The 57,671-nt window shown below is 57.3% G+C and carries 40 protein-coding genes and 1 pseudogene; 13 read left to right on the forward strand and 28 right to left on the reverse strand.

The genetic code is table 11. The annotated features are described in order from the left end of the window. Window positions 1-414 precede the first annotated feature (414 nt). Window positions 415-2,196, reverse strand: a complete 1,782-nt coding sequence (locus FE784_RS25085) for a vWA domain-containing protein (RefSeq protein ID WP_139605009.1) — start codon at window positions 2,194-2,196, stop codon at window positions 415-417. A gap of 377 nt (window positions 2,197-2,573) precedes the next feature. On the opposite strand from FE784_RS25085, the gene FE784_RS41115 reads away from it, so the two are divergent. The 3 genes from FE784_RS41115 to FE784_RS25095 all read left to right on the forward strand — a co-directional run bounded on the left by FE784_RS41115 (window position 2,574) and on the right by FE784_RS25095 (window position 5,629). Beyond that, window positions 2,574-2,729 (forward strand): hypothetical protein, encoded by a 156-nt coding sequence (locus tag FE784_RS41115; protein WP_176706500.1) that lies wholly within the window; start codon window positions 2,574-2,576, stop codon window positions 2,727-2,729. After that, window positions 2,719-3,660, forward strand: a complete 942-nt coding sequence (locus FE784_RS25090) for a hypothetical protein (protein ID WP_139605010.1) — start codon at window positions 2,719-2,721, stop codon at window positions 3,658-3,660. Before FE784_RS41115 ends, FE784_RS25090 begins: the two co-directional genes overlap by 11 nt. A gap of 319 nt (window positions 3,661-3,979) precedes the next feature. Continuing rightward, a complete protein-coding gene (locus tag FE784_RS25095; protein ID WP_139605011.1) occupies window positions 3,980-5,629 on the forward strand; it encodes a hypothetical protein in 1,650 nt (549 codons plus the stop codon). A gap of 455 nt (window positions 5,630-6,084) precedes the next feature. On the opposite strand, the gene FE784_RS25100 is transcribed toward FE784_RS25095, so the two are convergent. From FE784_RS25100 to FE784_RS25120, 5 genes are all read right to left on the reverse strand, one after another. After that, entirely contained in the window at window positions 6,085-12,108 is a 6,024-nt protein-coding gene (locus tag FE784_RS25100; protein WP_176706501.1) for a DUF3320 domain-containing protein, read from the reverse strand. A gap of 1,290 nt (window positions 12,109-13,398) precedes the next feature. Continuing rightward, window positions 13,399-15,138 carry a pectate lyase family protein gene (locus FE784_RS25105; RefSeq protein WP_139605013.1) on the reverse strand — a complete coding sequence of 580 codons (1,740 nt, stop codon included), beginning with the start codon at window positions 15,136-15,138 and terminating at the stop codon, window positions 13,399-13,401. Window positions 15,139-15,173: 35 nt separating this feature from the next. After that, entirely contained in the window at window positions 15,174-17,234 is a 2,061-nt protein-coding gene (locus tag FE784_RS25110; RefSeq protein ID WP_139605014.1) for a beta-galactosidase trimerization domain-containing protein, read from the reverse strand. A gap of 78 nt (window positions 17,235-17,312) precedes the next feature. Continuing rightward, a complete protein-coding gene (locus FE784_RS25115; protein ID WP_139605015.1) occupies window positions 17,313-18,656 on the reverse strand; it encodes an extracellular solute-binding protein in 1,344 nt (447 codons plus the stop codon). Window positions 18,657-18,674: 18 nt separating this feature from the next. Then, entirely contained in the window at window positions 18,675-20,411 is a 1,737-nt protein-coding gene (locus FE784_RS25120) for an extracellular solute-binding protein (RefSeq protein ID WP_139605016.1), read from the reverse strand. A gap of 234 nt (window positions 20,412-20,645) precedes the next feature. Here FE784_RS25120 and FE784_RS25125 point away from each other — a divergent pair, with 234 nt between their 5' ends. Continuing rightward, a complete protein-coding gene (locus FE784_RS25125; protein WP_139605017.1) occupies window positions 20,646-22,979 on the forward strand; it encodes an AraC family transcriptional regulator in 2,334 nt (777 codons plus the stop codon). A 45-nt stretch (window positions 22,980-23,024) separates the two neighbouring features. Here the strand turns inward: FE784_RS25125 and pglX are convergent, their stop codons facing one another. The 5 genes and pseudogenes from pglX to FE784_RS25150 all read right to left on the reverse strand — a co-directional run bounded on the left by pglX (window position 23,025) and on the right by FE784_RS25150 (window position 29,242). Further along, complete coding sequence (pglX, locus tag FE784_RS25130; protein WP_139605018.1) at window positions 23,025-26,594, reverse strand: BREX-1 system adenine-specific DNA-methyltransferase PglX; 3,570 nt, start codon at window positions 26,592-26,594, stop codon at window positions 23,025-23,027. Between the two features lie 122 nt (window positions 26,595-26,716). Beyond that, the gene (locus tag FE784_RS25135) at window positions 26,717-27,154 is read right to left on the reverse strand and encodes a YkvA family protein (protein WP_139605019.1); all 438 of its coding nucleotides are present in this window, start codon (window positions 27,152-27,154) and stop codon (window positions 26,717-26,719) included. Further along, window positions 27,151-27,405 (reverse strand): annotated as a pseudogene (locus FE784_RS25140) (ADP-ribosylglycohydrolase family protein); the annotation flags it as partial. The gene FE784_RS25135 and the pseudogene FE784_RS25140, both read right to left, overlap by 4 nt. Before the next feature lie 24 nt (window positions 27,406-27,429). Next, complete coding sequence (locus FE784_RS25145; RefSeq protein ID WP_176706502.1) at window positions 27,430-28,278, reverse strand: metallophosphoesterase family protein; 849 nt, start codon at window positions 28,276-28,278, stop codon at window positions 27,430-27,432. A 118-nt stretch (window positions 28,279-28,396) separates the two neighbouring features. Then, a complete protein-coding gene (locus tag FE784_RS25150; protein ID WP_139605022.1) occupies window positions 28,397-29,242 on the reverse strand; it encodes an AraC family transcriptional regulator in 846 nt (281 codons plus the stop codon). 133 nt (window positions 29,243-29,375) lie between these two features. Between FE784_RS25150 and FE784_RS25155 the strand changes: the two genes are divergently transcribed. Together FE784_RS25155 and FE784_RS25160 are read left to right on the forward strand one after the other, a co-directional pair. Beyond that, the gene (locus FE784_RS25155; protein ID WP_176706503.1) at window positions 29,376-30,683 is read left to right on the forward strand and encodes an ABC transporter substrate-binding protein; all 1,308 of its coding nucleotides are present in this window, start codon (window positions 29,376-29,378) and stop codon (window positions 30,681-30,683) included. Beyond that, window positions 30,684-31,115 carry a ComEC/Rec2 family competence protein gene (locus FE784_RS25160; RefSeq protein ID WP_246132165.1) on the forward strand — a complete coding sequence of 144 codons (432 nt, stop codon included), beginning with the start codon at window positions 30,684-30,686 and terminating at the stop codon, window positions 31,113-31,115. It abuts the gene before it with no gap. Window positions 31,116-31,201: 86 nt separating this feature from the next. Here the strand turns inward: FE784_RS25160 and FE784_RS41120 are convergent, their stop codons facing one another. Further along, entirely contained in the window at window positions 31,202-31,366 is a 165-nt protein-coding gene (locus FE784_RS41120) for a hypothetical protein (RefSeq protein WP_176706504.1), read from the reverse strand. Between the two features lie 45 nt (window positions 31,367-31,411). Between FE784_RS41120 and FE784_RS25165 the strand changes: the two genes are divergently transcribed. Both FE784_RS25165 and FE784_RS25170 read left to right on the forward strand, forming a co-directional pair. After that, a complete protein-coding gene (locus tag FE784_RS25165; RefSeq protein WP_139605024.1) occupies window positions 31,412-32,638 on the forward strand; it encodes a CapA family protein in 1,227 nt (408 codons plus the stop codon). An 898-nt stretch (window positions 32,639-33,536) separates the two neighbouring features. Further along, window positions 33,537-34,481: a phosphatase PAP2 family protein gene (locus tag FE784_RS25170; protein WP_139605025.1), complete on the forward strand. Its 945-nt coding sequence runs from the start codon at window positions 33,537-33,539 to the stop codon at window positions 34,479-34,481. Window positions 34,482-34,542: 61 nt separating this feature from the next. On the opposite strand, the gene FE784_RS25175 is transcribed toward FE784_RS25170, so the two are convergent. After that, a complete protein-coding gene (locus tag FE784_RS25175) occupies window positions 34,543-35,511 on the reverse strand; it encodes a Gfo/Idh/MocA family protein (protein ID WP_139605026.1) in 969 nt (322 codons plus the stop codon). Between the two features lie 381 nt (window positions 35,512-35,892). On the opposite strand from FE784_RS25175, the gene FE784_RS25180 reads away from it, so the two are divergent. The 3 genes from FE784_RS25180 to wsfD are packed head-to-tail and all read left to right on the forward strand — an operon-like array spanning window position 35,893 to window position 38,848. After that, on the forward strand, window positions 35,893-36,933 hold the full coding sequence (locus FE784_RS25180) for a glycosyltransferase family 2 protein (RefSeq protein ID WP_139605027.1): 1,041 nt from the start codon (window positions 35,893-35,895) through the stop codon (window positions 36,931-36,933). After that, window positions 36,930-37,400, forward strand: coding sequence for a GtrA family protein (locus tag FE784_RS25185; protein WP_139605028.1), 471 nt, complete (start codon window positions 36,930-36,932; stop codon window positions 37,398-37,400). Before FE784_RS25180 ends, FE784_RS25185 begins: the two co-directional genes overlap by 4 nt. Further along, on the forward strand, window positions 37,397-38,848 hold the full coding sequence (wsfD, locus tag FE784_RS25190) for a glycan biosynthesis hexose transferase WsfD (RefSeq protein ID WP_139605029.1): 1,452 nt from the start codon (window positions 37,397-37,399) through the stop codon (window positions 38,846-38,848). Before FE784_RS25185 ends, wsfD begins: the two co-directional genes overlap by 4 nt. A gap of 704 nt (window positions 38,849-39,552) precedes the next feature. Here the strand turns inward: wsfD and FE784_RS25195 are convergent. From FE784_RS25195 to FE784_RS25220, 6 genes are all read right to left on the reverse strand, one after another. After that, window positions 39,553-40,782 carry an MFS transporter gene (locus FE784_RS25195; protein ID WP_139605030.1) on the reverse strand — a complete coding sequence of 410 codons (1,230 nt, stop codon included), beginning with the start codon at window positions 40,780-40,782 and terminating at the stop codon, window positions 39,553-39,555. A 307-nt stretch (window positions 40,783-41,089) separates the two neighbouring features. Then, entirely contained in the window at window positions 41,090-41,272 is a 183-nt protein-coding gene (locus tag FE784_RS25200) for a YjfB family protein (protein WP_139605031.1), read from the reverse strand. Window positions 41,273-41,378: 106 nt separating this feature from the next. After that, on the reverse strand, window positions 41,379-41,870 hold the full coding sequence (locus tag FE784_RS25205; RefSeq protein ID WP_139605032.1) for a GNAT family N-acetyltransferase: 492 nt from the start codon (window positions 41,868-41,870) through the stop codon (window positions 41,379-41,381). A gap of 115 nt (window positions 41,871-41,985) precedes the next feature. Next, complete coding sequence (locus FE784_RS25210) at window positions 41,986-42,912, reverse strand: lipid II flippase Amj family protein (protein ID WP_342779133.1); 927 nt, start codon at window positions 42,910-42,912, stop codon at window positions 41,986-41,988. Window positions 42,913-42,969: 57 nt separating this feature from the next. Beyond that, window positions 42,970-43,785, reverse strand: a complete 816-nt coding sequence (locus FE784_RS25215; protein ID WP_246132167.1) for an AAC(3) family N-acetyltransferase — start codon at window positions 43,783-43,785, stop codon at window positions 42,970-42,972. Window positions 43,786-44,467: 682 nt separating this feature from the next. After that, window positions 44,468-45,526 carry a formylglycine-generating enzyme family protein gene (locus FE784_RS25220; protein WP_425465567.1) on the reverse strand — a complete coding sequence of 353 codons (1,059 nt, stop codon included), beginning with the start codon at window positions 45,524-45,526 and terminating at the stop codon, window positions 44,468-44,470. Window positions 45,527-45,842: 316 nt separating this feature from the next. On the opposite strand from FE784_RS25220, the gene spoVB reads away from it, so the two are divergent. Then, entirely contained in the window at window positions 45,843-47,411 is a 1,569-nt protein-coding gene (spoVB, locus tag FE784_RS25225; RefSeq protein ID WP_139605034.1) for a stage V sporulation protein B, read from the forward strand. 12 nt (window positions 47,412-47,423) lie between these two features. Here the strand turns inward: spoVB and FE784_RS25230 are convergent, their stop codons facing one another. The 3 genes from FE784_RS25230 to FE784_RS25240 all read right to left on the reverse strand — a co-directional run bounded on the left by FE784_RS25230 (window position 47,424) and on the right by FE784_RS25240 (window position 51,749). Beyond that, a complete protein-coding gene (locus tag FE784_RS25230) occupies window positions 47,424-48,638 on the reverse strand; it encodes an aspartate aminotransferase family protein (protein WP_139605035.1) in 1,215 nt (404 codons plus the stop codon). A gap of 727 nt (window positions 48,639-49,365) precedes the next feature. Further along, window positions 49,366-50,904: a cobyrinic acid a,c-diamide synthase CobB gene (locus FE784_RS25235; protein WP_246132169.1), complete on the reverse strand. Its 1,539-nt coding sequence runs from the start codon at window positions 50,902-50,904 to the stop codon at window positions 49,366-49,368. A gap of 116 nt (window positions 50,905-51,020) precedes the next feature. Then, the gene (locus FE784_RS25240) at window positions 51,021-51,749 is read right to left on the reverse strand and encodes a polysaccharide deacetylase family protein (RefSeq protein WP_176706505.1); all 729 of its coding nucleotides are present in this window, start codon (window positions 51,747-51,749) and stop codon (window positions 51,021-51,023) included. A 257-nt stretch (window positions 51,750-52,006) separates the two neighbouring features. Between FE784_RS25240 and FE784_RS25245 the strand changes: the two genes are divergently transcribed. Further along, the gene (locus FE784_RS25245) at window positions 52,007-52,318 is read left to right on the forward strand and encodes a hypothetical protein (RefSeq protein WP_139605037.1); all 312 of its coding nucleotides are present in this window, start codon (window positions 52,007-52,009) and stop codon (window positions 52,316-52,318) included. 64 nt (window positions 52,319-52,382) lie between these two features. On the opposite strand, the gene FE784_RS25250 is transcribed toward FE784_RS25245, so the two are convergent. The 6 genes from FE784_RS25250 to FE784_RS25280 all read right to left on the reverse strand — a co-directional run bounded on the left by FE784_RS25250 (window position 52,383) and on the right by FE784_RS25280 (window position 57,554). Continuing rightward, window positions 52,383-52,946 (reverse strand): hypothetical protein, encoded by a 564-nt coding sequence (locus FE784_RS25250; RefSeq protein ID WP_139605038.1) that lies wholly within the window; start codon window positions 52,944-52,946, stop codon window positions 52,383-52,385. Then, complete coding sequence (locus FE784_RS25255; protein ID WP_139605039.1) at window positions 52,943-53,410, reverse strand: PepSY domain-containing protein; 468 nt, start codon at window positions 53,408-53,410, stop codon at window positions 52,943-52,945. The genes FE784_RS25250 and FE784_RS25255 overlap by 4 nt, the downstream gene beginning before the upstream one ends. An 89-nt stretch (window positions 53,411-53,499) precedes the next feature. Next, window positions 53,500-53,886, reverse strand: coding sequence for a RidA family protein (locus tag FE784_RS25260; RefSeq protein ID WP_139605040.1), 387 nt, complete (start codon window positions 53,884-53,886; stop codon window positions 53,500-53,502). A 40-nt stretch (window positions 53,887-53,926) separates the two neighbouring features. Further along, the gene (locus FE784_RS25265; protein ID WP_139605041.1) at window positions 53,927-54,700 is read right to left on the reverse strand and encodes an SDR family NAD(P)-dependent oxidoreductase; all 774 of its coding nucleotides are present in this window, start codon (window positions 54,698-54,700) and stop codon (window positions 53,927-53,929) included. A gap of 41 nt (window positions 54,701-54,741) precedes the next feature. After that, window positions 54,742-55,743, reverse strand: a complete 1,002-nt coding sequence (locus tag FE784_RS25270) for a Gfo/Idh/MocA family protein (RefSeq protein WP_176706506.1) — start codon at window positions 55,741-55,743, stop codon at window positions 54,742-54,744. Between the two features lie 1,184 nt (window positions 55,744-56,927). Then, entirely contained in the window at window positions 56,928-57,554 is a 627-nt protein-coding gene (locus tag FE784_RS25280) for a DUF3298 and DUF4163 domain-containing protein (RefSeq protein WP_139605044.1), read from the reverse strand. Between the last annotated feature and the right edge of the window lie 117 nt (window positions 57,555-57,671).

Consider the following 57,671-nt stretch of genomic DNA (forward strand, 5'->3'; position numbering starts at 1 on the left):
CGCAATTAACGGCACGTAGTTCCGTTATTTCGACGGGATGGTGCGAAGCCCTGCGAATAGCGGAACTGGCTTCCGCTATTCAACCGCTGCCGATATTTGCGGCGCAATAATTCGCAATTAACGGCACGTAGTTCCGTTATTTCGACGGGATGGCGCCAAGCTTTGCGAATAGCGGAACTGGCTTCCGCTATTCAACCTTTGCGCCGGAACACTTCCGGGCTTCGGGCATATTCGCTGCCGATATTTATCGGCGCAATAATTCGCAATTAACGGCACATAGTTCCGTTATTTCGACGGGATGGCACGAAGCCCTGCGAATAGCGGAACTGGCTTCCGCTATTTTCCTTCCGACTCCGAAGTCCGCACCTTTCTGCTAATGAAGGCTCTGACTCCGAAGTCCGCACCCTTTCGCCGCTAATGGATATATTCGAGCCATATCGATTTGCTGGCGTTTTGCAGCGTAATTTTGACGCGATCGTTTTTCTTGAGCTCCTTCGCTTTGGAGGCGTCGAACGCTCTGCCCGATTTCTCGATCAGGCACGGCGAATGATTGGCGATCCATATCGAATCGCTGCCGGGCGTAAAGACGATTTGCTCGGTCTCGGCAAACTCCGGCGCGAGCTGGAGCAGCTGGTGCAGCTTGATTTTGCCCTTGAAGCCGTTCAGCTTCTTGTATTGCGGGCTCGTCCGCTCGCCCGTATCCTCATCGAGGATCTCGATAACCATTTGCCCGTAAAACCCTTTGTTCGCCTGCTTGACTTTGCTCATCACGAACAGGAGCGCCGCCAGCAGCAGGGCAAGCAGGAGAGCTCCCCCGGCCACCGGCTTCCACGGAAACGGCTTGTCCTCCTCGGCGGGGGCCGGCGCGGGGTTACCCTGCGTCTGCGTCTGCTGCGATGCCGGCTTCGCGCTGATCGTAACCGGATTCGTCTCCCGGAAAAAGCTCGCATCCTCCACCCGCACTTTTACCTCGTAATCGTACGGCCCGCCGACGGTGAAGGAGCCGGTGAAGTCTTTGCCGCTGTTCGTTAACGCGATTTCCTTCGTTTGCTTCGCGTCCAAATCGGTAAGCAGCAGCGTAGCCTTGAGATTTTTATATAAATCCGCATCGGCCACCGTCTGGCCGTTCGACTCGAGGCGGGCGCTCACTTGGACGGCGTCGCCCGGCTTGTACGTTTTGTTCAGCGGATTCATGACGAGCGCCAGATCGTAGTTGTAGACGAGATTGATGTTGATTTTGTCCTGATTGATCCCCTTGATCTGCAGCTTCCAGTCGCCCTGGGCCGGCTTGACCAGCTTGACGAGCGAATAGGCGGCCGATTTCGAATAGACGACTCCGTCGGACGGAACCTTCCTCTCCTGCCCGGCAGGGTCGATCAATTTGACTTCCACGGGGCGGCTCGACATAATGGACACATTCGCTTCCATGACATTGCCGTTCGGGATGGACACGGTCACGTCCTGATAGTCCCCGTTAGCCGTGAAGCCCGTCAGCGGCACGACCTTCAGCTTCAAATGGTTGGCGAAAATTTCGCTCAAAATTTGCGGGAGCGTGTCGGCGGTGCTCGTGACGAACAGCTTCCCGCCGGTTTCCCGGGAAATATTCTCCAGCACGTCCTTGTTGAGCTGACCGTCCGCATTCAAGCCGATCGTATAGATCGGAATGCTCTGATCCTTCGCCTTTTTCACGGCCGCCTGCAATTCCTGGTTCGACTGCTCCTGCGTGCGTCCCTGCTTAAGCGAGTTGTTGCCGTCCGAGAGCAGCACGATGAGCGGATAATGGCCGGCTTCCTTGCCCGACTCCAAAATTTTCACCGCTTCGCCGACGCCGACCGCTATGTCCGTATACGGTCCTCTGGCCAACTGGTCGATGAACGATTTCAGTTCGTCTTTATCGGCCGCGGAATTGATTTTGAGCAGAGCCTTCTCCCTGACGATTTGGTCGGTGTACGAAAGAAGGCCGATTTTGTCGCCGCTTATCGAGGCCATATCGACAAACATTTTCATCGCTTCGTTGGCCACTTTGTTTTTGTCGCTATCGTTCATCGAGGTGCTCGCGTCCATCGCCAGCACGGCATCCATCTGTTGCGTCGCGCCTGACGCGGCGTGAAGGACGGGGGTGCCGGCCACGAGAACAAACAAGACCATGCAGATGGACAAAAGCCGGAGTTTGATGCGTAATCGATGCTTAATCATGATTCCTACCTCCGCATTCGTCGGATTTACTCGGTTCCCCCAAAAGTGAAGCGATCCTTCGCAGCTTATTCCGTCGGAACAGCTTGCCGGGCTCGCGACAATCGCATCCCTAATACACGAATGTATTTCATCGAACGACTTCGATCGGGCGATTGCCAGTATTTCCGGGGGAGCCCCCGTTGGTGGTGCGCGCCAAGCGGCTTAACCGGAAACAAGTAGTCAAACCGCAAGTCTGATAGTAGAATAATGGTGAAAATGATAGTTTTTACATGGTTAATGATACCTTTTCGACGCGGCTATTGCCATACCTTTCAGGTATAAACGCAATCGCTGTATAATATTGCCGAAACTTGAAGAACAGGAGAATGCACAAGCCCATGATCACATACGGCCTGCTTATCGTAGCCGCGGTATATTTATCGGCAAAATGGATCAAGCATCATGCCTATAAAAAGAAGGCGATGACCCTGGAACAAATCGATGCCGCGCTGATCGAACGACTGAACCGGACGGAGGGATCGCATGCAGACTAAGCTGGCCGTACAGTTCCGCAAAAGCCGGACGACAGTCACCGCCTTCGAGCGCCTGAAGTTATGCAAACGATGCGGCGCCTACTCGGTCCTGTTCGACAACAGCTGCAAGTCGTGCGGCGCCCGGGACAAATTTATCCCCGTTACCGAATACGCCTCCGCGCTGAACCGGATCCTGCCATGGGCGGAAGCGTTCGGAGCGATCGCTCTCGTGCTGCTGGCCGTCGTGTTCGCTGACACGCTGGCGCAAATGGCCGCTGCGGCAGCCGGCGGAGCCGTTCTCCTGTTCCTGCTGTTCCTGCTCCGCAAAACGTACAAGCCTTACGCCGAAAGCAATCGGCTGCACAAGCTGCTGGTCGACCATACACCCGAAATCCTGAGGGGATTGAGGGCGGATCTGCAGGAGGCGCTCGAGGACATGGAGGCCGACAAACCGAAGGAAGCCTACGAGAAGCTGCGGGAAATCGGCCATTTCCTCCGCGGCGATTCGATCAAAGCCCGCAAGGTCGTCTGCCTGAACCGCTTCTTTATCCGCAAGGATATGGACCTGGAGCTGGAGCAGCTGATCCCCGCCTCGTTCAGCGAGCCGTTCGTGCTGTACTTGTGGGAAGCGGTCAAGGTCAACAAACGGCTCGTCCGGCGCGGCGTGCTGGATTACGTCTTGGCATACCGGTACCACATCGCCTCGATGCCTCACGGCAAAGACATATTGGCGCTGATCGCCGGTGCCGCCGTACGCATGAAATCGTATGTGAAAATGTACCCATATTTTATTGTCGATTACTTAGACGAATTGCCCAAAGAAAGGTTTCATCGCCTGTGCATGCTGATGGCGGCGACGCCGGCGGAGGAACGGACGATCCTGTACGACAAATGCAAGGAGCTGGCGCGGAGCCGCTACGGCTTCGATCCCGATTTCCAAAATATGTTCTAAAAGTCCAGAGCAAACGGCAGCCCTCCGCCAAGCCATTCGCCAGCTGTAAAACATGCAGTTAAATGCAGGAAAAAAGCGAAATTGGCCGATTTAACTGGAAATCATCCATTTGAATCAATGAAAAACCGGAAAAATGGCGAAACGCGCGGAAATAACTGTACTTTTTACAGCCGACCGCACTGGATAAATGTTTTCTTCTCTGTTTACCTGCATATTTGCATTTAGTCCGAGCTACTCAATTCGATTCGATTGCTCACCGTACACTGTCGGACAACTTGCACTGTACAGCTCCAATTATTTGCGAAAGGAACGGCTGTTCATGATGACTACCCCCTCATACAAGGACGTCTATCGTTTGAGGGCTGTGGCTCTAGCGCTCATGCTGGCCCTTGTCGTCGCGGCCTGCTGCAAGCTGTACAACGGCGGCATGAAAGTACGCGATTACGCCCGGGCGGAGCAGTTCTATGCGGACGGGGATTGGGTGCAGGCCGAGCATTACTTCAGCAAAGCCGGCGCTAACGGCTGGTTGCGCTACAACGAAGAGACCACCTCCCGGAGGATGGCCGAATTGAAGCACGTGACGGAGATCCGGACCGCCCTGCTGACGATCGGCGCCGATACGGAAGAAGCGGTCAAGCTGGAAAGCTATGAATCGTTGTTGGACGCATTCCACGATTACACGGAAAAGAAAAAGCAGTCGGACGCCAGCAAAGGCATGGAAGCCGCCATTTTCTCGGAGCTGTCCGCACAATATAAAATCGGGGACGGACTGACGGGTGCGCTGCGCCGCATAGAAGAAAAGGCAGCCAGGCAGCTGGAGTCGGACATGAAGAAAAAGGCGTTCGCCGACGAGGCCGCCGTCGTTCTGCTCCGGCTCCCTGCGGGATACTTCGGCGACGAACGGAAACGTAGCGAGGAGGTCCGCTCCCGGCTGGAGCCTTACGACGAAGCCCGGATCGAGGCGTTGAATGCCGGCGGCCAAAGCTTGGCCGCCTTGCTGGCCGAGGGCATCCGGCTGAGCAAGCTGTACGAGCAGTATGGCCTCAAGTCGGCGTGGCTGTTTCAGCAAGTCGACCGGAGCGTTCAGGAGCGGCTCGCGGCCTCGCTCGGGAAAAACGATTTGGAATCGTTTCTGCGCAACGCCAAGCTGTACGAGGAAACGAAGGGTTGGCCATCTTCCGGCTCGGCGGTCTCGACCTATATCCGGGAAAGCTACGGCAAGCAATTGGCGGCGGCCGACCGGTTGGTGTCCGAGCGGAAATTTGCCGAAGCGATCGCGCTGTATGAAAAGCTCGCGGCTTACCGCGACACCCGCGCAAAAATACGCGACGCCGAGCTGGCCTGGACGGCCGCGCAGCCGGACCAGCTCTTGCTGCGGGCGATGCCCGGCGCGACGTTCACGAACGTCATAGCCGGGTCGTCGCAGTTCGGAGCGGTTGCGTATGCGGCCGGGATTACGGGCGGCGCCGATGGGCGAGCCGAGAACGGCGGCAGCGCAACCGGCAGCAGCTATGAAGGCGCTGGCGACGGGAGCCCAGACGCTGGGAGCCGTGGCGAGAACGGCAACGGCGGGGGCGCTGGAAGTCAAGGCGGGAGCACCGGCGGCAAGAACGGTGCCAAGCTCGTGCTCGTCCGGCTTATGGCCGACAGGACGATCGATATGAAGGAAGCGGACTTGGGTACGGATGTCACGGTCAAGGAGCTTCGCACGGTACCGAACCTTGGCTCACAGGGGACGCCTGCCCTATTGGTCCAAGCCTCCTCCCCGATTCGGTCGTCGCGCTATATCGCATTCGATTCGCTGCAGTCCGGATTGCGCAAGCTGTTCGACTTTGAAGCGGACGGCTACCGGCTGGACCGGCCGGGCGTCCTGCTGGTCGAAAACGACAACGGAAAAGGCGCGGGGCACCAGTCGTACTATGAATACCGCAACGGTCAATACGGATTCGGCAAAGTTAAGGCCGATTAGCGCAGGTCCCCCTTTGCGGCTAACGCGAAGGGGGCGTTGGTTGCCATTCCGAGTACTTGTCGGGCCCTATTGGGCCCTTTTTTTGCCCGCTGTACGTGGGATGCCCTTGGATACGAGCGAATTTTAGCGAAAAAGCTTTATTTCGCCAAGCCGTTCAATAGGCTTCGGCACATAGGGAACCCAATTTCATTAACCGTATACTCAAGTTTGCTAATAGCAAAATCAAGCGAGGAGTACGAGAGGGAACAAGTAATGCAAGCGGGGATGTAACACGCCAAAATCGTAGTTTGTGTTCAATCGCCACCACGTAATGCGTTGCGTCTGCTGGAATAGTCGAAAGCCCGCGGCCATTCGGCAGCGGGCTTTTCGTTCGAGTTTATCGGGTTATCGGGGTCACCGGGGTCTCCTGCATCCCCAATTTTCTGCTTAGCCGTTTTCGCAGCAGCACATCGCAGCTACGCTTTGTAAACGATCCTGCCTTGGTCGTCCGCAAAGGCGAATCCGCGCGTTATGGCGCAAGCGATTCCGCTTCTCGCCGCTTTGTCGAGCGCCGCGCCGGAGCGGACGTAGCCGAGCAGCTTGACGACTTGCTTGATCAAGTCATCCTCGGGAAGGCTGATCTGCGCGGCCAGAACGGTACGCACCGCATTGGCGATTTCCTCCGGCGGCAAGTCTTCGGCGTTCCGGCGCTGAGCCTCGTCGGCAGCGATACGCCATGTCGCCCATTGCTCCGGATCGTTCCCTTCCGGCCAGTAAAACTCCGTGCCGTCCCACGTAGTTGCAGTAAGCCTCATTTTCGCCAGCAGCTCGGTAAAATGCCGGTCAAGCTTAGCCCCCATGCGCGAAATGCCCCAAGCGGTCAGCACGCGCTTCGCCAGCAAGCCGCGGCTGATCGGTCCTTCCTCGCTCACGACCTTCGCGATCTGCTCGCAAATGATCCGCGTATATTCCGGCGCGTAGAAAGCATCGGTTCCGGCCGCTATGCTATCGAGCAAGCACGGACGATAAGGCTCCGCATTGTCCGGAAGACCTCCTGTCTGCGGGACGTCCGCGTCGGGCCGACCGGCGCTGTCCGGTGCCGACCGTCCTCCCGAAGCTGTCGGAGCCGCTGCCGGTTCCGCCGGTTCGCCTCCGGCTGCCGGTTCCGCTGCCGATTCAGACGCAGCACGGATTGCCGCTGCGGTGTCGGCTGTCTCGACGCCGCTCACTCTCTCCGCAGCACCCCCGCTCCTGCCGGCGGCTCCACTCCCGCCGCTTGCACGACTGTCGCCGATACCGGCATCATCGGCATCCGGAGCGGAAGCTTGCACCGTTCGCTCCAGCGCCTGCCTGATCTTGCGGATCTCGGCCCCGCGATTGTCCCACCAGTCCGGCATCCATAGCCGGTGCAGCCTCCAGCCGAGCTGCTCCAGTACACTGTCCCGCAATATGTCCCGGTCGCGGGCCGTCTTGGCGTTCCGGTACATCAGCCCGTCGAGCAAAATGCCCAGCCTATACGTTCCGGGCTGCCCGGGATCTTTGACGGCCAGATCGATCCGGTATCCCGACGTTCCGACGTACAGATCGGCCTCGTAACCAAGCCGCTCCAGCTCGGCCGCCACATTTCGGTGGATATCGGCATTGTCGGAAATGCCGCGCGCCGCCTCGGCGGCAGGCAATGCCTGCTTTCCTTTCTCCGCATAGTCGAGGAACGCTTTCAGTCCGAGCACGCCCTGCGCGCTCGTCCGGCTGGCGCTCAACTGGTGGGCCTGCAGCGTGGAGAACACGTGCATCTCCCGCCTTGCCCTCGATACGGCCACATTGAGACGCCGCCAGCCCCCTTGCCGGTTAAGCGGTCCGAAGTTCAGGCTGACCTTGCCCGCAGCATCCGGGCCGTAGCCGATCGAGAACAAAATGACGTCCCGCTCGTCCCCTTGCACGTTTTCCAGGTTTTTGACGAATATCGGCTCAGGCAGCTCCGCGATCAGCAGCTCCAGGTCGGTCTCGCGCTTCAAAGCCTCGTCCAGCAAATCCTCGATCAGCGATTGCTGGATCGAGCTGAATGTCACTACGCCGATGCTGTGCCGGCGAAGTCGGTCGTCCCTCAGACGGCGCGCGATTTCCGCCACGACGGCCTCGCCCTCGGCCCGGTTTTGCTTCGTCCGCCCCCGGTCGTACACCCCCTCGACGGGATTCCACTTGACGCAGGAAACCGGCTCGTCCGGCGACGGGAACGTCATCAGCCTGTTGTCGTAATATTGCGCGTTGCTGAACGCGATCAGGCTCTCATGCCTGCTGCGGTAATGCCAGGACAAATGCATCTGCGGCATTCCGATGGCGAGGCAGTCGTCCAGGATGCTTTCCAAATCATCGCTTACGCCGTGCTCCTCCTCCGACTCGTCATTCATTCTGGAGAAAAAGCTGGTCGGCGGCAACTGCTTCGGATCGCCCACGATGACCGCCTGACGACCGCGCGCAAGCGCTCCGACCGCCTGAGCGGTTGGAACTTGGGACGCTTCGTCGAAAATGACAAGGTCGAATTTGGGACCGGTCGGGTCCAAATACTGCGCGACGGAAATCGGACTCATCAGCATGCACGGCGTCAATCTCGGCAGCAGGTGCGGAATTTGCTCGAACAGTCTGCGTATCGATATCGAACGCCCGCCGCTGCGTACGGCGCGCTGCAAGATGCCCGCCTCGGAGCTTTGGGCGGCTTCCTGCGTCATGTGCGGTACCCGTGCGGCCAGCCTGGCGGCGATTTCCCGCCGGGTCAGCTCTTCGAATACGCGGTCCGTCTCCGCAAACCGTCCGATCTTCTCCTCGAACAGGCTGCCGGAAAAAGAGCCCAACCGTTCGTCCTTCTCCATAATGAAATTGGCGCAAGCTTTGTAGAGCCCCCGTTCAAAGGCCGGAACGAGCTGACCGTTCGCAAGCTCGCCACGTTCGTAGGGCAGGATTAACGGAAGAAGGCCCGCGGCCGCCCCTTCGTCGCGCACTTTGCGCCAAGCGCACCAATTGCGCAGAGCATCCAGGCTTGCTTCCCATACGGCCGCTTTTTGCCTCATGAACCGGAAACGATCTTCTGACTCCGCCGCGATTACGAGACTCTCCCGATCGACCAGCAGCAGCCGGAACAGCTCCTCCTCGGCGGCCTTCATGCTCCGATACCGCTCCGCCGCCTCCCGGAGCAGGCTGCTCCGAGCCTCGAATTCCGCTCTTCCGTTACGCAGAAGCTCGGCGAATCGCCGCCTTACTGCCGGGGCTTCCGGACCGAATGAAGCAACGAGCAGAGCGTTCAGCTCCAACAGCCATTCGTTCGCCGCTTCGACGTCATCCCATCTGCCGTTATCTTCGTCCCACAAATCGCCGCCCAGCAGCGTACTCGCGAACGCCCCGGCCTCCCGCAGCTTTTTCTCTTCATCCTGCCAGCGGATCATTCCGCTCAAATGCGCTTTGACGTCCTGCTTGGCGATGCTCTTGCCGGGCAGGACGAACGACTTGAGCAGCTTGACGATTCTGTTTTGTCCAAGCCATTTCGGCAAAAACCACTCCAGCTCCGTCTTCGTCCATTCCGACAGGGTCAGCGCGGCGTCGAACCGGAGCGCTTCCGCGGAGAAAACCGAACAAACCCGTCGCCTCGCTTCGTCCCTTCTCCGGCCTTGCTCGACCGCCTTCTTCAGCCGTTTCGCGTCCTCCTCGGGCTGCGGGGATTCCAGCGTCGCGGGCTTCAAGTCGGGCATGCGCAGCAGGAAATCGCACAACCGCACGAGCCGGTCGCACGCCTCGCCGGTGTAAGCCTGCGCATCCAGCCGAAGATATTCCGCCGCCTTAGCCAGCGCTTCCCGGCTATCGGACAACGTCGGCGCGTAGCGCCCCAGCGCTTGCTCCACTTCCGCTTTTAGCGACTGCGAATAAGCGGTGACGCGGGCTTCGCTCCACGGGTGACCCGCGGGACTGCCGCATTCCTCGCCCGCGGCCCGGATTTGGGAAGCCAGATCCCGCCATACGGAAACGGTCTCCGGCATAAGCCGCTCGATCGCTTCCGGCTCGAAGCGCACGGCGTCCGACTGCATCCCCGCCCGCTCGTAACCGGCTATCGCCTCATACAAGGAGAACCCGAAAGGCTGCCTCGCATGCAGGGCGGCCACGTACCCGTTCAACTCGCCGCGCAATAGGGATAAACGGTCGGCCTGAGCTTTCCATTCCTCCGGAGGCATCGTTCTCGGCGCTTCCAATGCCGCATTCAATTGGTCCAGTACGGCCTTCTTCGTGCTTTTGTTGGAATGCAGCTCCAGGCAATACGGATCCAGACCGATCTTGGCGAGCCGGGTCTGCACGACGGTGAGGGCGGCCATCTTCTCCGCGACGAACAGGACTCGTTTCCCGTTCGCCAGCGCCGTCGCGATCATATTCGTGATCGTCTGCGATTTGCCGGTGCCGGGCGGACCGTGGAGCACGAAGCTGCACCCTTCCGCCGCCGCCCGGATCGCTGCCAGCTGGGAGGAATCGGCGCTGACCGGAACGGGTAGCGCGGCCGGATGCGCTTCGTCAAGCGTCGCGTCGGCGCCTTCCTCCGGCTCCCGCAGTCCTTTCAGCCGGCCGTCCATCAGGCTTGCTACGATATCGTTCTGCGCCAGCTCCCCGGAGCGGGTGCGGATATCGTTCCACATGACGAACTGGCCGAACGAGAACAAGCCGAGATAAGCGGTCTCTTCCACGTCCCACCGCGTCATCTGCATGAGAGCGTGACGGAATGCGCCGAATATTTGCTTCAAGTCGATTCCGTTCGCATCTTTCGGCAGCGGGTCCAAGCCGCCGATACCGATACCGTAATCCTGGCGCAGCATTTCCAGCAAAGTGATGTTTGCCTGCGGCTCTTCGTCCCGCACGCGAATGACGTAACCGGCCCGCGACGATTTCTTCAAAATGTCGACGGGAATAAGTACGATCGGAGCGCGTCTCGGCATTTCGCTGACGGGCGACTCGTACCATTTCAGCAAGCCGAGCGCCAAGTACAGCGTGTTGGCGCCATTCTCCTCCAGCGCGACGCGTGCGCTCCGATACAGATGAACAAGCCTTTTGTCGAGCTCGGGCGGACTCAGGTCGGCGCGCAGCCGTTTCTTCGTGAACTCCTCTTTCAGCAGGGCGGCGAGCGGATGACCAGCACCGATCGTCTGGTACAGCTCCGGGCTGCGCCCGTCGTCCTGCCAATCGCCGGGCTTCGCCATGAGCTGGAATTCCTCCCGCTCGGCAAGCGCATCCTCCAAATCCGCAAGCTGAACCGCCATCAATGGAACGCTCGACTTCGACAAACGGAAATTGATCAGCGCATTGCGGAGCGACAAATCGAGCAGCCGCCGTTCCCACAGCTTCTGTCTCGTGATCGGGATCGACTCCGCATCGGCCGGCCGCCCCACTACATCCAACAGCTCGGGGGCGGCCGTCTCCGGCAAAGGCCGCACGGGCGTCTGCGAGTCGATCTCCCAGCCTTGCGGCGTCGCAACGCGCACAGGCAGCGGACGTATCGCACCGGCGCGAGCCCGCCTGACATCGACGACGCAGTCGAACTTGGCCGGGTCGGCCAACCGGGCGGCGGCCATCGACACCGCCTCCTCGAAGCCGGCCGTGCTTCCTTCGACGAAAGCGGTCGATTCGATAACGCAAATCTCGTGAATACCGGGTGCGATCCGTTTCGTGAGCAGCGACATGTCGTCCTGTACGCTTTCGGGAAACGTTTCTTCCACGAGCCATAGCCCGACGAAGGCGTGCTTCTCCACGAAAACGAGCAACGGATGCAAACCGACCGCCTCCAAACAGGCGGCGTACAGGAGCGACAAATCGAGGCAGTTGCCCATGCGGTGGGCGAACACCGTCTCCGGCAGGCGGACGCGCTGGCCGATTTGCTCGAAGCTCGGAGGCGCCACGCTGTAGGCGACGCCCCTGTTCTGCAGCGCCGCATAAACCGCCGCCGCCTGGATTTTCGCCCGATTCGGATCTTTGCTCTGGTAGGCGGTAAAGGACGGGCTTCCGCTCCATTTGCCCAATATATCCGCCGCCTCGCGAACGATCTGCGACACTTGGGGATGATTGGGCGTAACGAAGGCCGCCGCCATTTCGGGCAGAACGGCTAGCCCGCTCCACTCGTCGAACGCGAGTACCGTAATGGGGGCGCTCGCCTCATAAACCGGCGACTGCCCTTGAAGCACGGACAGCTTGAGCATCCCCGTCATCCGTTCGGACAGACCGGCCAAATAAGCGGACGACAGCTGCAGACGGACCGCGCCCAAATCGATCGATTGGCCGGCCGGGAGCAGGTCGTACGCGTTGCTCCATTCATAGGCAAACTCCGGCTCGGCATTCAGCCTGACGGTTAGTCCGCGAATATCTTCGGACGTTCTATTGGTCAAGACGATTCGTTTTACGATAGGAACATGATTTTGCTGCATCGCATAATTGACGGTTTCGCTATAGATCCATTCGCAGCTCATTCGATCGTTCAACGGTACAACTCCTCCTGCTCGCGTAAATGCCGGGCCCGCCGACAGACAAGCCCGCATAAAGGTTTCATAGCTGTATCATAGCATTATATTCGCGCCGTTGCGCGGTTTTTCGACCCGATGGGCGAAAAGGCGCCGGTTTGCGACAGCGTGAAAGGGCGTAGGGAAGCAACGGGAGCAGGTTATCGGCAAGAGGAGCGGGAACGCGGTAGGAAAGGAGGTGGGCCGGGTACACAAGCGCGACGGGACCGCATGCAGCGCTAGCGGTACGCGGGCAAGAGCCTTGCACGAGGAAATTTTTGCAACCGGAATGCTATTGCCGGGTCCTCCCTTCGCTTCTGGAACAAAAAGTTCCGATATTATCGGAAAAGGCCGGCATATCGGGGCCTAGCGGAACGATTTTTTCCGCTAACCCGTTCCGTTCCTGCCGCTCCGAGTTAGATTTGTTTTCACCGAACGGCCGACCGCCGTCATGCAGCGCAACACCGCGCGCCGGGAGCTTTGCACGGTTCGATAACGGACCTGAATGTTCCGTTTGGCCCTGGAAATCCGATGAGTAGCCGGAAGCTCGTCCCCAACCGACTACCTGTAAAATATGAGGCTGTTGAAAAAGTCTGCAAAGAGAGGAAGCGCCGGGAGACAAGAGGCGGGGGAATGCGCTCCACATCCGTTAAAATCGTGTTGTTTATATGATTTTAGCGGTTACAACACGATTTTAAAGTCAACCGCTTCGCTTTCCGCACATTTCCCCCACCTCTTTTTGTATGACAATTCTCTCTTTTTGACTTTTTCAACAACCTGAAAATATGCAGTTATATTTAGGAAAAACAAGAAATTCGCTGAAATAACTGGAAAACATGCAGGCAAATTACCGCCAGATCGTAAAATGAGCGAAAACGAACGAGAATAACTGTATATTTTCCAGTTCTCTACCATAGCGAGGCAAGTGTTCACCGAAATAACTGCATGTTTTCCAGTTCGTTCGAGCTATTCGACGGCCTTTTAGATACCGGCAGGCTTCCGTAAAGGAACTTTTAGTCCCCCGATCCGTGTGAAGCACATCCGAGCTCTAGAGGTTGCTTTTCTCGGTAAAGAAAGGTTCATTTCGCTGTAGTACTTTAGCGAAGTGAACCTTCTTTATGGTTCGAAAAAGCTTGATTTCTCAAGCTTTTTCGGAATTGGCATAATGGGCGGCTTCGTGTCGATAGACCTCAGCGTCGTCGCCGGACATGCCCACGATATCGCACTATCGGAGGCACTACTCGCTGTAGAAGCATCGTCGACTTGTTGTCTTTAGATGCCCATCGGGATCGTAAACATCTCCGGCGCCGCCGAATACGACACGACCAGCTCGTCTCCCGACGCCAGCGTATACAGATTGTTGGCCGGCAGCCCGGACGAGCCCCCGCCGACGATGGTCTGATCCGTCCCCCGCTTGAACAGCACCTGCGTCACGGTTCCTCCCCGTACGGCCACTTGCTGGAGGAGTCCGCCGTTATTCGTATACGTAAACGGCGTGGCGCCGACGGCAATTCCCGCCCTGGGCTTTTTGACATATAGAAACTGGTTGGCATCATGGTCGAAAATATCGCGGATCGTCGAATCTTCCCCGTTGTCGTACACCCCGCCGGCCGACGTATTCCAATAATTGACGGTCAGCTTCTCGATCCGCGTATGACGGGCGCCCGCATCGGTCTGAATGCGCTCATGCAAGCCGCCGCTGACCTCGGCATTCAGCGAGCCTACGGCGAAATGCAGCTTTCTCGCCGAATAGCAATTGATCAGCTTCGTAAATTGCCCTTGGTCCATCACGTCGTCGGTCCCGTTTCCCTCGAAGCCGAGTCCGCTGAACGAATTGAATCGCGAGCCCGGGGCGACGACGACGCCGTGGATGCCGATCGCCTCCGAGGTGCCGCCGACGAACGTATTCTGGTCGCCGTCGGCAATCCGGATGCCGATGCCGGTCAACCCCTCGATGATCGGGTTGATAAACGTGTTGCAGGTCGAGCGGAGATTGCGCGACGGCGATTTGCCGATATGGATGCCGGTATACGGTCTATTCGTCATCGGCTGCTCGTTGACCGAGCACGTCACGCTTTCGAATACGCTGGCCACCGTCCAGAGCAGCTTGAGCGCGGTCCCGGTCGCCGAATTCGCTTCGCGCAAATTGACGTTGCGGATGACGAGATGCGACGCGTTCTCCGTGAACAATAAGTCGGTGATTCCGGCGTTTCCTTCGATCGTCAAGTCCTCGACGGATATTCCATAGATGACGGAAGGGCCGAACGGACTCCCGTCGATCGTAAACGCTCTGCCCGAGCCGGTATATTTCAGAACGGTATCGTGCTTGCCCGCCCCCCGGACCGACAAATACGAATACCCCCAGTTCGGGCTCGCGGATGTGGCGCACACGCCCTTCGGCAGTACGATCGATCGTCTGCCGCTGGATACGGCATACGCGATCGCCGCGGAGAGCGGCACGCCGTTGTCGGTCGTGCCGTCCATGATCGCCCCGAACCACGTCGGATTGACCGCGCCGCCGGACACCCTGACCCAGCAGCCGTTCCCCGTCGGATTCGTCTCGCCCCCGCCCGCCAGAAAGGCCGGCAAGCCGGCCACGGTTCCGCTCCACGGAACGGTAGCGCTGATGACAACCCCGCCGTTGTGACCCGACTTGGGCGCAGAAGCTTTCCAGACGAATTCGCCGCCGCCGTTCGCGTCCATCGGCAAGGAAAGGGCCGACGCCCCGCCGGGGTAAGTGGCAAATACGGACAGTACCCTGACGATTTGCCCGTCGTCCAGCAAGGTCGTATCCAGCGCGAGGAGAGCGGTGACGGAAGGAACGGCTATGATGCAGTCATCGTCGGTTTTTTTGTCCTTTGCATAAGCGGTTCGCCCTCCCGGAATTCCGGCGGCGGCCAGCGCGACCCCCGCCATCCCTATGGAGGCCAACAGCTTTCTGCGGCTCGTACGGACCGCCGGAGCCTGCGGTCCGATCCGCTCTTGCTCTTCTTGCTCGAATCGGTTATCCATTTTATTCCCTCCCGGATTCGTTGCTTGCTCGGATCTTATTCGATATCCTCGAGTACCGCCATCGCGTGCAGCCCGACCTCGGGAATCGTAAACACGATGCCGTCCTCCTCTTCCGAGAAAGGGAGCGGCTCCAGCTGCGGCGCCAAGTAGACGCGGGCGGGCTTCCTCCGGATGCGCACCGTAATATTGTAGAGCGGCCATATTTCTTCAATGAACGTTTTGGAGCCGCCTGCCTTCTCCTCGCGCACCTGCACCAGATGAACGATCCACCGGCTTCCTTGGCGCATCAGGTTGACCTCCACGCCGATCGGCGCATCGACCTCGATCAGCGGCTTCGGGCGTAGCAGCTTGTAGCCGTCCATATAGATCCGGCGAAGCCAAGGCGAGCCCGTCTTCCAGTACGACGCCTCGATGGGGGCGGATATATACAGACACGCGCCCTTGCCGTAAGGATGTAACGTAATGGCCGGATCGCCGGTCTTTACAGCCGGATGGGCGTGCTGATGGTATACGTGGCGGTGCGTCTTCGTTTCCATCGCAGGCTCCATATAAACGGACAGCAGCCGCGCGCTCGCGGAAGGACGAACCTTCAGCACCGGCGCATTCGTGCCCTTGAGGAGCACCGGCATATCCGGAACGTCGGGAAACAGGTCCCGATCCAAGCCGGACATGTACGCCACGCTGTATCTGGACGTATCGTCAAAGTCGGCGCCGAACACGTCGGCCAGCCCGAAATTCGCTTTTCGGATTCCGTCCTCTCCGTACAAGGACGTTCTATGCGTCGCAATCAGCAGGCCGCCGTCGCGTACGAACTTCCGTACCGCTTCCTCCGCCTCCGGCGATACGCAAGCCTGGTCCGGCATTGCAAGCACGGCATACTTGTCGAGGCGCTTAAGCAAATCTCGCTCCGACATCACGTCGAAATGAACGTTCCCTTCGATCAGCATCCGGTTGATTCCGTTCAAACCGTCATCGGCGTGGTTCGGAAGCGAAGTCGCTTCGAGCATGCGCCTGTTGCCGACGCCGTGCAGCACCGCCATATCGGCAACACTCTCCGCCCCGAGCAGCCATTCCTCGCGTTCCCGGACGAATGCATTCGCTTCCTTCATCGCATCCACGACCGGCGGGGGCAGCGCGCCTCCCAGCGCACCCGACGGGAGCGGCACGTGGCCGAAACTGATCGAACCGCCCCCGGATACCGCAATCGCCGCGGCGGCCGTAAGCGTAGCGGCGGGCGCAAGCGTCCACTCCCCCCAGCTGCCCATCTCGCTCGGCATCATCAGCTCGAACGGCTTGCCCTTCGTCCGCTTCCATTTGGCCAGCAGGCTTCCGTACAAATAAATCGGCGGATGAAATTCCGAGGTCAAGTAGTCCGCATGCTCATCCGGCTCCATATGGGCAAACGCCAAATCCCCGGCGTGATTCCAGCCGATCTGCAGGTTCGGATCGAGCTTTTTCAGCCGTCCGGTTATAAAGCGCAAAAAGTCGGCGCGCATGTCCCGTTGGAACTGCTGCCATCTGCGCAGCTCGACGGATCCCGGTTGCGGAGAGACCGGCGGAGTTTGCCCGTACTTCTCCACATACCATTTCCGGCAATAATCGCAATGGCATGAGGACGGCCAGACGTACGTAATATCGAAGAAAAATCCGTCCACCCCATACCGCTCCGCAATTTCCGTCAGTTGGGCGGCGACGTAATCCCGGTACGGGGAATTGAGACAGAGCAGGTCGTAAAAGCCGAACGCATTCGTCACCGGCGCGCCGTCTTTATCCCGCTGACGGTAGTCGGGGTTCGCGCCCGCGACGTAGCTGTTCAGTCCGACGTTGTAATAGGCGATCAAGCGAATGCCGTAACGCTGCGCCTCCCTTACCGCTTCCTCGAGCAAATCTTTGCCCAGCTTCGCGTTTTTCTTTCCGATGCGGGTATCGTAATACGATGTCCCGAAAGCGTCCTTGGTCATGAACGTCAGCGTCTGCATGCCGGCCTCCGCCATATCCCGCATATAACGCGGGACATCGAACGCGATTTCCGGTACCGCTTCCCCGATATGGAAATCGAGCAGCCCTCTTCGAAGTGTCTTATGATACAAGCTCATCCGCTAAAACTCTCCATTCCTTCTGTTTGGTCCGAATCCGAATCCGAGTCCGGCATCAATCGCCCCGCGCCTCGCATTCTAGTTCCGCTTCGCTTCCGCCACGGCCTTGTCCGCCTCTTCCGCCGCTTCGCGGAGCGCCGTATTCAGATCGACAGTACCTTTGACAATATCGGGAATCCGCTTTGTCAGCATTCCTTCCACGGATAGCTGGTATTTGGATTTGGACGCGATCGGCGCAGGCTTGTTGTAGAAAATCGCGTTCCAATTTTTATCCTTGAAGGCGGATTCCTGAGCATACGCTTTCTTCACCTGATCGTCCTCGATGACGGGCATGATGCCTTGCTTGGAGAAATTCATTTGCTGCTCCGGAGACGCCAAATATTTGATCACTTCCATCGCCGCATCCTTATTCGGAGAAATCGAAGTAATGCCGAAGACGAACGGTGCCATCTGCGAGCCGATGCCGGGCTTATCCTTGAAGGTCGGCAGCGCGACGAGATCCCACTGGATTTTCTCCATGTCTTTCGGAACGGCGAACGGAAATTGCGAATGGAAGGCGAACATCGCAAGCTCCTGGCTGTTCGTAAGCTCCAGCCGGTACGGGACGGCCTTCAAGGCCGTCACCCGCTCCTTGTAGCCCTGATCCGCGGCGGGCTCCAGAAAATAAGCCGAGAGCATTTTTTTCCATGCGTCTCCCGTAAACGTCGCCTTCTCCGCGGCCGGGTCCAAATATGGCTGCGAGAGCTGGTTGTTTCCGAGCAAATGGGGAGCCGATGCGGCGAAGCCGAGGTACATTTTGTCCCCTTCCTTCCGCGTCAGCTTCCTGGCCAGCTCTATCGTATCGTCCCAGAACATGCCGTCCTTCGGGTAGGGGACGCCGAACTTGTCGAAAAGACCTTTGTTGTAATACATCACCTGTACCGTATTGGTGACCGGCAGCGCATGCAGCTTGCCTCCGCCGGAGCTGCGGATTCCGTCGATCAGCGTCTGCTGGAACGTCCCGAGATTCACCCCATGCTTTTTGACCAGCTCGGTCATATCGTACTGAAGACCGGACGTTTCCGACAGCTGGGGGTAGTAGGCGATGGATTGGTACAAAATATCGATCTGCTGCTTTTGCGCCAGCAGCTCGGAGATCGATTTGCCCTGTCCGTGCGGTATATATTTGATCGTGTAGTCCGGAAATTTTTTGCGAAGCGCGTTGCCGTACTGACCGTTAAACATGTCTTCATTGTCGCCGCCATTGGAATGAATGACGATCTCGACCGGTTCTCCGGGCTTGGCCGTATGTTGTCCGTCTCCTTCTTTGCCTGCGGAGCCGCTTCCGGCACCGCCCGTCCCGGCTCCGCCGTCTGTGCCGCCGCACCCGGACAAAACGGCAAACGCCGTTAAACTGATCAAAGCCAGCTTCTTGTCAGCCATCGAATGTCCCCCTTGAGACTATTTGTGCAAGGATGATCCCCGCTTCCGATACCATTCGTTCACCTCATCCGTCATCTCCCGGCCGCCTGCCGATTTCCACTGCTCCGCGAACCGGTCGAATTCCTCGACAGGCAGCAGCCCGACGACGATTTTCGTAAACGTTTCCGACTGCAGCCTGCCCAGCGCTTCGCTTTTGCGCTGCGTGATCGGCAGCGGGAGCGACGTGAACCGCTCGCGTTGATACAGATCGTTTCTGCGGTAATAGTCCGCGACGGACAACGACCCGCCTTTGCTGAACATGTAGTTCCACATCCAGCCGTCAGCCCCGCCGTCGCGTAAATAAGTCTCGATTCTTTGCAGAACGCCCTTGTCCTCCGGATTCAGTCCGGAGCGGTCCTTCGTCTCCATCGCTTCGATAATCCGCAGGCTTTCGTCGACATTTTTATACTGCTTGGCCAAAGAGACCACGGCCATTTTCCATACCGGATTATTGTCTCTGGACTGGTTGAATTCGTAATACGACTCCTCCGAGTCGTTCTCGTAGTAGGTCTCGATCCAGAAGTCGAGCAGCCGCAGCAATGCTTCCGGCTGCTTCGCCTCTTTGCTGACCACCCAATAGCCGCTTACATCCAAGGGCACCTGCGGGCGCGCCTTCCTGTCGTCGACCGAGGGAAGCGGATACGCTTTCCATTCCATGGACGGGTCCCGCTTCTTTGCCTGCTGCAGAGGAAAGGAGCCCGCGAACGGAGAACCGTAGAACATCCCGATCTTGCCGAACGCGATGGACTCGTATACGCCCGCTTCATCCTTGATGCCGAAGTCCGGGTCGATTTGACCGGACGCATACATCTCTCGCAGAAGGGCCAGCGCTTCCTTCATCTCCGGCTGAACCGTTCCGTAGGCCAGCTCCTTGCCCGACTCGATCCAAATGTTGCGGTAGGCATGCAAGCCGTTGAAGAAGCCTGCGGCCAGGTTGAAATTCCGATCCAGAGCCAGACCGTATGTGTCGCGTATTCCGTTCCCGTCGGGGTCCGAGGCCGTAAATGCCGAGCTGATCGTCAGCACGTCCCCGATCGACCGGGGCTCCGGCAAATTCAGCTTCTTGAGCCAGTCCGTCCTGACGTGAAGCACCGACGCCGCTTCCGTAAGCGTGCTCGTCCAAGGAATGGCCATCAGCCTGCCGTCTATCGTCGCCAACGAGATCGGCTCGGGCCCTCTGTCGTCCAGAAGCTTCTTGGCGCGATCGGAAACGTTCGCGGCATATACGTCCGTCAAGTCGGCTATCAATCCGCTCTCGGCCAATTGCTGCAGTTGGGCGCCGTTAACCCGAAAAAAATCGGGAATATCGCCGGAGGCGATCATCAGGTCCAGCTTCCGGTTGTACTGGCCGCCATCGTCGGACCATAACGTCTCGACCCGGATACCGAGCTGCTTCTCGTAAGCGCGTGTCCACGGATTGTTATTGTAGGAATCTCCCGGCGCGAATTTCATGCCCGGCTCATTGACCCGGATCGTCGTCAGCGTAACCGGAGGATCATAACGGACATAGTCGCGCGAACCTCTGCCGCCGTTTCCCGGAGCTTCCGCCCCCCGGTGCGGCGCACCGGACAAACTGCCGCTGCTCTCCGCTTCTTGAGCAACGCGTTCCGAAGCGGCTTCACATGCGCCCAACAGAAAGACAGGCAGCAGCAACATGACGGCGCCCGACTTCCGGCACACCTTTGAGGCGTTCATCAGCCGATTGCTTTTTCGCATCGTTCTCCATCTCCTCTTTGGTATCCCATCCCCCCCGAAGTCCGTTTGCCGGCACCTGTAGAATAGCCGACCCGCGTACGCTACGGAAGCCGCAAGTTCCCATCTTTCCTGCCCGGTTTGGGAAAAAGCGAACAAATGTGAAACGGGGAATAATTGATGAAAATCAGTTATGGTTTAAATTATATATAATGTTTTATATAATAAAAATGAAAACATGCAAGGGGGAGATCGGTTATGACCGCAGGCTGGAAAGCAGGCCGGAACTCTTTTTTCACCAAGCTTCTGCTCGCCTTTCTGGTTGTAGGGGCGGTTCCGTTTCTATTCCATATATCCGCTTCGAACTTCTATATCGGAAGCATCCGTTCGGAAATCGTCAAGAACACCGATCTGCGGATGAACTATACCGTCGCCAAATACGAGGACCATTTGAGTAAGCTGGAGGAGGCCGTCGCCCCCTTTCTCAACGGCGCCAAAGCGGCAGCGATTACCGGAAAGGCCGACAAATACGACTTCTTCGCCGCCGTCAACGCATTTCGCGACGAATTCGCCAAACTGTCCTCCGCCTCCAACAACCTGTACGTGCACAATATGTTCATCGCTTTCGAGCAGGAAGCGGTCGTGATCGACAAAACGGGACTTATTCCCATGAACGACTTGTTCACGCGCCGATACGTTCATTCCGAATACGGAAAGGCGTTCTGGTCGGAACCGTTCGGCGCCGGGTACCGGACGCGCGTATTTCCCGCCGTACGTTTCGACAAGGAGCAGTTGGACGGCTCGTTCGAGAAAACCGGCCTTTACTTTCCCGTCGTTTTTAAACACAAAATCAATCATGATTTCTATATCGGCGTCTTTCTGGACGCCGAGGCGCTGTTTCGGGGATATTCATTATCGGGCGGCGACGTGTTTCAAATTGCCGGCCACGAAGGACAGCTGCTCTATAGCTCCGATCCCGCTTACATGGAGAATGGCGCCGCCCCGCTCTCCCGACCGCCTTCGGGCTTGGGTCGCGGATTTTTTGCCGACAGCGGCAGCTATTTGTTCCAAAGCAAAGGGGCCGCCTCGGGCTTGACGTACGTCAACTACGTGTCTAATGAACAAATCGCCGCTCAGCTGTCCAGGCTGAATGCGGTACTGCTCTCCCTGCTCGTTTTGTCCGTACTGCTAAGTCTCCTTCTCTCCGTCATCTTAAGCTTCAAGTTCAAGCAGCCTATTCAGAGACTCGTCCATTCGCTGCAGCGGAGCAGCCCGAACGTTCAATTGCGCAGTACGATTTCCGAATTCAAGCTGATCGGCGATCGCCTCCACGAATTGATCGTATCCGGGGACCGGGTTCGCGACGACCTGCATAAAAAAACGAAGCTGCTCGAGAAATACGGCTATCTCGATCTGATGAAACGAATCAACGTCAACCATAAGGACGTCCATTCGCTGGTCGACACGTCGAAGCCGTTTTATTTCATCCTGTTCCAGATCGATCGGACGCGGCGTTTCCGCGAGCTCGGAATCGGCGACCAAGGATTGACGAATTATATCGTGGAGTACATTAATCTGTGCATGCAGCAGCGGTTTCCGGGGGCAATTACCGCCCAGAGCGAGAAGGACCTCGTTTTTAGTATCGTGTTCGCGGAAAAAACAGACGGCGGAGAGGCGGGCGGCAATGTTCCGCGCGGGGACGTTGACGGCGTCGGCATCAGCGGCGGACTGTCGGAGCTGCTCGCCCGGATGAAGCGGGTGTTCGACCGCGATCTGGACTTTTATTTTTTGACGGTCGCCTTCAATCCGATCGTGCGCAGCGCAAGCGGGTTCACCGCCGCCTACGAAGACGGGATGGAGCTGCTGCGCCAGCGCCCACTGAATGGGGAAACGCAGATCGTTATGGAGAGACGTCCCGTCCGGCACGATCTTCATTTCAGTCCGTCGGAGGAACGCGAGTTCGCGTCTTCCCTGCAGTCCGGCAATGCGCCGGCGGCGATCGATCTCGTCAGGAGAATGATGCACCGGCTGGGCAAAGCCGACGCTTCGGCCTGGCAATACCGGCAGTTCGCTCAGGAGATGGTGTCCAAGCTGCTTATGGCGCTTACGGTGCAGAAGATCGACCCGGAGGAATGGATCGGGGAAAGGCCCTTATATGAGCAGGCCAAAGATTTGCTCGCCGTGGAGGAATATGCCGAATTTCTGGAAACGTGGGTTGGTCGGACGGCTTCGCTCATCGCCGGGAAACTGACCGAGAAAGATCCGATCCTCGACTATATCCGCCATTACGTCGAATCTCATTACGGGGAAGATATTCAGCAGGAGGCTGTCGCAACCAAGCTGAACATCTCCAGCGGCTATATGTGCAACTATATCAAAAGCCGCAGCGGCGGAACGTTCACCGACCTGTTGAACGACATCCGCGTCAGCAAAGCGAAACAAATTCTCGAAGCGACCGACTGCAAAATCCACGAGGTCGCCTCGCAGGTCGGCTACCGGAACGCCAACTCTTTCACCCGCATGTTCCGCAAGCTGACCGGACAGACGCCGCTCGAATACCGTCGGGGAAGTCGGATGGCGGCGGAAGGGTAGTCCGCCAGCCGGGCGGCGAGCGGCCGCGGAATGCGAACGGCGTATTTAATACCGATCCTTGGCATAATCCGGTCCTTTATACGGTTCCGCCTTCGCCAGCAATTCGCCCAATTTGCCCATGTTGACGGCGACTCCGTCGTCCGGGTCAAGCTCGAGCCGTTTGTCCGCCATCCGGCGCAATTGCCCGTCGTATGCCCGGAGCTCGTCCAGCTTCAGGCCGAGCGATTTCCGCTTCTTCTTGGCGACGCTTCTCCGCTCGGCCGTTCCGTCTCCCGCGATAGTCTCGTCGAGCGACTTCAGCTCCTCTTCGAGCCTTAGCAGTCGCCGCTGCACGTAATCGTCGCGGATTGTCGAAAGCGTCGTTCGATCATAACGGTGCATATAGACAAGGCAGGCAAAAGCTTTATGCTTGCCCGAGCTGAACAGCCAGTAAATCGGCTTTTTCCTGTAAGCCAGCGCATGGTCGCGGAAGAAGCTTGCCGCAAAGTACGACCCGATCGCCGCCCTGGCGGACTCGCCGTCTTTCTTGCCGAGCGATTCGGCGATATATTCCACATTTTCAGCCAGACGTTCTGATCCGAAAGCCGCTTTGACGAACCCGATAAACCTCGATGCGATGTCGTCGTCCTCTTCCCCATGACCGCTCGGCAAGAGCGGAACGATATTGTCGCGAACGGCGGAAAACGTCCGGTAGCGGTCCGGGTCGAAAACGCCTCCGGCGTATGCAAGCCCCGCCGCATCGAGAGAGTACCTGCCGAACATGCAGCCCGCCGCATAGGAGAGGAACGATTCGATATCCTTCTCCCTGTCCGCATCGGCAATCGTAAGCTCGTCATCGTCTACGGCCGGCGATACGGCATGCCCGAGTCCGTAACGGTCGATGAAGATGGCATTGAGCCGTTCCTCGCTTTTCTTCAGCAGCTCCCGCTCTCGACGTTTGAACGACGCCCATTCGGCAAAAGCATCCTCCACGAGGCCGGACCCCGTTCTGAACGTCAGCAGCGGATGGGTCGAAAATTGCCACGATCTTTCATAAAAATCCCAATCCCGCTTGGCGATGTCGATGCATCGCTTGCATAGCGATACGATCGGCTCGCGACGGTCCGGGATCAGCGCGGGAACGGCCATAATCTTGTTCAGCTTGAAATCGAGCGTCGGAGCCAGAGCGCGCAAATAATATTGCGAGACGGCCGTATTCAGCAGCGCCAGCGCGACATGCAGATCGGATTCGTCGCGGAAAAACCCCATAGCCCCTTTGGCATCGAACATAAATCCGCCGGGAGCGTACCTTGCACCGAATTTTCCCGAGCTGACCGTCGGGAAGGTGATTCCTTCCCTGAACCCGTAGTCGCCGTTGTAGTTGTGGGAGCGAATCCGGCCGGTATCCGGATCGACGTTGCTTCTGATGGCGGCACCATCGCTTGCCCAATCGACTACTTTCGTCGAATTGCCGTACCATTTCCGGTGCGCCCCTCCTTTCAGATAAGGGAACCATCGCTTGCCCGATTGCACCGCTTCCTCGTTGTTCCGGATGCCGAAGCCTATGCGAGAGAACGAAACCTCGTGCCATTCCCGCAAAAACTTGTCGTTATCCGCCGTAGTCATGCCTTCCCTGGTCGCGATCAGCCCGGCCAGCCGGGGACCGTCAAACAGCCGCAGCGCCTTTTGGTCCAGCCAGTATACGATCAGATTGCCCGGAACTTTCCCGAACGTCTCGGCATGCGCGGAATATCTGTAGCCGACGGAAGGATCGCGTACGGCTTCCCTTGCTTTCACGGGCTGCATGTGTGCCCCGACAAAATCGGACAGCTTCACGTATTCCCCGCTCGCTCCGATTTTGCCGTTAGATAACGTAAACGCGCAGATCGGTACGGTCGCATCCTCGAACGCCGAATATTCGAGCTGGATCAGGCTGCTTATCGTCGTATCGCGGAGGATCCGCTTCCTGAGCGGTTCGTACGCCGCTATGAACATCCATACGAACGGAGTCATGAACCCGAGTTGCCCGTTCGGCATCGCCCGGCGAAAGCACATCTCCACAAAAGCGGAGAACAGGTCGGACTTCGTCTCGGGATAATGGTTTTTCAAGAAGCCGGACAACCGATCGTTCATATAGGCGCTTCCCATAAAGGGGGGATTCGTGACGATAACCGGATACGACGCGTTCAGAAGATCCGCCTGCTTCAGCAGCTGCGGCAGCAGCTCGGCCCATTTCCGTCCGGAACGCTCGTCGCCCGAGCGCACGGCCGGATTGTCCTTGATTTGCCGCAATCTTTGTTCCAGGAAGCATTTGTCGTATTCCTCCGCTTGGATCAAAGAACCGAACGTCTTGGCGTTCCTGAACCGCTCGACGAATCTTTTCGTCGCCCGAACATTTTCCACGCCGCTTTCCCCGGCCAAATAACCGATATCCCGGTCGTCCAGCCGATCCGTTTCCTGAATGGAGGCCAAGTGGAGCGACAATCCGTCTCTCTCTATGCGCTCGAGGAAGCTACGGTCGTATTGCAGCGCTTTCATGACGACCGAGAAACAAGCGAGCCGGCATGCCGTGTCATCGATATCGAGCCCGTACAAATTATGCTCCAGAATCAGCCGCGGAATCCGATGCTCCGAATAACCGCGCCTGCGGTAAATTTCGAACAATACGTCGAACAGGTACACCAGTATATGTCCGCTGCCCATCGCGGGGTCGAAGCATTTGAGCTGCTCCGGCTTCAGTTCCGGATCCGCGCGGGGAGCGTACTGCCGCTCCAAGTCTCCCTCCGGCTGCGGACGTTCGAGGTAAAACTCCCATCCGCGGAGCAATTCCCTGTCTTCCGGATGCGATTCGAGCCAATATCGTCCGAGCGAGTTTTGCACCATATAACGGACGATCCATTCCGGTGTGAACAACTGGGTGGCGACCGGAATTTGTGCGGGCGCATATTTTTTCTTCGCTTTGATGGCGCGGTCTTTCTGTTCCGTCATGTAATATTGGTACAGCCAGCCGACGATCTCGACCCTCTTCCAGACGGATTCCGGCATCGCTTCCGTATCGGTCAACCGCCCGACGAAACCGTCCTTCCCCAACATTCCGTCCGGAAGCAGCAGCTCCAGATCGTCTCCGTCCGCTTCGAACAAAAACGAAAGAACCCGGTTCAAATGGCCGCACAGCCGCAGCAGCAAATAGCGGAACAGCCGTTCCGTATCGCGGTTAGCCAGAAGCTCGTTCACGAGCCTCTTGTCGACTTCCCAGCCGACCGACAACGGTTCCCGGACCATGTCCGGCTGCCTGCGATCCGTATCGTTGGAGGAGAGCACCCCTGCCTTCGCCGGAAGATAGCCGTTTACCTCCATAAACCGCAGCGCGGTGAAACGATTGAACCAGGTGCAGGCCGCGTCCTCCACGACCCGATCGTACCCGTCTTCCCGCATGCGGCGAAGGATCGACTCTCTTTGCCCGGTCTCCACGACGGTTAGCGGCCTGCCGTCGAAATGGACGACATCCCGACTTTCGCGCCGAGCTTTCTTGATGCTATGCGGCGTTATTCCGATTTTGTGCGCCTTTTCCCCGATTTTCCGGATCAGCTCTCTCCGTGCGCTCATCGCGAAGCTTCTCCATGCCGTTTTATTCATGACCGCCTGCCACCTGCCTGTTCTCGAAATGCCTGTACGACAAAAAGGAGAATCGTAACGGGGTAACGCGGAAAGCCCGGCGCCGCATGGCGTCGGGCTGCTGAAGGTGGTCCGTTATCGCGTCATTGAAACTTCTTCTTGAGCTTGGCCCACAAACCGCTGCCAAGCATCTCGTCGGCGCCTTTAATGATTTGCCGGATGACGTGAAGGACATCGCCGTCGCCTGCCCAATGCTTCTCCACCAACGCCTTGTCCGTATTGTTGACGATGCCGTTCAGCACGTATGCCGCAACGGCGATGTCGTCGAGATAACCCAGCGGTCCGGTTATGATTTCCGGCAGCAGATCGACCGGCGATACGAAGTAGGCGATCGCTCCGGCCAGCTTCGCCTTCTCCTTGATCGGCACCTCGTCGTCCAAAGACAGCTTGCACAGCAGATGGAACAAATCCGGGCCGAACATCAGATACTCGCCGAACTTGTTCGTCTTTCCTTCCTCCGTGGTCAGCCAGCCTCTCATCTTCTCGCGAAAATTTTGGTAGAAATCTTCCTTTATCGTCATAGCGGTCCACTCCTGTCGATTTGTATGTTTACAGCGACATGGAACAGCTTCCCGGCCAACTCCAGAATCGTTTCCTTCATCGCGAGCTTGTCCAGCCATGTGGCGGGTATGGAAGAAATTCCGTAGAACGCGCCCGCCAATTGACCGTACACGGCTCCCGTCGTATCGGAATCTTCCCCCAGATTGACCGCCAGCAGAAGTCCTTCCTTGAAGCTGTCGCTGTTGTGAAACGCCCGCAAGGCCGCTTCCAGGCACTCCCTTCCCCTTCATTTCCGTTACTTGTACCGTTTCCCGATTGGAACGTCGGTCGATTGATCCGCCGCCGTCCCGGCAGCCTTTTCCGGAGGTACCCGGTGAAAGCTGGGAAACCTGTCCATGCTTTGCCCGGCCAGCTCATCCAGCTGCGCATCGTTCAAATTAGTCGTGCCGACGGTGACGGCGTCATCCGCGATAACGATTTCCCGCCAGCATGGCAAGCATAGAACCGACGCGGTTTGAACAAACGTCCACGAATCTTTGCGAACGATCGAGTGAATATGGTTATGGCCGTTAAACCAAAGACAAGGCCCTGCCGCTTCGTTCATGACTCCGATCAGAGGGGAGGCCTCTTCGATTCTCATCATGGTCGTATCCGATAAAGCCGTAGTGTCCGGGAGCGGATGGTGAGCGAATACGAGCACCGGCTTGCCTTTCGCCGCGCTTAGCTTGCTCCGGAGCAGTTCCGTTTGCGCCTGGCCGATACGGCCGCCCCAGTCGAGCGGCTTTCCGGTCTGACACGTGTTAAGGAATAAAAGCGTCGCCGCGTCGGTGTCCACGCAACCGTTGCCTTCGGAAACGGGCGGAGTGCTTCCCCAACGCTCGGTCTGTCCGGCATCGACTTGGAGCAAGTCATGATTGCCCGGGACGTGAAGAAAGCGGTCCCTGATCCCGAACGAATCGATCATGCCGAATGCGCCCCTGTACTCTCGCTCCGTCCCGTTTTGCGTCAAATCGCCCAAAGATACATAGTAATCGGCTTCGGGTCCTTCCCCGAAGAAACGTTTTATATATTCCTTATAAAACAAATCCTCGGCTTGACCTGCGTGCAGCGCGTAATGAAAATCGGTCATGATTCGTATGCGCATCTTATCGGCTCCCCCGCGTGAAATTCTGGATGTAATAAAATTACCATGCCGCGGAAGCGCGGGGCAATCCAAATTTTTTCCTCTTTCATCGAGCATAACCTTATTCGTATCCCGCTTCCTACTTCGCGTTCAAAAACTGCTTGCGAAATTCGCGGGGGGTCATGCCCTCGTTCCGCTTGAACAGCTTGATGAAATAGCTCGCGCTGTCATAGCCGGCGCGTCTGCCGACCTCGTTCACGGACAAGTCCGGCTCCCGCAGCAACAGCTCCTTGGCCTTTCGCAGCCGCACCCCGGTTATGTACTCGAACGGACGCATCCCCAGCGTCAGTTGAAAGAGGACGCACGCATATTGGGGGGTTACCGACAATTTGCCGGCCAATTCGTCCAATGTAACCGGCTGGTGGGAATTGTATTCGATATAACGCAGGGCGGGAGCCATCTGATCGAAATAGTGCTGCTTGGAGCGCAAGTCCAGATCGAAGCCGTACCGGTATAGCCCCAGCACGAGGTTGTACAGGATGGAGGAGCATAACAGACTCTTGAGAGGATCGGTCGATTCGGCGGCCGAGATCAGGTCGTACATCTGCTTCAGCACCGGATCGGGATTGGCCAGCGTAATAATCCGGGAACCGGCGAATTCCAAAGAACGGAGCATCTCTGCCGCACCCGTCCCGTTGAATGCCGCCCACCGCACTTCCCAAGGCTCGATGCGCGCATAATACTGGTGAGGCTCTTCGGGAAAGAGAAGCATTCCTTGTCGCGCCCCGACCGTATACTCGGTCCCGTTAATGTCCAGAATTCCTTGGCCGGACGTGCATTGAATCCACTGAAAATCGGCATAGCCCTCCTTCCGCTCGATACGGTATTGGTTATGCCACCTGCCAACGCATGTCAAATAGATCGGAAGCTTCCGCTCCAAATCGGTGATCGTCATGTAAACGTTGCCATGCCGGATGGCGTCCACGGCTTGCCGCCTCCTTTCATCTTCATATCGTTATATATGTTGAATATCATTAGATTGATAATCGGGAAAGAGCCGCCCTATACTATTCATATCGTATTATACCGTAATCCGATGGAGAGGGATGGTGTTTCGTATGAACAAGACCGTTCGTGCCGCACTTATGACCGTTTTGGCCGCCTTCGTACTCGCAGGCTGCGCGAAGCCGGATGCAGGCGGAGGAGGAGAAGCCGCTTCCGGACAACCCGCAGAGCCGGCCCAACCGCTTGAGCCCGTTACGTTGAAAATGTATCAAATCCAGTCGCTTTGGACCGAGAAGGATGTAAGCGATCTCATTATAGACCGGGTGAAGAAAAAGTATCCGCACATCACCGTCGTGTTCGAGTCGAAGGGCAATGTCGAGAAAGCTTTGACGGCCGGCGAGGAAATGGATTTGATCGCCGTATGGAACGGAAACATGCCTTATTATATGGATTTTGACATTTTCGAAAATATTTCTCCGCTCGCTCAGAAAATGAATATCGATCTGACCCGTTTCGATCAAGGCGCACTCGATTCCATTAAAGCGCTTTCCCAAAAAGGCGAGCTGATCGGCCTGCCGAATATGCTGCAGTTCAACGCCCTGTACTACAATAAAGAAATATTCGACCGCTTCGGCGCCCCTTATCCGAAAGACGGCATGACGTGGGAGGATACGATCGAGCTGGCCAAAAAAGTTACCCGCCCGGACGGCGGAACGGCGTATCTCGGCTTGGATCCGGACTATTTGACCCGGCTGCTCACGCCCATGTCCCTGAACATCGTGGACAGCAAGACGAACAAATCCAACGTTGGCAGCGAAGCGTACAGGAAAGTATTCGAAATCGGCAAGGCGATTTACGACATTCCGGGCAACAAGCCTGCAGCAGGCGTCATGAAAGGAAGCGCCGCGGACCGTTTTATCAAGGAACGCACCGTGGCCATGCTTACGACGGTCAATCTGTTGGACCGGTTGAAGCAAACTCCCGATCTGAATTGGGACGTTGCGCAATTTCCGAGCTTCAAGGAACGTCCGAACCTGTACGGCATGTACGATCTTCACGTCATGACGGTCAGCAAAACGAGCAAGCACAAGGAAGACGCGATGCGCGTCCTGGAAGTGCTGTTCTCCGACGAGGTACAGCTGATGAGCTCGAAATCGGCGGGCAAGCTGCCGGTCATGAAGGACCCGAAATTCAATCAGGCTTTTCTGCAGGATACTCCGGAATTGAAGAGCAAGCAGATCCAAAGCATGTTCAAAAGCAAACCGGCGCCGGCACCGGCATACTCGATGCACTACAGCAAGGCGAGAGGCATTCTGGTCAACAACTTCGTCGAATATGTCAACGGTACGAAGGATGTCAATACGGCGCTGAGAGAGTCGGATGAAGCGATTAACCAAATGATCGAAGCCGAGAAGAAATAGATGAGGAATAAGCTGTTCGAGCGTACGTTCTGTGTCCTTCTTGTCCTATGTCTTGTTCTGGCCGGCTGCGGGATGTCCCGCAGGCCGGTCCCGGCGGACATGCCGGCCGCCTCGGATACGGCGCTATTGTCGCCTGGGGATCGGATTTTTGCGACCAAGCCCTATCGAGGCTTGCTCACGGTACGGTATTTGGATTTGCAGCATGCGGAAGCGAGCGGGGACAGCATTGTCGTGCAGTCGCCGGACGGGAAGACGATGCTGATCGATGCCGGCACTCCGGCTGTCGGACCGCAGGTGGTAACCTATTTGGACCGGCTCGGCATCGACAAAATCGACATTGCCGTAAACACGCATCCACACCCGGATCATATCGGAGGATTCGAAAGCGTCTTCCGGGCGAAAACCGTCGATTTGTTTTACCTGGAAACCTGAAGCCCGCGTGCCCATAAGCTGACCGTGCGCGGCCTTCTGCGGAAGCAGCTCGTCCCGTTCATCTGAATATCATCGGCGACCCTCCTTTATTCCTCCACGCGGTAAGCGGACGGCAAATACTTGCTCAGGAACGTCCCTGCGAATTGCTCGAACAGGCTGTTCAAGTTGTGCCCATCATGGATATGCACTATAGTGAGAATAAAATCGGAAGCCGACCTTTGATGTGCGTAAATGTCGATCCATGCATGCAAAATGTCGCCTGCTATTCCGCGACCCGGAGAGGACGAACTCAAGTCATGAATCCTTATCGAAAGCGGAGTTCGCTCCTCTTTGTCATAGCGATCGTATGGCTGGCCATTACCGGCTGCAAGCAGCATCAAGCGGTACAACCGCCGCAAACGGCGGAGGATAGTCGGCCTCCATCGGCATCGCCGGCACCGGAGCCTCCGCCTCCCGGCAAACAGCAAGACGCCGATCCAAGCCCAAGCTCCAACCCGGCCGCCCCAGAGGAGAAATCGTTCAAGGTCAAGCTGTCCGCGGTCGGGGACGTGCTCATCCACAGTTCCGTATACAAGGACGCGCAAACACCGGAAGGCTATGATTTCAAACCGATGTTCGAACCGGTCAAACGGTATATCGAAGATGCGGATATCGCGCTGGCCAACCAGGAGAGCATGATCGGCGGGGAGGAGCTCGGCCTGTCCGATTATCCGCGATTCAACGGACCTGCCGAGGTCGGAGATGCGTTGAAGGACGCCGGATTCGATGTCGTGAACTTGGCCAACAACCATACGCTCGACCGCGGCGAGCAAGCCGTACTGAATACGATCCGCCGTTATAAGGATCTCGGCATGGTGTATACGGGCGCTTATATGTCGGACGACGACCGGAGACAGCTGCGAACGCTGGACAAAAATGGGATATCGTTCGCCTTCCTGTCCTATACGTATGGGACCAACGGGATTCCGGTGCCGGAAGGCAAAGAGTACCTGCTCAATATCATCGATTTGCCGAAAATCCGGAAAGAGGTCGCGGAAGCCCGCAAGCAGGCGGACGTTGTCGTCGTCAGCTTCCATTTCGGGCAGGAATACGCCGATATGCCGAACGACGAGCAGAAAGAAGTCGCCCGTGCGGCCGCGGAAGCGGGGGCGGCGGTCGTCATCGGGCATCATCCGCACGTGCTGCAGCCGGCGGAGTGGATCGGGACGGCTGACGGCCGCCAAGCTTTTGTCGTCTACTCGCTCGGCAATTTTATAGCCGCGCAGGAAGGCGATCGCAAAAGAATCGGCGGCATTATTCAACTGGAGGTAGAGAAGACGGTGAAGGGCGACGACATTCGCATTCAGGTGAAGCGGCCCTCCTTTATTCCGACTTGGATTCATAGGGTCAACTGGCGGAAGTACAAAGTCGAGCCTTTGCGGACGGTAGAGGAAAGCCAGCTTCCCCATGCGGGAGCGGCATGGCGGGAGATCGCCGACCATATGAAGCAATGGATGCCCGAGCTGGACTTTCCCGCGAGTTGAATAAAGACGGAAGGCTCGTTGCAAATCCGGTAAGCATTTCATGGGCTGCAGGCCGCGAAACCTTCACCTTGCACCAACGTATTTACATGAGATGGAAAAAATACATACGCAAGGAAGTGGATCGAATGGGCTTCAGCACCTCCTCCGTACTGGTAACGCCTATTTTCTTTTTGTACCTGGCTTTCATCGCCCTCGGCTTTTATTGCTTGATTCTGTTCGTCCGCCTGGCCCACAGAGGGATTAAAGCTCTGGACCTGTATATTCAAGCGAAGAATCGGCAAGATCGATATTAGCCCGGCATTCCTGAATATATGGCCGCAGGTTCGGCATCCCCAATCGCGGCAGGCGTTTTTCCGGTCTTGGCGAAGGGGCTTCGGGGCTTCGGGGCTTCGGGGCTTCGGGGCTTCGGGGCTTCGGGGCTTCGGGGCTTCGGAGCTTCGGGGCGCTTAGGGGCTTAGTGGCTATCGGGGCGCGCGCGGCTTTGGGGCTCTCTTGAGCTCCGGAGCTCCCATAAGATGCGGCAGCCGGCGCATCCGACCAATAGCGGAACGCAGTTCTTCTATTGGCTGGATTTCCTTTTATTTACCGGAAATAAAGGAACCGTTTTCCGCTATTGTCTCGGCCCGAGGGTAAGCTTGCTCTATATGAGCCGGATAACGGAACAGAGTTCCTTTAATGTTCTCGCGGACTTCATTTTCATGCGAATAACGTACTTCTTTTCCGCTATTCCCCATATCTGCGGCACTTTTCCTGCAACAGCCCCGATTCATCCATTCGACCGATCTTTCCCTTATTCCTCGGCCAATCGATTTGCACTTGAAATATATTGCAGGACTAGGTCAAATCCGGTATTGTAAACATATTGTGAAGAAGCAGAGATTAGAGGGGGATAAGGGGCTTGACTGCAAGAACCGGATATATGACGTTTTTGGTCGCGGCCGCCGCGGCTATTATTTTTGCGATTACGCGGGTGGAGAACTGGGGAATTTTATGCCTGCTCGTGCTGGCGTTGGCGCTGATCGGCGCGGGGAAAGACGCCAAGGCGATATCGTGGGGACAGTTCATGCCGCTCGGGATCGTCGTGCTGTTCGTTTTTTTCCTCATCTATCATTATGCCAATCCGATGTGGCACCGGGTTGTCGGCTACCAGACGGCCAATCTCCGCCACATCTTTCAATGGAACGACATCTTCAATTCGATTCCGTTCAATGATGCCCGCTACTTCCGCTTTTGGCAGCCGGACTGGCTGACGACTTATTTCCAATGGGTATACAATTACGGGTTTGCGCTTTCGTATTGGATATGCGTCATCCGCGCCTTCTTTACGAAGGATGTGCAGAAGTTCGGTCGCTACTCGCTTGCCGGATATTTGCTGCAGGTGCCGCTCATCCTGCCGTTTTACAACCTCGTCCTGCTGCAAGAGGTATGGTTTGTGCAGGGGACCCCGGATTTGCTGGAACGGGCACTGACTCCCGAGCAGCAATTTTCCACGACGATGAATTGCTTCCCGAGCATGCATACGTCGATCGCCTTCGCCGCCTTCCTTCTCGCCATGCGAGAGAAAAGCGCCTGGTACCGCTGGTGGATCGGCACATACTGCATTTCCATCATCGTCTCCACCATGTATTTGAAAATCCATTGGATCATCGACGTGTTCGCGGGCATGGCTTTCGCTTACGGTTGCGTCAAGCTGGCCGACTGGATCGTGGGCACCCGGCTGTACGCCTCGTTTACCGCATGGTTCGAAGGACTGGGCGGACGATTGCAGGAACGGTTCATGACGCCAAAGGCGCCGCAGGCGGCAAAGCCCGTCCAATCGGATCAAAGCACGCTGCACGGCTAATGGCGGCCGCCCTCCCTAATCGGAGAAGGCGGCTTTTTCGTTTCTTCAAGTCCGAATGCCATCAGAGCCTGACCGGACGACCTTCCTCCGCGGAGATGTTGGCCGCCGCCGTTACTTCGAACGAACGGAAAGCATCGGCATAGTCCGACCGTATCCGGGACGTATCCCCAGTTCGCACCGCATGCAGGAAAGCGGCGTTTTCCAGCACATAAGGGTCGGTTCCGTTCCGGTATTCGGTCGTACGATCCCGGCCGATCGCCTTCAATCCGGCGGAGCGGATCTCCAGCACGCCGGAGCTCGTATACAAATCCAACCCCGTATGATGCCCTCTCGGCAGCATGCACGTATTGGAAATCGTCGCGACGATGCCGCCGGCAAGCTTCATCGTGACCGAACCGACATCGGCCACGTCCGCTCCTTCATAAGATTCGTGAACGATACGCCGGCCGAACGCCGCATATACTTCCTCTACTTCGCCGCATAAATACCGGACCAGATCGACGAGATGCGTCGACTGCTCCACGAATTGCCCGCCGGACCCTTCCCGCCGTCTCCACCACGGCGTCGACGGCATACCTCCCATCCAATAGCCCAATGCCAAGCCGGTCGTGGCATTTTGCTGCAGCTCGCGGGCTTTCGCCACGGAATCGAGATACCGCCAATTGTATCCGACTGCCGTAACGAGCCGTTGCCCGGCCACCTTGTCCCGTACCGCCGCAATCGTCTCGGTTTTGATGGCAAGCGGCTTCTCGACGAAAAAAGGAATGCCGCGTTCGGCCAAGCTCATCTCGATCTCCCCGTGCGCCATCGGCGGAACGCATATGTAGACGGCGTCCGGCTTGCATTCGTCCAGCATCTGCTCCGTATTGCCATAAGCCTTCGCATCCGGCCATTGTATCGCCGACCGCTCTGCGCTTTCCAACGTTCTGCCGCAAATGGCGGCAGTCGTTACGCCTTCCATCTGCGATACGATGCGCTGATGTTTCTCGGCGAATTTGCCCGTTCCGACAAAACCTATACGAAGTTCCATAGAGCCCTCCCGGTTTTAAGGCTATATATTGTTCTGTATTAAAGAATATCGTTCTATATTAGAATACACTTCCTAAATGTCCCATCAATGAAAGTTTTGGCGAATGAAGGGGACAAAACCGTCGAAGACTTGCGGTGACCGGATTCATGCGGGAGAGCTCCCCCGTATTCTTACTACACGACTCTAATTTTTTCTTTGGCTCAAAAAACGACCCGCCCCTCGTAAATCGGCACAAGACTTTAGGCAAAACGCCCCCTCCCCGCATCTGCAAGTTCAAGCCGCAAGCCCCGAGGCAAGCGGTTTTTCCATTTGCATTTGATTTTCTTGTCAATAATCGTATCATAGAGAGAGGTAAAATTGGGTAACGGAGGACACGTTCATATGCACACGCAAGGGGCTTTACCCGTACTAGGCATCGTCGTACCTTGCTATAACGAGGAAGAAGTACTGCCCGAAACGATCGTACGTCTGACGCGCGTGCTCGATCGGCTTGTCGGGGAACGGCTGGCGTCCCCCGGCAGCTTCATGCTGTTCGTCGATGACGGGAGCCGGGACAAGACGTGGGAGCTGATCGAGAGCTTCCGTCATTCGAATCCGCGGGTCGCCGGTCTGAAGCTGGCCCGTAATGCGGGACACCAGAGCGCCCTGCTGGCAGGGCTGAACCGCGCCCGTCTGACGGCGGATTGCGCGGTATCGATCGACGCCGATTTGCAGGACGATCCGGATGCGATTCTCGAATTTATGGCCAAATATCACGAAGGCTACGATATTGTATACGGCATCCGGCAAAGCCGGACGACCGACACCGCGTTCAAACGCGGAACGGCGCAGTCGTTCTACAAGCTGATGAGCAAGCTCGGAGCCAAAATCGAATACAACCACGCAGACTATCGGCTCATGAGCCGTCGCGCGCTCGAGCAGCTTGACCGGTTCAAGGAGGTCAACCTGTTTCTGCGGGGCATCGTGCCGATGATCGGCTTCAAGAGCACCCGTGTATATTATGACCGGCACGAACGTTTCGCGGGGGAGTCGAAGTATCCGCTGAAGAAAATGCTTTCGTTCGCCTGGGACGGCATTACCGCATTGAGCGTGACGCCGATCCGGTTCGTCACCTTGGCCGGCTTCCTCCTGTTCGTGGTCAGTCTGGTCGCGGCGCTGTACGCGATCGTCCAGAAGCTGGCCGGCAATACCGTTTCCGGCTGGACTTCGCTTATGCTCTCGATCTGGTTTGTCGGCGGCATTCAGTTGATCAGCCTCGGGCTTATCGGTGAATATATAGGAAAGATTTACAAGGAAGTAAAGCGTCGTCCGCTGTACATCGTGGAAACCGATCTTGCCGCGCAATCCGAAGCTCCCGGCGGGACAAAACCGGATGCATCCGATAAAGCCGTCGCCAAGGCGGCGCAGGAGACGCTGCGATGAGACTTCTGCTCGCTGCCAAGCTGCCGGCAATACTTACCGGCTCATTCCTTCGATTTCTGCTGGTGGGAGTATTCAATACGATAGTCGGGCTGTCCATCATGGCCTTTCTGCTGCACGTCGCCGGAATCGGCTACTGGGCCTCCACTTTTCTGGGCAATGCGGTAGGCGCGCTGGTCAGTTATATGCTGAACAAACGGTTCACGTTCCGTTCCAAAGCGAAGGTAGCCGGCAGCTTATGGAAGTTTCTTCTCGTCACCTTGGTTTGCTACGGCTTGTCTTACGGGATCGGCTTATACGGCGGCCTGCTGATCGCGGCCGTTCTGCCCTGGTTTCCCGACAACCGCGTGCATGACGCGGCGACTTTGCTCGGAACGGGCCTGTACACGATAACCAACTATTTGGGACATAAATATTTCAGCTTTCGGACGGAGCCTTCCGTTCGGAGTCAGGCGGGTGAGTCCTCTTGAGAAGAATACCAGGCTTTACCTTCTGGACGATGGCCGCAGCGTTGGTCGTCATGGTGTACGTGCTGTTCGTGAGACCGATCGTCGGCATCGCCGACAACGGCGACTTTTTGCGCATCATGGCCTCGTCCGGTCTGGACTACCTGGATCCAAATCTCTCCTACGAAGATAAATATTTCGGCAACTTTATACGCGAGTTCAAGCTGACCTCGCTAGGGATCGGCGGTTACGCCTCGACGCAGGTGCCGCTCGTCATTATCGCCACTTGGCTGAACAAGCTGGCCCACAGCAGAGAAGTATTCGACATGCGCTTCATGGCCGTCGTGTACGGGCTGCTGCTGCTCGCCGCTTTCTGGGCCGCCACCCGTTACCACCGGACGCTTCCGCTCGCCAGCCGGATTGCGCTCGGGCTGCTGCTCGTGTTCGTATTTGCCGATGTGGGGTATATCGGCTATTTCAATTCGCTGTTCGGCGAGCCGGTGTCGCTCGTGTTTCTGCTGCTGACCGTCGCTCTGGCGCTCGCCGCAGCTACCCGGGACAGGCCGTCGCGCAAGCTGCTTATCGCCTTCTTTATATGCGCGATCTTTTTGACCGGCTCGAAGGTGCAGAACGCTCCCGTCGGCATCCTGATCGCCCTGCTCGGCTTGCGTTTTCTGCGGCTTCGCGGCGATTCGGCTTGGCGCAGGACGGTGATCGGCTTCTCCGCTTTTCTGGCGTTGGGCTCGCTGGCCATGTACCTGTTCGCTCCCAAGCAGCTCAAAGAGATCAATATGTATCAAACCGTATTTTACGGCGTAGTGAAGGATTCGCCCACCCCGGAGGAAGACTTGGAAGAGCTCGGCGTATCGAAAGAGCTTGCGGTTCTGGCCGGCACAAACTTCTTCACCCCGGACACGCCGATTCCGCAGCGCGATCCGCGGATGTACGACCTGTTCTACGACCATATGAGCCACGGCAAAATAGCGCTGTTTTACTTGAAGCACCCCGGTCGGTTTTTCGGGAAGCTCGAAATAGCGGCCGAGAACGGGATGACGATCCGCCCGTACTACTTGGGCACCTACGAGAAAAGCGAAGGAATGCCGAGAGGCGCCGTCTCGAACAAATTCGGCTTATGGAGCGAATGGAAGCGGACTTTGCTGCCGAATACGCTCTGGTTCCTTCTCCCGTTCAGTCTGCTGTACTATTTCGTTCTGTGGATGGAGTGGCGGAATGCCTCGTCGCTCGGGGGACGAATCTATGCGGAGACGTTCGCCCTCGTCGGGCTGATCGGCATCGTGTCGTTTCTTATCCCGGTCATCGGGGATGGGGAGGCCGATTTGAGCAAGCATCTGTTCCTGTTCAACGTCTGCTTCGACCTGATGTTCGTCGCCAGCGTGCTCTGGATCGTGCATAAGGCGGCGGTCGCTTTGGGCGGTCGACCCTCTTATGTCCGGTACGACTCGTGGCGGTAGGGAGTAGCCGTCCAACAGCCTTCTTTAGGGAGGCATCCGCTGACTGAGCGCTTGGATCGTATGATTCGCGCCTCGAGACGACAGCTCAGCGGTCCGGCATACATTTGTATGCGAGGCCAAGGGTATGGCCGGCGGATTTACGGAACTAGCTGCCGCGGCCGACAAGCCATGGGAATCAGAAACCTGGTCGGTAGACCAAAAAACATCCAAGCCTCACGTGAGGTATTGGATGTTTTTTGTATTGCGGCATAATCCGCATACAACTTGGAGGCGTTTCGGTCGGCGTGAGTATGACGTTGCTCGCTAATAGAAGAGCTGTATTCCGCTATTGCCCCAAATTCCGGTAAATTCTGGACGATAACGGAACAGGCCTCCGCTATTCCGATATTCGGGGTGAAAATGGATAGTGAACTACGGATTAGCGGAACGTTTTTCCGTTATATTGCTATCGACACAAGAACTCGGCCCCATAACGTACGCCGGTTCCGCTATTTCATGGATTCGCGGTCCCCAATCCCCGGAAAAACAGCCAGTCTTCACCGATTACGCGGTACATGCGTTTCAGCACGCGATTGAGGTTCTCGCAGTTTGTGGCGGACGGCCTCCCGACCGGAGCTGTCGCAGTTTTCTTGCGGACGGTTTCCCGGTCCAAGCGGCGGCTCAAAACCTCAATCTCCGGGACAACCCCATGGCAATCGCGCAAGCTATGCCGCCTCCGCCTTCCGATCCTTCGGCAGCAGGATGGCCAATACGCCGAGCAGCGGCAAATACGCGCAAAGCTTCATAATGTAAGCGATGCTGGTAGCGTCCGCAATCCAGCCGAGCACGACCGAGCCGAGACCGCCCAGTCCGAAGGCAAGTCCGAAGAACAGGCCGGACACGAGCCCTACATTGCCGGGCAGCAGCTCCTGGGCATAGACGACGATGATCGAGAAGGCCGAGGAGAGGACGAAGCCTGCGCATACGCACAGCACGCCCGACCAGAACAAATCGGCGTACGGCAGCGCGATGGAGAACGGCGCCGTCCCGAGGATGGACAGCCAGATGATGTTGCGTCTGCCGAACCGGTCCGCGAGCGGTCCGCCGAAAAACGTTCCCGCCGCCGTAGCGACCAGGAATGCAAACAGAAACAGCTGCGCATGCTCGACCGTTACCCCGTAATCGTCGATCAGGTAAAACGTATAGAAGCTTGTAATGCTGGACATATACACATGCTTCGAGAATACGAGAAATACTAAAATGACGATCGCCGATACGATCTGGAACCGGGAAAGCGCGCCTATCCGTTCCCCCGGGCCATTGCGCTTCGTCGACGAGCGGGGCGCGACGTTTTGCCGCTTGTACCAGCGTGCCACGTAATACTGGATCGCGATGCCCGCCAATGCGACGAACGTAAACCAGATGACGCCGAACTGGCCGAGCGGGACGAACAGCACCGCCGTCATAATCGGACCGAGCGAGCTGCCGATATTGCCGCCCACTTGGAAAATGGACTGGGCCAGCCCTCGCCTCGCGCCGGCGGCCAAGTAAGCGACCCGGGACGACTCCGGATGGAAAATCGCCGAGCCGATACCCATGGCCGTAACCGCCAGCAGGATAGTCGCGAAATTCGGAGCAAGCGCAAGCGCCACGATACCGACCAAGGTAAAGCCGACGCCGATCGGCAGTATGTACGGCCTCGGGCGAATATCCGCATACGTGCCCACTATCGGCTGCAAAATCGATGCGGTGATGTTCATCGCGAAGGCGATGAAGCCGATCTGGGTGTAAGACAAGCTGAGCGAGTCCCGCAATATCGGAAACAGCGCCGTCACGGTCGACTGCATCGAATCGTTCAGCAGGTGGACGATGCTGATCGCGAACAAAATCGGAAATACGGTTGTGGATACGGGTGCAGCCTGTGCGGCGGCGGCGGTTCTTGCCACTGTTGTCATCTCCCTAAGGTGTTTGGAAGGAACGGTCGGGTTCCTGCCTACTCGGTATTCCATATTTGAGCGATTATAGCACGATAAGGCGGGAAGGCGTCAATACCGAAATTAGTGTAAACGTTCCCTTATGGAGGCGGATACGGCCGAGGCGTTTCGGGGAGTGCCCTGCGTTCACTGATCCGTCAATACGGCTGAAGCCCGCGAAATCGTCGATTCGATTTCACAGACTCTTGGTTCGGTACAACGACGCAAGGAGGCCGTTTCTCCCGAAAGGGAAAAACGGCCTTGGCTTCCTTCGCCGGCCCGTTACGCGCTACGCGCGAATATCGAGGCTGCCGCCCAAATGGGGCTGCACGCTTTGCTGCAGCATTTGCGCCAGCTGCGCCCCTTGCGCTTCCGCCGATTCCTTCACCTTGCTGAGCATTTGGATGCCGACCGCAAGCGGAAGATCGCTTTTGCTGAATTGGGAATACGCCGCGTTTAACGATACGCTCATGACAGATCCTCCTGACGATTGGTTGTCCATTTCCCTACAAACCCGATCATACCACGCTGCCCGACGCCCGAACAACCATAAATTAGCAAATATAGGCCCCGAGCAGTCAAGCCAGATCGAGCCTCATCTTGACCGTATGAAGCGCATATCCGTAAAACAGCTCCTCCGTCTCCCCGACGACCCGGAATCGTTTGGCGTCGTAGAAGGCGCGGCCCGTCCGATTCGTCTTTTCGACATTGACGAACAGACGCTTCGTGCCTTGGAGCCGTTCTATCCCTTCCTTCAGCAGCATCGTGCCGATTCCCGCTCCTTGCGCCTCCGGCATAATGTAGATCGCGCCAAGCTCCGCTTCCTCCGGGTCGCCCCGGGACTTGAAAAAGTTGCCGAAGCCTACGATCGTGCCGTCCCGCTCCGCGATCAGCAGCAGCGAATTGTCCAATCTTCGCTTCAGCGCCTCGTCGGAGTAGAAGGAATCCAGAAACCGGACGCGCACCGGTTCCGGTATCGTGTAAGCATACGTATGGTGCCAAGTCGTGCGGGCAACCTTCCGTACGTCGGCGATGTCCTTTTCCTCCATGCTACGAATGATGACCCCCACAGCTCCACCCCGCAAACATCTCTTTGGTCAACAGTGTACCAAAATGCCGCCCATTCCGTAAGACGGTATTGCGGCCGATCGGCCGAAACACGGCTTCGCCGCAACAATGCCGGGTTCAAAACAATCGCGCAACCGCTCCGACCCATAAGGTCGCCGGCAAAAATAGGGCTTGCGCGAGTAGCGTTCCGCACAGCCGCGATATCATCATGAGGCCGAACATGCGTCCGAGCTTGTGCTTCTCTTTCGGGTCGGCCAGCGCCCGGTCCGTATGAATCGCCACCTGCGGATCGATGAATATCGTCAGCAGCACGGTCGCCAGCCCGTTGATCAAGCCCGACGATTGCGAAATCGATACGAGATTTTCCGGATGCAGGTACGAAGCGTACAGGGTCGACAAAACCCCGATCGTATAAATGGCGGTCACCGTCATATTGAGCAGCAAAAACCGTTTCGGAATGCCGTAAAGCCGCAGCTCCCGGATCATCGACAAGGTCGGCCTGCGCAAATGGGACTTGGCGGAACGAAGCTTGTCCACCGTCACGCCGCCGAGCAGCTTCGGAATCGAGCCCGCCGCCTCCAGATGGACAACCGCCCGGGAAAACAAACGGACGAATGAAGGAAACAACGCGATAGCGATCAGCGTCCCGACCGACGATGCGCCGATAACCATCCTCAGGGACGATTCCAGCTCAAATCCCGGATCTTTCAATGCCCGGTCGACCATGCCGCCGGTCAACGGCGCCTGAGCCAGGTTCGCCGTCCGGGCCACGAGCACGATCACCCCTGCCAGCGAAAGGGCGACGGCCAGCTTGCCCGTACGCACCCCGGCGAACCGGACCGAGTAAGACAACGTTTCCGCCGCATGGATCAGCACGGTCAGCATGCACACGATCAGCAAGTTCACCGCCATGTCCGCACCCTGCCGATCGTAAGCCGCAAATCCATATAGATTCCTCCTCGTTTGCGGCCGGACTGCTGCAGGAGTCGAATCCCGCGTATGATCAGCCTTGGAGCCGTCCGCGTCGTATACAGATTTTGACACGTGCAGCCCGTTTCCTGCAAGCGGCTTGTATTGTTACTTCCCGGGATCTTCCGCCGCCTAGCCCCCGGCTTGCCTGTTCCGCTCCATCCAACATACGCCGTAATCGACCAACGGCTTTTGCGGCATCAGCATGGCCATCGCATTGGCGATGCGCCCAGACCGGACAAGTCCGGTATGCTTCGCGAAATCGCGTCCGATCGCCTCGAAATCCGACGAATCGTAGTCAAGCTCCCGGAAGCTCGCCCACTCCCTGATGCCGTCGCGAACGATCGGGGCTTTGGCGGTCATCTCCGTTTTGCCGGGAAAATCGGCACGCATTTCCGCGAGATGCAGCGAAGTGTTGTTGCCGTGCCCGACCCCGAGCAGCAGCACCCAACCTTCCGCCTCATAGATGCGGGCGAGCGGCGAGCGCTCCCCCATTCCGAACTCCAGCGGATGATCGGCAACGATGTCTTGGACTCGGTTGCCCCGGGCGGCGAAGGAAAGCTGCGGATGAAGGCTGCGAACGGCCCCTTTCTGCTTGCGGAAGCATTCGGGAATCGCCCCCATGTTGCGGGTCGGCGTCAAATCCGGGTCGTACGCCGGCATCGTCCTTCGGATCGGCTCCCACCACGATTCCCGGACAGGCGGCATGCTCCAGCCGCCGGGATCGGACAAACCGCTCGTATGCGTCGGCATGACCAGCGTGCCTTCCGGCCCGAGCACTTGCTCCAGCGCCAAAACGACGTCGACCGGCCCCCCGGGCATCCAGCCTCCCATCGCCTTCATGGACGAATGGACGAGAAGCGTCATACCCGCGCTTACCCCCATAGCGGTCAGGTCCTCGACTAAAGTTTCGATCGTAATCAGGTCTCCCTGAATTTCCTGCTGCACCGTTTTGACCTCCCCAGTTTCCTTTTTCCTAATTATCCGCATCTCAGGCAGCGGCATGCCAGTGATTTTTTGACTATAGTCGATTAGCGCGAGCGAGAGGAAAGCGGCGAATGCCGTCCCATCGAAAGATGCGACCGTGTGGAGACGACTGTCCACCTACCGCGCATACTAGCGACTCAGTCCGAGTATGGCCTGCAACAAAAGCGCAGGACAGGAAGGAAGCCGACACAGGAACCCGAGCTAACGGACAGGAGCGACGTTACTAAACGAATCGCCCTCATTCAATCTTCGTAACGGACAGGAGCGCTGTTATGGGTGGGAAAACTTGTCTGAAAGAGCCTCGTGTCACGTGATAAGGTCTACGGTGTCCGTTACCTTCAACAAAGCCATTTCTCGCCCAATAAAGTCTATGGTGTCCGTTACGCCGATCTTCCATCTCTTGGTACCTGAGTAGTAACAATGAGGTTCATTAACAAGCAAATTCGGTTCACTATTCACCGGCTGGCGCGATGGCGCCACTGCGGCATCCGTTCCAATACCGGTTTCCGGTTGCGATCAGCAAAATAGAGGGGCGCCTTAGTCACGCTCCCCCGCTATTAGTGAAGGAAATCTATCCATGACGGCAAAAAAAAGCCTACGCCCTGTTCGGTCCGAACGAACGGGCACAGGCTTTGCAATTCGCTTACACGATCTCCTGCGGGGCGTCCGCGACGCAGCGGAACCCGATGTTGCCTGCCGAGCTGTCCGGCGTATTCGAGTTGCGGGCGGCCACGCGATACCGGTTGCAGTACGATTTATGGCACAAATACGAGCCGCCGCGCATGCTGCGGCGCTCTCCCGAAGCCGGTCCCTTCGGGTTGTCCGCGGGTTCGTCGACATAAGCCGTCCGGCTGAACCAGTCGTTCACCCATTCCCACACATTGCCCGACACGTTGTATAAGCCGTAGCCGTTCGGCTCGTACGACATGGCCGGGGCGGTACCGACGTAGCCGTCCCGCTTCGTGTTTTTCTCCGGAAACGTCCCTTGCCATATGTTGCACATATGCTTGCCTTCCGGGGTCAGCTCGTCTCCCCACGGGTACGTCTTCTGCCCCAGACCCCCGCGAGCGGCATACTCCCACTCCGCTTCGGTCGGCAGCCGCTTGCCCGCCCATTTGCAATAAGCGGCGGCATCGTTCCAGGTCACATGCACGACAGGATGATCCATCCGCTCCTCTATGTCCGAGCCCGGCCCTTCCGGCTGAAACCAGAAGGCGCCCTTGACGCCGAACCACCACGGCGTCCCCTGCACACGGCCCATCAGATGGGGCGTCTGGCGAGCCGTCAAAAACATCTCGAATACGTAGGACCAGCCGAACTTCTCCGCTTCCGTCTTATAGCTCTTCGCATTTACGAATTCGGCGAATTGCCGGTTCGTGACGGTGCAGGCATCGATATAAAACGGCTTCAGCTTCACCGTGCGTACCGGGCCTTCGCCGTCGGCCGGAAAGCCGTCCTTGCTGCTGCCGTTGCCCATACGGAATTCGCCGCCGGGCAAATAGATCATATCGGAGCGCCGATGCGGTTCGGCGTTCTCCGTCGGCACCTCGCGACTTTCAGGCTGGACGGCGCTGCCGCCTATCGCTTCGACGGACGCAGCAATATCCGGCCCGGTCGATTTTTTGAACGATTGCAGCTCGATACTCGCCCTGCCGGTCGAACAGCATGAGCCATTGCCCTTATGGTCTTCCGTCACTTCGATCCCCTCTTCCGCTCTCCTTGATGTCCTCTACCGTCAATTTTAACGAATAATCGGGACAGGGGCAAATCCGTTAGCTATCGTTCGACATGCGGGGAATAACCGGCCGAGCCTGCAAGCTCCGCACAGCGGAAATGCCGTACGGAGCTTGTTGCATGTTCCGGCGCTTGCGGTAATGTTTGGCGCGGCGCCGGCCTCGTTTACGGTACGGGCAATGATATACCGCGGGGACGAACTGTCACACGGCTTGTTCGCATGTATTCGGTACAGCCGAATATATATAGGAGAAACAACCATTCCACTTTAAAAGAGGCGGCTCATGCAAAAACAATCTTTTGTGCGGGGGACGTTCATCCTGACGGCGGCGTCCCTGACTACGAGAATTCTCGGATTCGTAAGCGGCATCTTTTTGGCCCGTTCGCTCGGAGCGGAGGGAATCGGGCTGCTGATGATGGCCCATCCTCTCGTTCCGCTCGTTATTACGCTCACCGAATTGGGGCTGCCGGTCGCCATATCCAAGCTGGTGGCCGAGGCCGATGTCAAAGGGGATAAGCTGAAGGAGAAACGGATTTTGGCCGTTTCGCTCGTCATTACCGGGACGTTAAGCATCATCCTGACGCTGCTCGCCCTGCTGGGCTCCAAGTACATCGCGGCTTTGTTCCTGACCGACCAGAGGGCTTATTACGCCATGCTGGCGATCACGCCCATCGCCCCGATCGTCGCCATATCGGCGGTGCTGAAAGGCTATTTTCGCGGCAAGCAGCATATGATGTCGATCGCCTTGTCCGACGTATTCGAGCATATCGCCCATATCGCGTGCATGCTCGCCCTCGTTCAGCTTTTGCTGCCATACGGCATCGAATACGCGGCGGCAGGCGCAATGGTCGGGGCTGTCGTGGGCGAAGGGGTAGGCTTGCTCTACTTGGTCACGAAATATAAATGGAACGGGCGGAACGACGGGCTGCGGCAAAAGGCGTCCGAGCATTTGCGCCACGGGAACGGAAAGCGCACCTTCGCGGAGCTGATGCGGATGGGCCTGCCGACGACCGGTCTCGGCTTCGTCCATTCGATCTACAGCGCCTTTCAGCCGATGCTCATTACGAAAAGCTTGGCGCTGTTCGGACTCGGCACCGCCATGGCGACCAAACAGTACGGGCTGCTCGTCGGTTATGCGTTCCCCTTGCTCGTTTTCCCGAGCTTCATTACGCATTCGTTGTCGACGGCGCTGATCCCGGCCGTAAGCGAGGCGATGGCCAACCGCAACGGGATGGACGTACACCGCAGGATGGACCAGGCGATGCGGATCGCCCTGTTCGTAGGCGCGCCGGCGACCGTCATTTTGTACATATGGGCGACTCCCTTGACGACTTTGCTCTATAACGCGCCAGAGGCGGGCCCGCTGCTCAGGCTGCTAGCGCCCGTATTCTTCCTGCATTATTTCGAGGCTCCGCTGCACGCCGTCCTGCTCGGGCTCGGCAAAGCCGGCACGACGATGTGGAACTATATCGCCATGACGATCATGAAAGCGGCGGCGATTTATTTCATGGGCAGCCAGTTCGGCATTACCGGCGTCGTGCTCGGGATGAACTTCGGCATCTGCTTTATTACGCTGCTCAACTTTTTCTCGATATCGAGCTTGATCGGGTTTTATTTGGATCTCCGCCGATTTGTGAAAGTCGCTCTCTGCATGGCGGCGATGGCATTCGCCGGACAGTCCGCCTACTCGTATGCGCAGCATATCGGCATGCAGCCGTTGTGGAGTCTGCTGGGCTCGATCGGAATCGCGCTTGCCGCGTTCCTGCTGTCGCTCGTGCTGACGAATACGATTAACGGCAGAAACGTACTGCGTTTCGGCGGACCGGGCGGCATCGTTACTTTGCGCAAATAATACCGGACTGCCTCAAGAACGCAACCGCACTGTATCCATCGCCCGACACAATAAATCGAGCATGGCGTCGATATCCTCCTCCGACACGATCAAAGGCGGCATGAGACGGATCGTCGACGGATGAGGGGAGTTGATCAGCAAGCCTTCCCGCAAACAAGCCGCAACGAGCTCGGCGCCGCAGGGGACCGGGAGGTCGAAGGCGAGCAGCAGTCCTTTGCCCCGTATCGGGCTTAAGCGATAAGCTTCCGCGACTTCATTTATCCGACGCGTCAAGCATTCGCCCATCAACTCCGCATTCCGGGCAAGCTGCCGGGTCACGATCTCTCGGACGACGGCTTGCCCGACCGCCATCGCGAGCGGCTGTCCGGTGTACGTTCCGCCTTGATCGCCGGGTTCGAACACATTGAACCGATCCCGGACGAGCAGCGCGGCCAAAGGGAAGCCTCCGCCGATGCCTTTGCCGAGCGTCATTACATCGGCCTGGATGCCGTAATGCCCGGATGCGAACATTTTCCCGGTTCTGCCAAGCCCGGTCTGGATTTCATCGAATATGAGCATGATGCCCCGCTCATCGCACAGCTCGCGCACTTTGCCCAAATAGTCCGCGTCAGCCGGATGAACTCCTCCCTCCCCTTGAACCAGTTCCAGCATAATCGCGCACGTATTGCCGTCGACGGCGGCCAGCAAGCCGTTCCAATCGTTCAGCGGAACGTGCTTGAACCCGGGCATGCTCGGGGCGAAAAGGCTTTGCCAGCGCGCTTTGCCCGTAGCCGACATCGTCGCCAGCGTACGCCCGTGGAAGCTGCCCGTCATGGTGACGATCCCGTAAGCTCCGCCGAGATGAAGCGCACCGTGCTTTCTCGCCAATTTGATCGCTCCCTCGTTCGCTTCCGCGCCGCTGCTGGCGAAAAACGCTTTGTCGTAGCCGGACAATTCCGTCAGTTGCTTGGCAAATTCGATCATCGGCCTATTGTAGAAAGCCGGACTGGCATTCACCAGCATGGACGACTGGCTCGACAGCGCATCCCGGATCGCGGCGGGCGAATGGCCCAGACACGTGACGGCCCAGCCTCCGATGAAATCCAAATAGCGGGCACCGTCCGTGTCCCACAGGTACATCCCTTCTCCCCGCTCCATGACGATTCCGGGACGGACCGCCGTATGCATAATCGTTTGCTCCGCATCGGCCAGCAGCTGCGGCGTAGTTGTCTTCCGTACATGAATCATGCGATCACCTCCGATAAATATGAATTATTATACATAATTATGTATTTTTATTCAATATAAGTCCACCCGTATACGAATTAGAGCACTTGCAGCTTGCAGTCCTAATATCGGTTCAATCGGGCATTTCTGCAAAATAAGAGCGGTTCGGGGCTGTTATTTCCCGCCATTCCCTCATAAATCGGTGAAATGCCGGCGAATAAGAGCTGCAAGCAACTCTTATTTGCCGATAAGGTCGAGTCGACCGTTTAATAAGAGTTGGTTAAGACCGCTATCCTTCACCGCTCATACGGTTAACACCTCATGTATGCGGAGTAGGCAAATAAAAACTACGACCGCATCATAATCCGCATACAAGCCGGAGGCGTACTTGCGGGCGTAATAAGATGCGCCAGAGTATAACGGCGCCGGATTCCGTTATTGCCTCGATTTTCGTTACACTCCTGAGTATAACGGCACAGGCTTCCGTTATTTCGATCTCACAAGGTGAAAATGGGTAGTAAACAGTGGAATAGAGGAATAGAATTCCGTTATTTTGCTGTCGGCACTGCTTTCCGGGTCCATAACATACGTCAGTTCCGCTATTTTGTCGATACCCGGTCTCGCGAGCGTCGGAAAAGGCGGCAAGCGTTCAACGATCATGCGAGGTATGTACTTCTGTATGCGGATTAGGCTGCACAAAAAACGAGCCCTCTTCATAGAAGGCCCATCCGTTCGTTTCGACTTTGATTCAACTATTCTTTCTTATCTTGTAGCTTCGGCACGCTTGCAGCCAGCGCTCTACCATTCCCGGATTGGAGCCGAAATGGAAATGGACGTATCCCGCGACAAGATTGGCTGTCGCAAAGCCGTCGGGCTTTGTCCCCGAGCGTCCTGTCGTCGTATAAGCGGGAGAAGGGAACGCACCCCCGCGGGGCTGAAACGCGGAATAGTGAAACTCGTGGCCTCTCGCCGCTTCCCCTTCGCCGAGCAGGAAGTTTTGTTCCGTCCCGGCGATTTCCCGGTAGCCGAGCGCCGCCAGCTTCGGCTGCATCGTCACCGAGCCTTTGATCAGACCGACCATCGGATACTCGTTTCCATGCGTATCGCGGATCGCCTCGGTCAAATACATAAACCCTCCGCATTCCGCCAGCGTCGGCATCCCGCTCTCGATTCGCTCCCGTACGGATGCCTTTACCTCCTCGAAGCCGGCCAGCCGTTCCGCAAACTCCTCGGGAAACCCTCCGCCGATATACAAGCCGTCCGCCTCCGCCGGTACGGATTCCCCGGCCAGAGGGGAGAAGAACCTGCATTCGGCTCCGTGCGCCTCCAGCAGCTCCAAATTTTCCGGGTAATAAAAATGGAAGGCCGGGTCCTTCGCCACGGCGATCACGATGCCGTTGTTCCGCGACGTCCTTGCGAATAGCGTCGGAGTGCAGGCCAAAGGCTTGCAAGCCGCTATCTCCATCAGCAAGTCGAGATCGAGCCGCTCCGCGATCAACGCCCCGAGCTTGTCGAACATGGGTCTTAGCTCGCCCCGCTCGATGGAAGGGACAAGTCCGAGATGCCTTTCCGGAATTTCGAGCTCCGTCTCCCGCTTCAAATAGCCGACGACCGGGATGCCGCATTCCTGCTCGATCGCCTCTTTCACGATCCGGTAATGCCCGTCGCTTCCCGCCTTATTGGCCACCACGCCGGCAATGCGGACAGAGGGGGAGAGACATTGAAAGCCTTTGACGACGGCGGCCGCACTGCGCGCCATGCTCTGCACATTGACGACGAGCAGAACCGGGGCTTCGATGATTTGGCTGATGTGCGCCGTACTGCCCTCGTCGGTCAACGGATCTTTCCCGTCGTACATCCCCATGACCCCTTCGATGACAGAGATGTCCGCCCCGTCACTCCCCCGAATGAATATTTCCTTCACTGCCTCCGGGCCGAGCATCCAGCTGTCCAAATTGCGCGAAGGCCTGCCCGTAACGGCGGCATGATACGTCGGATCGATATAGTCCGGTCCGCACTTAAAGCCCTGTATCGCGTAGCCCTGCGCCTGCAGCGCCGCCATAATTCCGATCGTTACGGTCGTTTTGCCCGCTCCGCTGCCCGTACCCGCGATGACGAGTCTGCGATGTGAAGAGTGCGGCTGGCCGGCGTCGTCGGAGATAGCGGCATGTGCCGTTCGTTCGCCGTACCGTCGGCGTTCGCTTTCGCGCAGTTCGCGATCGCTCCGTTTCAATTCGTCAGTCTCGCTTTCATACGGCGATTTCGCTGACTGCCGTTCGCTCATCATGGGGAACCTCTCCTATATCCAGGTTATGCGCCTTTGACCGGTACACGATGTTCGGCCATCCTTCCGAAATGATACCGCGAAATTGTCGAATCGTCCATATGGCGAGCCGGACAAGCTCAACTCCGGTAGGCCGGCATGTCCAGCAGCTCGTCGAGACCGACCGGGCTGAGCCGCTTCCGCTGCAGCGACTCGATCATGTGCGGCAGCGCCTTCGCCGTCTCTATACAGCCCGAATGGGAATGCATGAGGATGATCTCCCCGTTTCTGACGAAGGAATCCACGTTCCATCCGATGTGCGCCGCCTCCTTCTGAGACCAGTCCAGCGTATCGAGCGACCAAAGCACGGTAGAGCAGCCGGCCTGCGCCGCAGCGCGAAAAACGGTCTCGTCGGCATCTCCGAACGGAGGGCGGAACAGAGCGGGCTCCTTCCCGATGATGCACCGGATCGCGGCTTGCGTTTCATGAAAATCTAACTCCAGGCCGTCCGGGTCCAACGTCGTCAGCCGATCATGGTTATAGCTGTGGCCAAGCACGAGGTGGCCGGCCTCGTATACGGCCTTCACCACCTCCGGATGCTTCTGTGCTCTGCTGCCGACGAAGAAAAAGCTTCCTCTCACGCCGTATCGGGTCAACGTTTCCGCGATCATCGGGGTGATGGAATCGTCCGGGCCGTCGTCGAACGTCAATGCGACCTTCGGCGTATCCGGGCCGTTCAACCGAACGAGCCCGGTATGACGTTTCGCCTGCAGCAGCGCCTTATCCCGCCATTGCAGCAGCCTTTCCCTCGCTTCGTCCGTCATCCGTTCGGAATAGCCTTCTATGTTCAGAAAGTAGTTTTTGTTCATAATAAGTCTCCTTTCAAGAAATTTTACTCCAAAATTACTATACCTCATCTCCGCAGCAAAGAGGACAAAACCTTTGCCTCGATTGATATGCACGTACGATGAGCGGACCATACATCCTGCATTATGTCCGGAAAAACGCAAAAGCCACACCCTGCTGTGCAACTTCAATACGCCGCTTGAAGCAATCGCCGGCTCCGTTGTGGCGATCGGCAGCAAAGGAACGGCATGCATGCCGATAATAAAGGCAACATATTCTTATGATGCCGGAGGGCAAAGGGATAGGTTTTCACTCGCCCGCCGACAACGGCTTCCGCAGGTTCTTATCGGACGACCGGATGCTGTCGGCAGACGGAGTCGCATTCGACCAAAAAGGGTCTATCCTCTTCAACAACAACCGGCTGCACCAAATGTTCGATGAAGACGGCTCGGATATCGATTGGAACAATCCGTACTATTTGATCATATGGGAAGCATATGTCGGACCCGATGTAAAATCATATTTGTATGCGAGATGCAGGCGGACGCGATCTTGTTCGCCCGCAAGCTGGGCAAAGCCCTATGAACAATAAAACCCCGCCACGGATTCGTCCGGACGGGGTTTTGCAGCTATTCGGCTAATCAGGCGCCGACCAATCAGGCGCCGACCATGGACAGGTCGGCAATGTCGACTCTATCCGGCAAAGCTTTTTTGGATATGCGGATGAGCGAGGTAACGAACACGTCTCCCGCGCTTCCGTCCGGAACCGGTTCGTTGTCCCGCGGCTTGACCGCGATCGTCAAGAGCGGACGCCCTTCCGGCGCAGCCTCGGACAACCGGACGGCTTCGATCTCGAAGCCTTCGCTTGCCGAGAGCTTTCGGCCGACGCTGACGCAAATAAAGTAATAATCCGCGTCCTCTTTCACGAGAAAGCCGCCGGGCACCGATTTGCGGTAACGTTCATAAGCGGTGCGCAAACCGTCGTCCAACCGTCGGTCCGCAGGAAGCGATTCCCATGCGTAGCGGTCGGAGTATTTCGCATACAGCATGCTTTCATAAGCTACGGCGATACTTGCCGGAGCGGCCGAAGCCGACCCGCCCCCGATCGCTTCCGTAATCGATTTCGCTTCGATCGCCGAATTGTCGCTGGAACAGCCGGCCAGCAAACCGGAGGTCAGGAGCGCGGCTCCGGCCCATATCGTGAAACGGCATATTCTCATTTCAGCTCGGACACCTTTCCGCTGACCGGATTGACGATATATTCGACCTGTGTGCCCCGATCGGGAACGACAATCACGTAGCCTCTCGATATAAACGGGTTCGAGACGCCTTCCAGCGTCACATACCTTTTACCGCCATCCGCGATCGGTTCGGCGTCGTCCTGTCTGTGGGAGCGCACCAAATCTACCGCTTCCTCATACGAGACGTTCGGTTGGAACCCGGCATACACGATCGGCGGCAGCAGGAACAACATCGCTTGCAGCGCGACGAACAGCTTGAGCCGACGCGGCGCCTCGCGCTTGAACAGCATGATGCTTTGGAGGAAGCCGAGCAGGGGCAGCGTGACGAGAAAGCCGATGCTCATCGCACCGTCATATAGGAAAAGAGCGGCGACGCCTGCGGCTAGCTCGGCGGCAAAGAGCAAAGTCATCGCGATACGCAGTCTCGGGATGGCTTGTTTCATCGCTTCACATCCTGAACCTATTTTTCCACTCCGATCCATTGTACCATACTCGGCTCGAGCTCGTTACCGCCGCCGGCCCGTTCCGCCGTCTACGGAATATAAGCTATGCACTCGATCTCCACGGTCATGCCCGGCGGAAACTTGCCGATTTCGACCGTGCTGCGCGCGGGAGGTTCATGAGCGAACGTCTCCGCATATACCCGGTCATAAGCTTTGAAGTCGTCCAGGTCGCGCAGAAACGACGTTACCTTGACCACATGCTCGATGGAAGTTCCGGACGCCCGCAAAATCTCGCCCATATAATGCAGGACGAGTCGGGTCTGCTCCACGATATCGTCCGGATACAGCACTTTGCCCGTTCCGAGCTCGAACGGGCACGTTCCCGCCACATACACCATATTGCCGAGCTTGACGGCTTGGGAGTATTTCCCCCCGGGGGCGGGAGCCCTGTCCGTCGCAATAATTTCTTTTCTCATTTGACGTAACCTCCTTTTGTTCGTATGCTTTTTGAATCGTTCAGGCGTTTTTGCCGAAAACGGCGCCTCCGTCGATATACAACGGCGAGCCCATCATGAATTTCGATTCGTCCGACGCGAGAAACAGCGCCGCCTTGGCCACATCCTCGGGCCGGCCGAGCTCCTCGCTCAGCTGGCGCTTCTTGATCGATTCGAGTCCGGCCTCCGGATCGTCGTACGAATTGCGCAAATACGTTTCCACGAACGGGGTCAATATCGTTCCGGGCAGCAGGGCGTTAACCCGGATGCCGTACGGCGCGTAGTCCACCTGCATCGACTTCGTCAGCGCCAGCACCGCCCCTTTCGTCGCCGCATAGGACGCCCGCCTCGCAAGACCGATCTCGGCTACGCAGGACGACATGTTGATGATCGTGCCCTGCCTGCGCTCCATCATGTGCGGGACGATATATTTGCTCGGCAAATATACTCCTTTAATATTGATGCTCATGATCCGGTCCCAGGCGTCCGGCTCCACCTCGTGCAGCATGCCGACCCCGCTAATGCCGGCGTTGTTGAACAACGCGTCGATCCGGCCGAAGCGGGCAAGCGCCCGCTCCGTCATCGCGCTCACCTCGTCCGGCCTGGTGACGTCCGCGCGTATGTACAGCGCGGTCCCGCCTGCGGCCTCGATTCGGCTGACGGTGTCCTGTCCTTTCCCGTCGTCGAGGTCGTTCACGATTACGGCCGCTCCCTCGGCGGCGAACAGCGCGGCCGTGCTTTGCCCGATGCCGGAGCCCGCTCCGGTAATCAGGCATACTTTATCGCGCAATCTCATGTCCGTTCCCTCCCGGTCTTATGATGATGATGGACATTCGCTCACGCCTGCGGGCGCTCTTCCTGTCCGCTCGCGCACGAACGGATAATCGCTTCGGCTACCGCGATGCCGTGCACCGCATCGTCGAACGACGTATATTCGGGCTTCGTCCCGTTCGCCACGCAGGCGCTTATATAGGTCAGCTGCTCGCGGAGCACGCCGTACGAGCTTCCGTTTAACGTATGATGGATAAAATAGTCCGGCGACGTTCTGCCCCGCGCATCCCACAGCTGCAAATTGGAGCCGCTGTTGGCGAATTGCGCCGTCCCTTCCGTGCCGATCACCTCCGCGGCGTCGTTCATGACGATGCCCGCTTCGTCCGGCGTCATCCAGTTGCTGTGCAGGAAGGCGATCGTCCCGTTCTCGAACTGGAGGCACGACCACAATATATCCGGCACGACATCGTCGTTGACCGCTTTGCCGTACGCTTTGACCGATTTGACCCGGCTGCCCGCATACCAGATCGCGATGTCCAGGTCGTGCACCGTCAGCTCGAACACCGTGTGCGTCCGCTTGTACGTGCGGAACATGCCTTTCGTCCGTCCCCGCTTCAAGAACATGCTTTGCGGCGCGCCGATCCGGCCCGAATGAATCGCGTTGTAGATGTCCGCGTACCGCGGCTCGAACCGCAGCAGATGGCCGGCGAAAATAAACTTCCCGTGCTCCTCCGCCGTCTTGGCCATGGCCGCGGCTTCCTCGAGCTTGGTCGATACCGGCTTTTCCACAAGCACATGCTTGCCCGATTTCAACGCCGCTACCGCTGGCCCGAAATGCTCGTGCTCGAACGTCGCGATGCTGACCAGATCGATATCCGTCCGCTCCAGCAGCTCTTCGCTGCGGCTGTACGCATGGGGTACGGAGAATTGCTCCGCAAGCTGCCTGACCCGTTCTTCGTTGCGGTCGCAGAGCGCCACGACTTCTACCTGCGGCATCGAATGAAACGCTTCCAAATGGCAGCTTCCCCAGCTGCCCAATCCGATAATGCCCACCCTGACTTTGTTCATATTCGTTCCCGCTCCCATCTTCCGAGTTTGCTTCCGCAAGAGTTGTTCATTTTATATATTATATATAATACATGCAATAGAATTATATCGTCTAATGGCGAGCGTTTCAACCGCAAAAGCAAAATACTTGTCGCATCGCACTTCTCTTCTCCGTCGCGCTCGAAACTCAGGCGCTTATTGAAACCGCCGCATGGCGGTCGGTCGAGCCCTGCATCGCTCCTGCAGCTTGTTCACGACGATCAGGGCCAGCGAAGAGAATCGCGTCCTGATTATTACGAAGCCGAAGTCATTGCTGGAAAGTAATACCCGGTATGCCCAAGGCGGTATTGCCGCAGCAATATCGGACGCGAAGCGCCCGGCACGCGTTGGCGCGACGTGACGACGGCCTAAACACAGGTGTCCATACGGCAGTCGAACTTCATGCGATCGTCCGGCACGCGCCTCCAGCTCTCGATGCCGCCATCCTGTGCGATTGGGCTTGCTTGCGTATCTGTATGTAGCGTTTATGAATGTGGACGGGAGCCCGCTTGCGTTGGATTAGTGAACCTTATTCTTATTTCATTAATTTCCCTCTATTTCGGGAATCGCGCAAAACATCGAACCCCATTTTATTGTGAACTTAGGTTCGGTAACAGTAAATTTTGGTGCACTAATTACGCTTAGCCAGTTAAAATCTACAAATTAATGGAATGGTGTTCACTGTCTGTATACTTGAGCTCACTATTTATTTCCTTTCCCGCCGGGTGTGCCGATTTCCTTCCAGATCGTTTCGTTTAGAAAAAAAACTGCGACAGCATAATCCGCATACAACCTGGAGGCCTCACGATGAAGCGGGAGCGACATGTTGCCGTAAATAGAGGAACTGAATTCCGTTATTGTCCCGAATCCCGTTACACTCTTGAAGATTACGGAACAGGATTCCGCTATATCGATCTTTCGGGGTGAAAACGATCGTGATCAGCGGAATAGCGGAGAGGTTTTCCCTTATTTTGCAATCAACAGAAGTACTCGGGTCAATAGCATACTCCAGTTCCGCTATTTTCTGGATTCGCGATCCCGCTAGGCACCGGCAAAGGCAGCCAGCCTTTCACCGATCAGTCGGTACATGCATGTTTGTACGCGAATTACGCAGTCGCAGAAAAAAAAGCCTTCTCCCGCCTCGAGGCGCAAAGAAGACTTCGCATTCATTGCATGACCGGCTGCAGCCGGCCGATCGGCCCCTTCGGGTCGATGATGTCGGAAATTTCCGAGTACGGAATCGGGAACGTCGGGAACCCGTACGCATAAGGCGTATATTCGTACAGCTGGTAATAAACGACCAGCCCTTCAGGGGTCAAATAATAGTCCTGATTCGGCCCCACCCCTTTAAACGGGGTAGTTTCGAAAATCGGCACATCCTTCTCCTCGATCTGCTTCTGCAAAATCGCGTCGATCTCCCGCTTGTAGCCGCTGTCTTCGCGGAACAAATCGGCGAACCGGTACTCCCGCCCGTCCCATAAGTCCATCGTCAGCGACTTTTGCACCGTCACTCCATGCGCGGCTCCTTGCGCGTACGCGTAATTCCGGAACACGATGCTGATCAGCCCATGCCCGTTCAGCGTAATCTCGTACGTTCCCGTCATCTCCTTCGTCGGGTCCTGCACGTAGCCTTGATCGCGGATGAGCCGATATACCATCTGCATAATCCGGTCGTTGATGATCATCTGCGCCTTGCGGTTCGGCAATCCGGTCAATTGCGGGTACCGGATTTGCAGACGGGGCTTGATCATCACCTTTTTCGATATCGTAGCGGATACGTCACGAAACTCCATGGTCGTCCGCACACCTCCTGCTCGCTGATAGTCGCCTACTACTACCCATATTCAGCAAAAAGAAAAAGGTGCGCGCCTCCGCGATTTTCGTTTATCGGCATACGTTGCCGTTCACGT

The organism is Paenibacillus hemerocallicola (genome assembly GCF_006265175.1).
Taxonomy (GTDB): domain Bacteria; phylum Bacillota; class Bacilli; order Paenibacillales; family NBRC-103111; genus Paenibacillus_AB; species Paenibacillus_AB hemerocallicola.

Bases quoted from the DNA above. Each gene is read 5' to 3' on its own strand.
- FE784_RS25105 (WP_139605013.1), bottom strand. From the start codon at position 15,138: ATGGATAACCGATTCGAGCAAGAAGAGCAAGAGCGGATCGGACCGCAG.
- FE784_RS25135 (WP_139605019.1), bottom strand. From the start codon at position 27,154: ATGACGATAAAGGAAGATTTCTACCAAAATTTTCGCGAGAAGATGAGA.
- FE784_RS25145 (WP_176706502.1), bottom strand. From the start codon at position 28,278: ATGCGCATACGAATCATGACCGATTTTCATTACGCGCTGCACGCAGGT.
- FE784_RS25180 (WP_139605027.1), top strand. From the start codon at position 35,893: ATGCACACGCAAGGGGCTTTACCCGTACTAGGCATCGTCGTACCTTGC.
- FE784_RS25245 (WP_139605037.1), top strand. From the start codon at position 52,007: ATGATGCCGGAGGGCAAAGGGATAGGTTTTCACTCGCCCGCCGACAAC.
- FE784_RS25260 (WP_139605040.1), bottom strand. From the start codon at position 53,886: ATGAGAAAAGAAATTATTGCGACGGACAGGGCTCCCGCCCCCGGGGGG.
- FE784_RS25115 (WP_139605015.1), bottom strand. From the start codon at position 18,656: ATGGCTGACAAGAAGCTGGCTTTGATCAGTTTAACGGCGTTTGCCGTT.
- FE784_RS25165 (WP_139605024.1), top strand. From the start codon at position 31,412: ATGAATCCTTATCGAAAGCGGAGTTCGCTCCTCTTTGTCATAGCGATC.
- FE784_RS25120 (WP_139605016.1), bottom strand. From the start codon at position 20,411: ATGCGAAAAAGCAATCGGCTGATGAACGCCTCAAAGGTGTGCCGGAAG.
- pglX (WP_139605018.1), bottom strand. From the start codon at position 26,594: ATGAATAAAACGGCATGGAGAAGCTTCGCGATGAGCGCACGGAGAGAG.
- FE784_RS25235 (WP_246132169.1), bottom strand. From the start codon at position 50,904: ATGATGAGCGAACGGCAGTCAGCGAAATCGCCGTATGAAAGCGAGACT.
- FE784_RS25240 (WP_176706505.1), bottom strand. From the start codon at position 51,749: ATGAACAAAAACTACTTTCTGAACATAGAAGGCTATTCCGAACGGATG.
- FE784_RS25200 (WP_139605031.1), bottom strand. From the start codon at position 41,272: ATGAGCGTATCGTTAAACGCGGCGTATTCCCAATTCAGCAAAAGCGAT.
- FE784_RS25270 (WP_176706506.1), bottom strand. From the start codon at position 55,743: ATGAACAAAGTCAGGGTGGGCATTATCGGATTGGGCAGCTGGGGAAGC.
- FE784_RS25175 (WP_139605026.1), bottom strand. From the start codon at position 35,511: ATGGAACTTCGTATAGGTTTTGTCGGAACGGGCAAATTCGCCGAGAAA.
- FE784_RS25125 (WP_139605017.1), top strand. From the start codon at position 20,646: ATGACCGCAGGCTGGAAAGCAGGCCGGAACTCTTTTTTCACCAAGCTT.
- FE784_RS25155 (WP_176706503.1), top strand. From the start codon at position 29,376: ATGAACAAGACCGTTCGTGCCGCACTTATGACCGTTTTGGCCGCCTTC.
- FE784_RS25250 (WP_139605038.1), bottom strand. From the start codon at position 52,946: ATGAGAATATGCCGTTTCACGATATGGGCCGGAGCCGCGCTCCTGACC.
- FE784_RS25110 (WP_139605014.1), bottom strand. From the start codon at position 17,234: ATGAGCTTGTATCATAAGACACTTCGAAGAGGGCTGCTCGATTTCCAT.
- FE784_RS25195 (WP_139605030.1), bottom strand. From the start codon at position 40,782: ATGACAACAGTGGCAAGAACCGCCGCCGCCGCACAGGCTGCACCCGTA.
- FE784_RS25185 (WP_139605028.1), top strand. From the start codon at position 36,930: ATGAGACTTCTGCTCGCTGCCAAGCTGCCGGCAATACTTACCGGCTCA.
- FE784_RS25230 (WP_139605035.1), bottom strand. From the start codon at position 48,638: ATGATTCATGTACGGAAGACAACTACGCCGCAGCTGCTGGCCGATGCG.
- FE784_RS25160 (WP_246132165.1), top strand. From the start codon at position 30,684: ATGAGGAATAAGCTGTTCGAGCGTACGTTCTGTGTCCTTCTTGTCCTA.
- FE784_RS25265 (WP_139605041.1), bottom strand. From the start codon at position 54,700: ATGAGATTGCGCGATAAAGTATGCCTGATTACCGGAGCGGGCTCCGGC.
- FE784_RS25085 (WP_139605009.1), bottom strand. From the start codon at position 2,196: ATGATTAAGCATCGATTACGCATCAAACTCCGGCTTTTGTCCATCTGC.
- FE784_RS25255 (WP_139605039.1), bottom strand. From the start codon at position 53,410: ATGAAACAAGCCATCCCGAGACTGCGTATCGCGATGACTTTGCTCTTT.
- FE784_RS25095 (WP_139605011.1), top strand. From the start codon at position 3,980: ATGATGACTACCCCCTCATACAAGGACGTCTATCGTTTGAGGGCTGTG.
- spoVB (WP_139605034.1), top strand. From the start codon at position 45,843: ATGCAAAAACAATCTTTTGTGCGGGGGACGTTCATCCTGACGGCGGCG.
- FE784_RS25090 (WP_139605010.1), top strand. From the start codon at position 2,719: ATGCAGACTAAGCTGGCCGTACAGTTCCGCAAAAGCCGGACGACAGTC.
- FE784_RS41115 (WP_176706500.1), top strand. From the start codon at position 2,574: ATGATCACATACGGCCTGCTTATCGTAGCCGCGGTATATTTATCGGCA.
- FE784_RS25280 (WP_139605044.1), bottom strand. From the start codon at position 57,554: ATGGAGTTTCGTGACGTATCCGCTACGATATCGAAAAAGGTGATGATC.